Source organism: Actimicrobium sp. GrIS 1.19, assembly GCF_035984655.1.
Taxonomy (GTDB): Bacteria; Pseudomonadota; Gammaproteobacteria; order Burkholderiales; family Burkholderiaceae_D; genus Actimicrobium.
In genome coordinates, this window is record NZ_JAXCHT010000026.1 from 1 (window position 1) to 57,226 (window position 57,226).

The 57,226-nt window shown below is 60.2% G+C and carries 45 protein-coding genes and 2 pseudogenes; 29 read left to right on the forward strand and 18 right to left on the reverse strand.

The features are described from left to right. Positions 1–221: 221 nt before the first annotated feature. Positions 222–2,690 (reverse strand): NEL-type E3 ubiquitin ligase domain-containing protein, encoded by a 2,469-nt coding sequence (locus RCH09_RS16155; RefSeq protein WP_326942163.1) that lies wholly within the window; start codon positions 2,688–2,690, stop codon positions 222–224. A gap of 146 nt (positions 2,691–2,836) precedes the next feature. Between RCH09_RS16155 and RCH09_RS16160 the strand changes: the two genes are divergently transcribed. From RCH09_RS16160 to rpiA, 9 genes are all read left to right on the forward strand, one after another. Then, entirely contained in the window at positions 2,837–3,172 is a 336-nt protein-coding gene (locus RCH09_RS16160) for a hypothetical protein (protein ID WP_326942164.1), read from the forward strand. Positions 3,173–3,339: 167 nt separating this feature from the next. Then, positions 3,340–3,492, forward strand: a complete 153-nt coding sequence (locus RCH09_RS16165) for a DUF3309 domain-containing protein (protein ID WP_326942165.1) — start codon at positions 3,340–3,342, stop codon at positions 3,490–3,492. A gap of 56 nt (positions 3,493–3,548) precedes the next feature. Further along, complete coding sequence (locus tag RCH09_RS16170; protein ID WP_326942166.1) at positions 3,549–4,604, forward strand: NAD(P)-dependent alcohol dehydrogenase; 1,056 nt, start codon at positions 3,549–3,551, stop codon at positions 4,602–4,604. A gap of 27 nt (positions 4,605–4,631) precedes the next feature. Further along, complete coding sequence (locus RCH09_RS16175; RefSeq protein ID WP_326942167.1) at positions 4,632–5,207, forward strand: BON domain-containing protein; 576 nt, start codon at positions 4,632–4,634, stop codon at positions 5,205–5,207. 15 nt (positions 5,208–5,222) lie between these two features. Further along, entirely contained in the window at positions 5,223–5,609 is a 387-nt protein-coding gene (locus RCH09_RS16180; protein WP_326942168.1) for a TraR/DksA family transcriptional regulator, read from the forward strand. A 46-nt stretch (positions 5,610–5,655) separates the two neighbouring features. Beyond that, a complete protein-coding gene (locus RCH09_RS16185) occupies positions 5,656–6,525 on the forward strand; it encodes a universal stress protein (protein WP_326942169.1) in 870 nt (289 codons plus the stop codon). A 138-nt stretch (positions 6,526–6,663) separates the two neighbouring features. Continuing rightward, on the forward strand, positions 6,664–7,092 hold the full coding sequence (locus tag RCH09_RS16190) for an RcnB family protein (protein WP_326942206.1): 429 nt from the start codon (positions 6,664–6,666) through the stop codon (positions 7,090–7,092). Positions 7,093–7,207: 115 nt separating this feature from the next. Continuing rightward, the gene (locus RCH09_RS16195) at positions 7,208–8,548 is read left to right on the forward strand and encodes a hemolysin family protein (protein ID WP_326942170.1); all 1,341 of its coding nucleotides are present in this window, start codon (positions 7,208–7,210) and stop codon (positions 8,546–8,548) included. A 41-nt stretch (positions 8,549–8,589) separates the two neighbouring features. Further along, the gene (rpiA, locus tag RCH09_RS16200) at positions 8,590–9,261 is read left to right on the forward strand and encodes a ribose-5-phosphate isomerase RpiA (RefSeq protein ID WP_326942171.1); all 672 of its coding nucleotides are present in this window, start codon (positions 8,590–8,592) and stop codon (positions 9,259–9,261) included. Positions 9,262–9,290: 29 nt separating this feature from the next. Here rpiA and RCH09_RS16205 read toward each other — a convergent pair whose 3' ends face one another. Together RCH09_RS16205 and argA are read right to left on the reverse strand one after the other, a co-directional pair. Next, entirely contained in the window at positions 9,291–9,563 is a 273-nt protein-coding gene (locus RCH09_RS16205) for an oxidative damage protection protein (RefSeq protein WP_326942172.1), read from the reverse strand. A gap of 19 nt (positions 9,564–9,582) precedes the next feature. Further along, a complete protein-coding gene (gene argA, locus RCH09_RS16210; RefSeq protein ID WP_326942173.1) occupies positions 9,583–10,893 on the reverse strand; it encodes an amino-acid N-acetyltransferase in 1,311 nt (436 codons plus the stop codon). Between the two features lie 25 nt (positions 10,894–10,918). On the opposite strand from argA, the gene hrpA reads away from it, so the two are divergent. The 4 genes from hrpA (at position 10,919) to RCH09_RS16230 (ending at position 16,868) form a co-directional block, all read left to right on the forward strand. Beyond that, positions 10,919–14,836, forward strand: coding sequence for an ATP-dependent RNA helicase HrpA (gene hrpA / locus RCH09_RS16215; RefSeq protein ID WP_326942174.1), 3,918 nt, complete (start codon positions 10,919–10,921; stop codon positions 14,834–14,836). A gap of 20 nt (positions 14,837–14,856) precedes the next feature. Then, positions 14,857–15,828, forward strand: a complete 972-nt coding sequence (locus RCH09_RS16220) for an XdhC family protein (RefSeq protein ID WP_326942175.1) — start codon at positions 14,857–14,859, stop codon at positions 15,826–15,828. 172 nt (positions 15,829–16,000) lie between these two features. Next, positions 16,001–16,150 (forward strand): hypothetical protein, encoded by a 150-nt coding sequence (locus RCH09_RS16225; RefSeq protein ID WP_326942176.1) that lies wholly within the window; start codon positions 16,001–16,003, stop codon positions 16,148–16,150. Between the two features lie 367 nt (positions 16,151–16,517). Beyond that, positions 16,518–16,868 (forward strand): response regulator, encoded by a 351-nt coding sequence (locus tag RCH09_RS16230; protein ID WP_442785049.1) that lies wholly within the window; start codon positions 16,518–16,520, stop codon positions 16,866–16,868. 3 nt (positions 16,869–16,871) lie between these two features. Here RCH09_RS16230 and RCH09_RS16235 read toward each other — a convergent pair whose 3' ends face one another. The 7 genes from RCH09_RS16235 to RCH09_RS16265 all read right to left on the reverse strand — a co-directional run bounded on the left by RCH09_RS16235 (position 16,872) and on the right by RCH09_RS16265 (position 27,795). Next, complete coding sequence (locus tag RCH09_RS16235) at positions 16,872–19,082, reverse strand: hybrid sensor histidine kinase/response regulator (RefSeq protein WP_326942178.1); 2,211 nt, start codon at positions 19,080–19,082, stop codon at positions 16,872–16,874. A gap of 55 nt (positions 19,083–19,137) precedes the next feature. After that, positions 19,138–19,494: an Hpt domain-containing protein gene (locus RCH09_RS16240; RefSeq protein WP_326942179.1), complete on the reverse strand. Its 357-nt coding sequence runs from the start codon at positions 19,492–19,494 to the stop codon at positions 19,138–19,140. Between the two features lie 54 nt (positions 19,495–19,548). Further along, the gene (locus tag RCH09_RS16245) at positions 19,549–22,722 is read right to left on the reverse strand and encodes a PAS domain S-box protein (protein ID WP_326942180.1); all 3,174 of its coding nucleotides are present in this window, start codon (positions 22,720–22,722) and stop codon (positions 19,549–19,551) included. Continuing rightward, positions 22,719–23,870, reverse strand: a complete 1,152-nt coding sequence (locus RCH09_RS16250; protein WP_326942181.1) for an FIST signal transduction protein — start codon at positions 23,868–23,870, stop codon at positions 22,719–22,721. The genes RCH09_RS16245 and RCH09_RS16250 overlap by 4 nt, the downstream gene beginning before the upstream one ends. 150 nt (positions 23,871–24,020) lie before the next feature. Continuing rightward, entirely contained in the window at positions 24,021–25,667 is a 1,647-nt protein-coding gene (locus RCH09_RS16255; protein ID WP_326942182.1) for a methyl-accepting chemotaxis protein, read from the reverse strand. Positions 25,668–25,880: 213 nt separating this feature from the next. Continuing rightward, positions 25,881–27,554: a methyl-accepting chemotaxis protein gene (locus tag RCH09_RS16260; protein ID WP_326942183.1), complete on the reverse strand. Its 1,674-nt coding sequence runs from the start codon at positions 27,552–27,554 to the stop codon at positions 25,881–25,883. A gap of 43 nt (positions 27,555–27,597) precedes the next feature. Further along, positions 27,598–27,795: a hypothetical protein gene (locus RCH09_RS16265; protein ID WP_326942184.1), complete on the reverse strand. Its 198-nt coding sequence runs from the start codon at positions 27,793–27,795 to the stop codon at positions 27,598–27,600. A gap of 121 nt (positions 27,796–27,916) precedes the next feature. On the opposite strand from RCH09_RS16265, the gene hemN reads away from it, so the two are divergent. The 15 genes from hemN to RCH09_RS16340 all read left to right on the forward strand — a co-directional run bounded on the left by hemN (position 27,917) and on the right by RCH09_RS16340 (position 44,138). Then, complete coding sequence (gene hemN / locus RCH09_RS16270) at positions 27,917–29,338, forward strand: oxygen-independent coproporphyrinogen III oxidase (RefSeq protein ID WP_326942185.1); 1,422 nt, start codon at positions 27,917–27,919, stop codon at positions 29,336–29,338. Between the two features lie 11 nt (positions 29,339–29,349). Then, entirely contained in the window at positions 29,350–30,126 is a 777-nt protein-coding gene (locus RCH09_RS16275) for a sulfite exporter TauE/SafE family protein (protein WP_326942186.1), read from the forward strand. Then, a complete protein-coding gene (locus RCH09_RS16280; RefSeq protein ID WP_442785050.1) occupies positions 30,123–32,609 on the forward strand; it encodes a heavy metal translocating P-type ATPase in 2,487 nt (828 codons plus the stop codon). The genes RCH09_RS16275 and RCH09_RS16280 overlap by 4 nt, the downstream gene beginning before the upstream one ends. A 2-nt stretch (positions 32,610–32,611) precedes the next feature. Next, positions 32,612–32,809, forward strand: coding sequence for a cbb3-type cytochrome oxidase assembly protein CcoS (gene ccoS, locus RCH09_RS16285; RefSeq protein ID WP_326942187.1), 198 nt, complete (start codon positions 32,612–32,614; stop codon positions 32,807–32,809). Between the two features lie 166 nt (positions 32,810–32,975). Then, positions 32,976–34,544, forward strand: coding sequence for a sensor domain-containing diguanylate cyclase (locus RCH09_RS16290; RefSeq protein ID WP_326942188.1), 1,569 nt, complete (start codon positions 32,976–32,978; stop codon positions 34,542–34,544). A 188-nt stretch (positions 34,545–34,732) separates the two neighbouring features. After that, a complete protein-coding gene (ccoN, locus tag RCH09_RS16295; RefSeq protein WP_326942189.1) occupies positions 34,733–36,160 on the forward strand; it encodes a cytochrome-c oxidase, cbb3-type subunit I in 1,428 nt (475 codons plus the stop codon). Positions 36,161–36,174: 14 nt separating this feature from the next. After that, a complete protein-coding gene (gene ccoO / locus RCH09_RS16300) occupies positions 36,175–36,789 on the forward strand; it encodes a cytochrome-c oxidase, cbb3-type subunit II (protein ID WP_326942190.1) in 615 nt (204 codons plus the stop codon). Between the two features lies 1 nt (position 36,790). Next, positions 36,791–36,976 carry a cbb3-type cytochrome oxidase subunit 3 gene (locus tag RCH09_RS16305; protein WP_326942191.1) on the forward strand — a complete coding sequence of 62 codons (186 nt, stop codon included), beginning with the start codon at positions 36,791–36,793 and terminating at the stop codon, positions 36,974–36,976. Then, positions 36,969–37,895, forward strand: a complete 927-nt coding sequence (gene ccoP, locus RCH09_RS16310) for a cytochrome-c oxidase, cbb3-type subunit III (RefSeq protein ID WP_326942192.1) — start codon at positions 36,969–36,971, stop codon at positions 37,893–37,895. Before RCH09_RS16305 ends, ccoP begins: the two co-directional genes overlap by 8 nt. A 6-nt stretch (positions 37,896–37,901) precedes the next feature. Continuing rightward, on the forward strand, positions 37,902–39,347 hold the full coding sequence (gene ccoG, locus RCH09_RS16315; protein ID WP_326942193.1) for a cytochrome c oxidase accessory protein CcoG: 1,446 nt from the start codon (positions 37,902–37,904) through the stop codon (positions 39,345–39,347). Positions 39,348–39,359: 12 nt separating this feature from the next. Next, on the forward strand, positions 39,360–39,893 hold the full coding sequence (locus RCH09_RS16320) for a FixH family protein (RefSeq protein ID WP_326942194.1): 534 nt from the start codon (positions 39,360–39,362) through the stop codon (positions 39,891–39,893). Between the two features lie 9 nt (positions 39,894–39,902). After that, positions 39,903–40,142, forward strand: a complete 240-nt coding sequence (locus RCH09_RS16325; protein ID WP_326942195.1) for a hypothetical protein — start codon at positions 39,903–39,905, stop codon at positions 40,140–40,142. 271 nt (positions 40,143–40,413) lie between these two features. Further along, on the forward strand, positions 40,414–41,565 hold the full coding sequence (locus RCH09_RS16330) for a polysaccharide deacetylase family protein (protein ID WP_326942196.1): 1,152 nt from the start codon (positions 40,414–40,416) through the stop codon (positions 41,563–41,565). 197 nt (positions 41,566–41,762) lie between these two features. Then, entirely contained in the window at positions 41,763–43,001 is a 1,239-nt protein-coding gene (locus RCH09_RS16335) for a GNAT family N-acetyltransferase (RefSeq protein ID WP_326942197.1), read from the forward strand. Positions 43,002–43,067: 66 nt separating this feature from the next. After that, positions 43,068–44,138 (forward strand): glycosyltransferase family 2 protein, encoded by a 1,071-nt coding sequence (locus tag RCH09_RS16340; RefSeq protein ID WP_326942198.1) that lies wholly within the window; start codon positions 43,068–43,070, stop codon positions 44,136–44,138. Positions 44,139–44,172: 34 nt separating this feature from the next. Here the strand turns inward: RCH09_RS16340 and fnr are convergent, their stop codons facing one another. The 8 genes and pseudogenes from fnr to RCH09_RS16380 all read right to left on the reverse strand — a co-directional run bounded on the left by fnr (position 44,173) and on the right by RCH09_RS16380 (position 54,272). After that, the gene (gene fnr / locus RCH09_RS16345) at positions 44,173–44,937 is read right to left on the reverse strand and encodes a fumarate/nitrate reduction transcriptional regulator Fnr (RefSeq protein WP_326942199.1); all 765 of its coding nucleotides are present in this window, start codon (positions 44,935–44,937) and stop codon (positions 44,173–44,175) included. 227 nt (positions 44,938–45,164) lie between these two features. Further along, the gene (gene ycaO / locus RCH09_RS16350) at positions 45,165–46,895 is read right to left on the reverse strand and encodes a 30S ribosomal protein S12 methylthiotransferase accessory factor YcaO (protein ID WP_326942200.1); all 1,731 of its coding nucleotides are present in this window, start codon (positions 46,893–46,895) and stop codon (positions 45,165–45,167) included. A 156-nt stretch (positions 46,896–47,051) separates the two neighbouring features. Further along, positions 47,052–47,888, reverse strand: a complete 837-nt coding sequence (locus RCH09_RS16355; RefSeq protein WP_326942201.1) for a response regulator — start codon at positions 47,886–47,888, stop codon at positions 47,052–47,054. Positions 47,889–47,929: 41 nt separating this feature from the next. Beyond that, positions 47,930–50,641, reverse strand: a complete 2,712-nt coding sequence (locus RCH09_RS16360; protein ID WP_326942202.1) for a PAS domain S-box protein — start codon at positions 50,639–50,641, stop codon at positions 47,930–47,932. 143 nt (positions 50,642–50,784) lie between these two features. Further along, on the reverse strand, positions 50,785–51,528 hold the full coding sequence (locus RCH09_RS16365) for a Crp/Fnr family transcriptional regulator (RefSeq protein WP_326942203.1): 744 nt from the start codon (positions 51,526–51,528) through the stop codon (positions 50,785–50,787). Positions 51,529–51,832: 304 nt separating this feature from the next. Further along, positions 51,833–52,834, reverse strand: a pseudogene (locus tag RCH09_RS16370) (YqaJ viral recombinase family nuclease). Between the two features lie 78 nt (positions 52,835–52,912). Further along, a complete protein-coding gene (locus tag RCH09_RS16375) occupies positions 52,913–53,872 on the reverse strand; it encodes a DUF932 domain-containing protein (RefSeq protein ID WP_326942204.1) in 960 nt (319 codons plus the stop codon). Between the two features lie 178 nt (positions 53,873–54,050). Next, positions 54,051–54,272 (reverse strand): hypothetical protein, encoded by a 222-nt coding sequence (locus tag RCH09_RS16380; protein ID WP_326942205.1) that lies wholly within the window; start codon positions 54,270–54,272, stop codon positions 54,051–54,053. 671 nt (positions 54,273–54,943) lie between these two features. Here RCH09_RS16380 and RCH09_RS16385 point away from each other — a divergent pair. Beyond that, positions 54,944–57,130: pseudogene (locus RCH09_RS16385) on the forward strand (class I SAM-dependent DNA methyltransferase); the annotation flags it as partial. Positions 57,131–57,226: the final 96 nt, after the last annotated feature.

The following is a 57,226-nucleotide window of genomic DNA, read 5'->3' on the forward strand; positions in this document are numbered from 1 at the left end:
GCCAGGGAATATTGTTATGTGGCGAGGCATGCGTCGGCTGGCAGATATGCAATTCGGTTTTAATCTTGCCTCAGAAAGATATGGGTAATTGAAAGGCTCGTGAGGCGCTTACGGTGCGCGTGAGGTGCGCCAAGCCCGATCTGGCCCGCTCGCGTGACCGGCCCACGGCCTACTGCAGGCAAATTCAGTTTGACGACCGTCCAGAACCCGTCTGCGCAATACTATAGATTGGCACTGATCTCATGCCGTGCCAGAAATTCCATGAGCACCGGGCGACAGGTCTCGGCCGGAATATCAGTTTCAAACGCCCTGAATGCCTGCATCAGTCGGTGACTTTCCTGCCCATAATCTGATGCACCCCGATCGAGACCGTCCAGCTGCGTATGGATGGCGGTTTGCATGTGCGCGATGCGCTCGGCATCGTCGGCACTTGCTGCCGTCATCTCGGTGCTGCAGTGACTCTCGAGCAGGCTGCGCATCAACGGCGATTTGGCCAGGAACGATTGATAATCCTCATCGTTTTTTGCCGCCTCGTCGCCCGACAAACCTGCATTGCTGAGTACTTTCCTGGCCGCGGCAATATCTTGCTGGGTGATGCCGCTAGCGGCCGGATACAGCATGGTCGATATCTTGATCGGCAAGTCGAAGTCTTCGGAAAGCGCCACCAGATACCCGAGATACACTTCAATCTCATCACAGAAATTCATGGTGGCCACCTTGTCCTTGGCCAGCCGGCTAAGCACGTCCAGCCGATACTGGCCCTTGCACAGATCAACCAGCGCTGACGGATTGGCGTCAAATTCGCCGGCATGGATCGCGGCTTGCATGCGGCGGCTCAGGCACAGCGTTTCCATGTCCAGCAGCCGCAAGGCAACGCGGTCGCCGCAGGTCTCCACCGCCTCGAACGCGAGGTTGAAGCAATCTTCGCGCAAGGCCGGATCGTCCTGAAGCTGGGCGAGCAACTCGACGACGCGCTGTTTGGTTGCCGCCCTGATGGCAGGCGACGCGTGGCGGTAGTCGTTGGTCTCGCGCATGCGCGATAAAAAGGTGGCGAACTGGCTGGCGTTGTCCTGCCTCGGCAGCTCGGCCCACACTGCCGGGTTCAGTGCTTCCGACTCCGGTGAACTGACTTCGGCGCGCCAGCCGGCGACAGCCTGGTCCAGTGCGACGGGCTGGGTCACGACTGGTGGTGCTGCCATCGAATAGTAGATGCGTGGTCCATCATAGTCATGCCGGTTGAGGGTCTCGATGAGTCGGTTGCGTACGGCCTCCGACAAGCGGCTGGCATCAAGAGTAATGGCACAGTCGCGATGCAATTCAAGCAGGTCTTCCGGCAGGCTGGTGAGCGGCACGCGAGTCAGAGACAGTATCCGTAATTGCTGCAGATGGGCTAACCTTGGCAGCGTGCTGACGCCGTAGCATCCCGACAAAGTCAAGTTAGTCAGGAGCGCGCATTGCGATACATCCGGGGGGGTCGTGACATGTTCGCAAGCCCCCATATCCAGGCGAGTCAGCAGCGGGCATTGCGACACATCAGGGGGTGTCGTGACATTCCTGAAATACGTCATATCCAGGATAGTCAGCTGTGGACATTGCGACACATCCGGAGGTGTGGTGATATTTGTGCAACCCGTCGTATTCAGGCGAGTCAGTAGCGGACATTGCGACACATCAGGGGGTATCGTGACATTCCAGCAATGCGTCATATTGAGGGTAGTCAGCTGCGGACATTGGGACACATCAGGGGGGGGCGTGACATTCCCGCAATATGTCATATTCAAGGTGCTCAGTAGCGGACATTGCGACACATCCGGGGCTGTCGTGACATTCTCGCAATGCGACATATCCAGTGTAGTCAGCAGTGGGCATTGCGACACATCCGGCGGGGTCGTGACATTGCGGCAATACGACATATCCAGGTTAGTCAGCTGCGGACATTGCGACACATCCGGGGCTGTCGTGACATTCTCGCAACTCCGTATATTCAAGTTTGTCAGCTGCAGGCATTGAGACACATCCGGGGGTGTCCTGACATTGCGGCAATACGACATATTCAGCTCAGTCAGCAGCGGGCATTGCGACAGATCCGGGGGTGTCGTGGCATTGCGGCAATGCGACATATCCAGGGTAGTCAGCAGCGGGCAGTGCGACAGATCCGGAGGGGCCGTGACGTTGTGGCAATACGCCATATTCAAGGTAGTCAACAGCGGGCGGTCCGATACATCCGGGGGTGTCGTGAGCGCGTAGCATCCAGACATATTCAACGAAACTGCCGTTGCAGGAATCGGCGGCAGGCTTGTCAACCTGTAACGGCTTCCGGTCACCAATTGAGTCGCGTCCGGATTTGTCCAGCATTGCCTGAATAATTCGCCGACTGCGCTTCGCTCCGACCGCTCGTCTTCGGGACTGCTGTCGATCCAGTTCTGGATTACGCGAAGGTGCTCTTCCAACGGTATCGATCGATCCTCCAACGGCTGAATCCATTCGCTGTCGCCTTGTATCGCAGCCGCATCAGGCGCAGGCCCCGTGGAAGAACCACTTGCTGCTGATGGCGCCGATGGAGCAAGCTGCCGTGGACTGTCGGGTGCAGCTTCCGGCAAAGATTGCACTGCAACTTCGACTCCCGGTTGGATGTTGATGACCGGGGCATCATCCGGCACGTTGCCGGGGACTGGCTGCCGCTGTTGCAATCGGGCTTGCGCCGCGCGCGCTCCGGGAAGACAGCAACACCGTGCACCCAGGTGTGCAGCGGCTGTCGGACGTTGACCAGCCTCTGCGGTCAACTCGAGTGGCGCGGGCGCGGGCTGCGGGGTAGTTTGCGGGCGGACTGGGGAAGGTGAATTTGATCTCATTTATCTACATCGGGCAGGTTATTGCGGAACCTGTGAGTAATCGCATGCGGGAATCGGTTCCGCCGGGCCGTGGTTTGCTTCAAATTCAGGAACCGGCAGATGTGACGATGCGAGTCGATTTCTGCAGGGCTCCTCCGATGCAATTCAAGCACAACACCGAGCGCCGCCATCACATTCCAAAGATGAAATTCAAGGTGCAGAATCGGGCAGGGGTTGGAATGCCGTCGTCTTCGGTTTTGAAGTGCAACATCACCCGTATCCGCAACTTAGCTGGTTCATCCGGTCAATACGCTGCTCGCGATCCGCTGACGAGGGGTTGACCTGCGCCCCACCGTTGTCGCAGCGTCACGTTGGCCAACAGCAAATAGCATAGGATGCCAACCGCCGCATCCGCCAAGGTCCTGAGTACGCCAACGTACAGACCCCATCCGCCTTACAGCCGATCCTGAACCCCTGACATTTATCAACATTCAATCAGGAGCACCGCATGGGCACTATTCTTTTGGTTATTCTTATCCTCGTCGTCATCGGCGCCCTCCCATCCTGGCCGCATAGTCGCAACTGGGGCTATGGGCCAAGCGGGATCACCGGTCTGATCGTCATCGTCCTGATTATCATGCTGCTGACTGGCCGACTGTAAGACGGGAGACAGCCGGCACAACCTTGCGCCGGCGTCGTATCCTCTGGAGAACTTCGATGCGTACAATGAAAGCGGCAGTGTTTCTCCGTCCAGGCAAGATTGCGCTGGAAGATAAGCCAATACCGTCGCCTGGACCAGGCGATGCCCTGATCAAGATCACCACCACCACCATCTGTGGCACCGATGTACACATCCTCAAGGGCGAGTACCCGGTTGTTGCCGGACTCACTATTGGTCATGAGCCGGTTGGCATCATCGAACAACTTGGCGTTGGCGTGACGGGCTATGCGGTCGGACAACGCGTCATCGTTGGCGCAATTACCCCGTGCGGACAGTGCCATCCCTGCCTTGACGGGCACACGTCGCAATGCGGCGGCAAGACGGCAGGCGGCTGGCGTTTCGGCAATACGATTGATGGCGCGCAGGCCGAATATCTGCTGGTACCCAACGCGACGGCCAATCTTGAAATCATTCCCGACGGCCTGACCGATGAACAGGTGCTGATGTGCCCCGACATCATGAGCACCGGTTTCGGTGGCGCTGAAAATGGCGAGATCAAAATCGGCGACACGGTGGTTGTTTTCGCGCAGGGTCCCATCGGCTTGTGCGCGACCGCCGGGGCCAAACTCAAGGGAGCGAGTCTGATCATCACCGTAGACAGCTCAGCATCCCGGCTTGCCGTGTCGAAGGAGCTGGGCGCCGATGTCACGATTGATTACACGCAGCAGGACCCGATAGCCGAAATCATGCGCTTGACCAACGGACGTGGTGTCGATGTCGCGATCGAAGCGCTGGGCACGCAAGTCACCTTTGAAAATTGTTTGCGCGTGCTCAAGCCAGGTGGAACGCTGTCAAGCCTCGGCGTGTACTCGGGCAAACTGACCCTGCCGCTGGATGCCTTCGCAGCCGGCCTGGGCGATTACCGGATCATCACGACACTGTGCGGCGGTGGCAAGGAACGCATGCGCCGTTTGCTCAATGTCGTAGCGTCAGGACGTGTCAATTTCAAGCCGATGGTCACCCATCGTTTTCGGCTCGATCAAATTGAACAGGCCTATGACCTGTTTGCCAATCAGCGCGATGGCGTGCTGAAGGTCGCGATCACACCCTGATCTGTTTTCTAATTTCCTGGAGCAAAAATGAATAATTCGTTTCCCGCCAACGTGGCGGTAGCGGCGCTGTGCGCCGTCTGCGTGCTGATCGCGACGGGGTGTAGCAAGCAGCCGGAAGCCGGCTCTGGCGCGCCACCCACCACCATCGGAACGGAAGTCGATGACGTCGTCATTGCGACCAAGGTCAAGACCGCACTGGCAACGATTGAAGGCATGAATGGCCTGCAAATCAAGGTCGACACCAACAAGGGCGTGGTCATGCTCAGCGGTTTCGCCGACAACCAGGAACAGCTCGATCGGAGTATCGTGGTTGCCAAGGGCGTGCCGGGTGTCACGGCGGTGGATAACCAGATGAGCCTGAAGCAGGGCGTGCAAAGCGCTGGCAACAAGATCGATGACAGTCTGGTGACCGCACGCGTCAAGGCGGCATTACTGGCCGACGATACGATGAAGAGTATCGATATCGCCGTCGCGACCCGCAAGGGCGAAGTGCAATTGAGTGGATTCGTCGATAACGATGCCCAACTCGCGCGCGCAATGGATATTTCCAAGGCGGTTGAAGGCGTTGGCAGCGTCGTCAACCACATGAGTCTGAAAAAATAAGAATCAGGAGCGTACATGTCCCAACTAACGACGGCGGAAATCGCCGAATTCGACACTGCATTGCAGTTGCGTAGCAGCGCATTGCTGGAAGCCATCCGTCAACATACCCAGCAGGCCACCCTGCCGGACGACAGCGTTGTCGGGGGTCTGGCGCCGGAGCCAGCGGAGCTGCAGGAATCAGAACAGCAGAATGATGTCGGCACTGCGCAATTGGCGCTTGAATACGCTGAAATGGCGGAGATCACCGGCGCGCTGAAACGCATCGAAGACGGCACATATGGCATCTGCACCGACTGCGGAAATGCCATCGCGCTGGCCCGATTGCGGGTGGTGCCAACGGCGCGCCACTGCATCAGCTGCCAGGAAGCCCTGGAAAAAACCAATCCGGGTACCTCGACTTGAGGACATGCCGCCACCCGATTCGATCCACCTGCAAAGGGGTACTGTCATGAGCTATCAAACCATTCTGGTCCACGTTGACGCGACCGAGCGCGCCCAGATCCGGATCGACATTGCCGCCCGCATGGCCGAAAGCAACGACGGCCATCTAGTTGGACTTGCCGCCACTGGTGTGTCGGGTCTGTTTTATCTGCCGGGAGCGATCGGCGAGTCAAATGTCGAACTGACCGCTGTCCTCGCGCTGTTGCAGCAACGCGCTGGATTCGCGCTCACGACGTTCGATGCCACCGTTGCCAAGACCGGATTACGCTCGTTCGAACGGCGCGTTTCCGACGACGAAGCGGGCGCTGCTGTCAGCCTGCAGGCGCGCTATAGCGACCTGGTGGTAATCGGCCAGACCGATCCTCAAGATGCTTCGCCGGCAGTGCGCGGCGATTTTCCCGAGTACGTCGTCATGCATGGTGGCCGGCCGGTGCTGGTGATTCCCTACGCGGGACGCATCGACTCGCTGGGCAAGCGAATCCTGGTGGCATGGGATGGCAGCATGCCCGCTACGCGTGCGGTGACCGCGGCAATTCCATTGTTGCAGCAGGCAGAACTGGTGCAGATCGTGATCTTCGATGCGCAACTTGATGCGCTCCGCCAGGGCGAGCAACCAGGTGCGGATATCGCGCTGTATCTTGCACGTCACGGCGTCAATGTCGAGGTAACGTCGCATTCCACCGACATCGGATCGCGCAGTGGCGGCACCGCAGATATCGACATCGGCAACGCGCTGCTGTCCTACGCAACCGACTGCAGCGCCGATCTGATCGTCATGGGCGCCTACACCCATTCGCGCTTTCGTGAAATCCTGTTGGGCGGGGTGACCAGCACCGTGCTGAAATCGATGACTATTCCGGTGCTGATGGCGCATTGACAGCGATCATGCATGACTCGGTGCGCCAGCGCACGGATTTGGCATGCGTATGCTATTACTCTCAGGCATCGGGTCTGATTCGGGACACGTTGACACCGCCCGCATTGGGCGTGCCCCAACAGCAAGGAGTTCGAGATGATGCTTAAAAAAATTCTGGTCACCGCCATTGCGTTCTCATTGACCGCGAGCAGCTTTGCTTTCGCGGACAACGATAACCGTGGCCGAGGCAATGGCAATGGCGACGGACGCTATGAGCGTCGCGATGACCGTCGCGATGATCGCCGTGACGACCCTCGCGATGATCGGCACGACAACAAGGAAAAGTTCGCCAACGGGCACGACAATGGCCGCCACAACGGCGAGCGCGGCGCCGGCCCGGATCACCGCTACTACCGTGGCGATCGCTTGCCCTATGAATATCGATCACGCCAGTATGTGGTGGACGATTGGCGCGGTCATCGCCTCAGTGCGCCACCACGTGGCTATCACTGGGTGCAGTCGGGCGGCGATTACATTCTGGTTGCCATCGCAACCGGCGTGATCCTGCAGTTGTTACTGACGAACTGACGTGCGCGCACCGGCTCGATGACGCCGGTGGACACTACCTTGCCAAAGCCGCCGAATCAGGCGGCTTTGCGCTTACACTGCGCTATGACCGAACCATCCCCTCATTTCCGTTTTCATGCATGATTTTCTGATGGTGTTTCTCGCCCTCCTGTTGGTTGTTCTCAACGGCTTCTTTGTGGCCGCCGAGTTCGGCCTCGTCAAACTGCGCCAGACCCGTATCCGTGCGATCGTTAAAACGCAAGGATTGCGCGGTCGTATCCTGGGCATCGTGCACGCCCAGCTCGACGCCTACCTGTCGGCCTGCCAACTCGGTATTACGCTGGCGTCGCTTGCCCTCGGTTGGGTTGGCGAGCCGGCGTTTGCGGGATTGCTGCACCCGTTGTTCGTGGCGCTGGGGATCACCTCGGAGAACTTCATTCATCTGGTGTCGTTCGGTTTTGCCTTCCTGACGATTTCATTCCTGCATATTGTGGTCGGTGAGTTGGCGCCAAAGTCGCTGGCGATCCGCAATCCGGAAATCATCGGCTTGTGGTGCGCGCTGCCGCTGTATGGTTTTTACTGGAGCATGTATCCGGTCATCTGGGTCCTCAACCAAAGCGCGAACGGGGTGCTTCGGCTGTTTGGGCTGAGCGGCGGGCATGGTCAGGACGCGCAGTATTCGGCCGACGAACTCAAGTTGATCTTGCGCAGCAGCCGGCCTGGCGAAAAATTCAATCGCGACGAGTGGAACGTACTGGCCCAGACGCTCGATTTCAGCGAACTTGATGTCGGCGACCTGATGCGGCCGGCGCACGAAATGGCGTCGCTGAGTGCAGGACAGTCGTTGCAGGAAAACCTAGCGGTGGTGTACCGCAGTCGCTATAGCCGTTACCCTTATTTCGACGCCGAAGGACGTGAACTGCTCGGTGTGATTCATTTGAAGGATCTGTTTCTGGCGCAGCAGGCCGGACTGCCAATCGACAATCTGCAGCAATATTTCCGACCCGCGCTGACGATTTCCCCGCGCATGCCGGCGCTCGAACTGTTTCGCCGGTTTCGCAAGGGGGCGCCGCATTTTGCGGTGGTGCGGCAGGAAGGGCAGAAGCCGGTCGGCTTCGTCACGCTCGACAATTTGCTGGGCGCCATGGTCGGTGAAATCCGCGACGAATTCCGCCAGAATGATCAGGACTGGGCGCGCCAGGATGATGGCACGCTGCTGGGGAAGGGCAGTTTGCCCATCTTTACGCTGGAACGCATCCTCGGCATCGACATCGAGAATGAAGAACTCGATCTTGACGACATAGATTCCGTCGGTGGCCTGATCATGGCCAAGCTGGGCGATATCCCGAGCGAAGGTCAGCGCATCGACTTTGCGCAGTTTCATGTCGTGGTCAAAAAAATGAACGGGCCGCGCATCGTGATGGTGAAGGTGACGCCGAAGGCGGTGGATGTGGATGACTTCGGTTTGTCGGGCTGAGCGGATAAAATAGCGCCACTTCCAACTCACCCCCAACCATCATGACTCAAGATGAACTCAAACAGGCCGTTGCCCGCGCCGCCATCGATTACGTAGTCGATGGCGCCATCGTTGGCGTCGGCACCGGCTCGACCGCCAATTTCTTCATCGATGAACTGGCGAAGATCAAACACAGGATCAAGGGTGCCGTTGCGTCCTCGGAAGGAACCGCGGTGCGGCTGGCGGCCCATGGCATTGCCGTGTTCGACCTGAATGACGTCGATGCGATGCCGGTCTATATCGACGGTGCCGACGAAATTACCGCGTCGGGCGCGATGATCAAGGGCGGTGGTGCAGCCCTGACGCGCGAGAAAATCGTCGCCTCGGTGGCGACAAAATTCATCTGCATTGCCGATGGCTCAAAGCTGGTGGATGTGCTGGGTGCGTTTGCGTTGCCGGTCGAGGTGATTCCGATGGCGCGGGCAGTGGTTGCGCGCAAGCTCGCCGCGCTGGGTGGCACGCCACGCTTGCGGGTCAAGGACAATCAGCCGGTGCTGACCGATAACGGCAATGTGATCATTGACGTGGTCGGACTGCACATCGCCGATCCGGTCGCGCTCGAGCGTGACATCAACATGATTGCCGGCGTCGTGACCGTCGGCTTGTTTGCCGAGCGCGGCGCCGATGTGGCGCTGCTCGGCACGGCCGACGGCGTCAGAACACTGACGTTCTGAGTCGCAGGCGCGCCAGCGCAAAAATACGGTCAGTCGGCCGGCGGCACATAGCCTTGTGCCGCATCCGCGCCATCGCCAAAGAAATGTTTTTCCATTTGCGTGGCCAGATATTTGCGTGCGCGCAGATCGGCCAGGTTCAGGCGGTTCTCGTTGACCAACATGGTTTGATGCTTGAGCCAGGCCGCCCAGGCTTCCTTCGACACCGACTCCCAGATGCGTTTGCCGAGCTCGCCCGGATACGGTGGAAAGTCCAGCCCTTCGGCCTCTTTGTCGAGTTTGATGCAGTGAATCATGCGTGCCATGAGATGTTCCGTTCGTGAATTAAAGTGTTTTTACCAGCACCAGCGATTTGCGCTGCCAGTTATACATGTGTTGGCGATCCTTGGGCAGCGAGTCCAGCGGCGCGGCAACGAAGCCACGCTTGAGGAACCAGTGCGCGGTTCGGGTCGTCAGCACGAAGATTTTCTTGAAGCCTTCGGCGCGGGCGCGATTTTCCATATGCTTGAGGATGCGTTCGCCATCGCCTTGCGCCTGCACTTCCGGGTTCACGGTCAGGCAGGCCATTTCTGCCATTTTCTCGGCCGGGAACGGGTACAGCGCGGCGCAGCCGAAGATCACGCCATCGTGCTCGATGACGGAAAAATACTCGATCTCGCGTTCGATCAGTTCACGCCCGCGCTTGACCAGCGTGCCGTCGGCTTCCAGCGGTTCGATCAGTTTCAGAATGCCGCCGACGTCTTCGATGGTGGCTTCGCGCAGCGTTTCCAGATTCTGGTACGAGATCATCGTGCCGACGCCATCGTGCGTGAACAATTCCAGCAGGGCCGAGCCATCCATCGCAAAGGGCACGATGTGCGCGCGCGCCACGCCGCCGTTACACGCCTTGACCGCGTGTTGCAAATAAAAGATCGCGTCGCTCGGCAGGAATCCGGCCATCAGCACGGCTTCGGCCTGATGCGATGACAGTTCGCGAATTTCTTCGCCGCCGGCGTCGCGCATCAGCGGAATCTCGCTGATGAAAATGAGTTTGTCAGCGCGTAGTGCAATCGCCGCCGAAACGGCCACGTCTTCCATGGTCAGATTGAACATCTCGCCGGTCGGCGAAAAGCCCAGCGGCGACAGCAGCACCAGGCCGCCGGCATCCAGAATCGGGTGAATCGTTTCATAGGCAATCTTGCGCGCGACGCCGGTCAATTCGAGATCGACGCCATCGATGACCCCCAGCGGCCGGGCCGTGACGAAATTGCCCGAGATGATGCGGATCGCCGCGTGCGCCATCGGTGTGTTCGGCAAGCCTTGGCTGAATGCCGCTTCGATATCCAGGCGCAGTTCGCCGGCGGCCTCCTTGGCGCATTCGAGCGCGGCGCTGTCGGTGATGCGCAAACCGTTATGAAAATGTTCCTCGGCATTGCGCAACGCCAGCTGCTCGGCCACTTGCGGACGCGAGCCATGCACGATCACGACCTTGATCCCGAGCGCATGCAGCAGCGACAGATCCTGCGCCAGAACCGGCAGCGCACCGGCCATCACGAGCTCGCCCGGAAAGGCGACGACAAAGGTCTTGCCGCGAAAGGCATGAATGTAGGGTGCGACTGAACGCAGCCACTGAACGAACTCGACGGGGGTTTCCATGTTGCGCATTATAATTCGCTCCGCCATGACATCACCTGAACCGCAACAAAAAAGTCCCCCCCGTGCCGCCACCCGGGCACCCGGTCACAACCCAGCCCGTAACCCGGTGCGCAATCCGCTGCCTGCGATCCTTTATCCCGAGGAGTTGCCGGTGTCCGGCCGGCGCGAGGATATTGCCGCGGCACTGCGGGCGCATCAGGTCATCATCGTCTGCGGCGAAACCGGTTCCGGCAAGACCACCCAGTTGCCGAAGATTTGCCTGGAGCTTGGCCGCGGCGTGACCGGCCTGATCGGGCATACCCAACCGCGCCGGATTGCCGCTTCCTCGACCGCCAAGCGGATCGCGCAGGAACTCAATTCGCCGCTGGGCGAGCATGTCGGCTTCAAGGTGCGTTTCACCGACACCTTGTCTCCCGGCGCCTGGATCAAGCTGATGACCGACGGCATCCTGCTGGCCGAGACCCAGACCGATCCGCTGCTCAGGCAGTACGACACGATCATCATCGATGAGGCGCACGAACGCAGTCTCAACATCGATTTTCTGCTCGGCTACCTCAAGCAGTTGCTGCCCAAGCGGCCCGACCTGAAGGTCATCATCACCTCGGCCACCATCGACGCCGATCGCTTTGCGCGCCACTTCGGCACGGACGTCAAACCGGCGCCGGTGATCGAAGTCTCGGGACGGCTGTATCCGGTCGAAATCCGCTACCGCCCGGTCGATTCGAGCGACCGCAGCGAGGTCAAGCCGGGCGCCACGCCGAACACCGCGCAAAAGGAACGCGGACAGCGCGACCTGATGGACGCGATGGCGGAAGCCGTCGACGAACTGTGCCGGGTCGGCTCCGGCGACGTGCTGGTGTTTCTGCCGGGCGAACGCGAGATCCGCGATGCAGCCGAGACGCTGCGCAAGCATCATCCGCCGCACGTGGAAATCCTGCCGCTGTTTGCACGGCTGTCGGCGCAGGAGCAGGAGCGCGTGTTCAAGGTCTCGAATGCACGCCGCATCGTGCTGGCCACGAATGTGGCGGAAACCTCGCTGACGGTGCCCGGTATTCGGTACGTTGTCGACGCCGGGCTGGCGCGCGTGAAGCGCTACAGCTATCGCAACAAGGTCGAGCAATTGCAGATCGAGGCGATCGCGCAGTCGGCCGCCAACCAGCGTGCCGGCCGTTGCGGCCGGGTTGCCGCCGGGGTCTGCATTCGCCTGTATGAAGAAAAGGATTACCTGCAACGACCCGCCTTCACCGAGCCAGAGATCCTGCGCTCGTCGCTGGCATCGGTAATTCTGCGGATGAAGTCGCTGCATCTGACCGATGTCGAAACCTTTCCCTTCATTGAACCGCCGCCCGGTCGGGCGATTGCCGACGGCTACCAGCTGCTGCAGGAACTCGGCGCCGTCGATGACAACAACCAGCTGACCAAACTCGGCCGCCAGCTTGGCAAATTGCCACTCGATCCGCGCGTCGGGCGAATGATTCTGGCGGCGCTCGACAATGTCTGCCTGCGCGAAGTGCTGATCATCGCTGCCGCGTTGTCGGTGCAGGACCCGCGCGACCGCCCGCTGGAAGTGCAGGCCGCCGCCGACGCCGCCCACAAGAAATTCGCCGATGAGAAATCCGAATTCCAGAGTTATCTGAAAATCTGGAGCTGGTTCGAGGAAGCGATCGAGCACAAGAAGACCAACCGCCAGTTGCAAGACGCCTGCCGTGCCAATTTTCTGTCGCAGATGCGCTTGCGCGAATGGCGCGACGTGCATTCGCAACTGCTGACCATCGTCAAGGAGCAGGGCTGGCGTCTCAATGAGGCACCGGCCACCTATGAAAACCTGCACAGCGCCTTGCTGACCGGTCTGCTCGGCAACCTCGGCTTCAAGTCCGAGGAAGACACCCAGTATCTGGGCGCGCGCGGCATCAAGTTTCATATCTGGCCAGGTTCCAGCCTGCTCAAGAAGGCCGGCAAGTGGGTGATGGCCGCCGAGCTGGTCGACACCACGCGGCTGTATGCCCGCTGCGTCGCGCAGATTCAGCCGGAATGGCTGGAGCGGGTCGGCGCGCATCTGCTGAAGAAATCGTACGGTGAACCGCGCTGGGAAAAAAACAGTGCGCAGGTGACGGCGTTCGAGCGCGCCACCCTGTACGGGCTGGTGGTGTACAGCCAGCGGCGCATCAACTTTGGCCTGATCAATCCGGTCGAGGCGCGCGAAATTTTCATTCGCGATGCGCTGGTCGGCGCCGAGTTCGATACCCGCGCGCCATTTTTCGCCGCCAACAACAAGCTGATCCGCGACATCGAGAATCTCGAACACAAGTCGCGGCGGCTGGACGTGCTGGTCGATGATGAATTGATCGCCGCGTTTTACGACAAGCTGCTGCCGGCCGATGTCTGCAACGGCATCGGCTTCGAGAAGTGGCACAAGGACGCCACCCGCGACAATCCCAAGCTGCTGTTCCTGAATCGCGAAGACCTGATGCGGCACGAAGCGGCCGGCATCACCACCGATCTGTTTCCGAAGTTGCTGCCCGGCGTCGGCATCGACATGACGCTGACGTACCATTTCGAACCGGGGACGCCGCGCGATGGCGTGACGCTGGCCGTGCCGCTGTTTGCCTTGAACCAGTTGTCGGCCGCGCGTTGCGACTGGCTGGTGCCCGGCATGCTCAAGGAAAAAGTGCATCTGCTGCTCAAATCGCTGCCGCAAAAACTGCGGCGCCATTGCGTGCCCTTGCCGCAGTACGCCGCCGGCTTCATGGAGCGCATTGCCGCTGCCAATACCTTCGGCCGCGGCAGCCTGATCGAGGCGATCATCGCCGATGTGCGCACGCATGCCAGCATTACGCCGCTGGTCAGCGACTTCAAGGTGGAAACGCTGCCGGCGCATCACTTCATGAATTTCAAGGTGATCGACGAGCATGGCCGGCAGCTGGAGATGGGCCGCAACCTCGGCGCGCTGCAGGCCGAATTCGGCGGCCAGGCACGTGAGAGCTTTCAAAAAATGGCTGAGTCGACCGCGATCACGCAGACTGTGCCGACGGCCCGGGCGAGCGGCGGCGCTGCGGCGCTCAAGGCACCGGCCGTCAACGCCACCCAGCATCAGAACCTGACTGCCTGGACCTTTGGCGAACTGCCGGAGCTGCTGGAAATCCAGCAAGGCAAGCTCACGCTGATCGGCTTTCCGGCGCTGGTCGACAAAACCACGCACTGCGATCTGGAAGTGTTCGACGACCCGACCGAGGCGGAGCGCATTCATCGCGGCGGCCTGCGCCGCTTGCTGGCGCTGCAATTGCGCGAGCAATTGAAATACCTTGAAAAGAACATTCCGGGTTTGCAGCAGATGGGCATGCAGTTCATGGCGCTGGGTTCGCAGGAAGAATTGCGCGACCAGATTATCGAAGCCGGGCTGGAGCGCGCCTGTCTGCAGGAACCATTGCCACGCACTGCCAAGGAATTCGAGGCCCGCAAGGAGGCCGGCAAGTCTCGCCTCGGCCTGCTGGTCAACGAGATTGCCCGGCTGGTGGCGCAGGTGCTGACCGAATACCATGCGTTGCCAAAAAAATTGCAGGGCGCGAAAGGCCATCCGCAATCGGTCGCCGATATCCAGGCGCAGATGCAGGGCTTGCTGGGCAAGCGTTTCGTCACCGAAACCGGTTATGCGCATCTGACGCACTTTCCGCGCTATTTGAAGGCCATCAATGTGCGGTTGGAAAAGCTGCGTGCCGATCCGGCCCGCGATGTGCGCGCGATGACCGAGTGGCAGCAGGCCGCGGCATTATGGCAACGCGCTTCGAAGGAAAAACAGAGCGGCCGCAATGCCGATCCGAAGATGGCAGAGTTTCGCTGGCTGCTCGAGGAACTGCGCGTATCGCTGTTTGCGCAGGAGCTGAAAACGCCGATGCCGATCTCGGCAAAACGGCTGCAAAAGGTGTGGGAATCGATGCAGCGGTAGGACGTCTTGAGGGAGCACGCATGGACAGCATTGATCTCGAAGTTCTCAAAACCTGCCGCCAGTGGCTGCAGGAAGACAAACGCTGCGAGCTGGTCACGGTGATCCGCACCTGGGGGTCGAGTCCGCGTCCGCAGGGCGCGACGCTGGCCATTTGCGAGGACGGCCGGGTGGTCGGTTCGGTCTCCGGCGGTTGCATCGAAGACGATCTGATCGAACGTGTGCGACGCGATGGCATCACACGCACGTTGCCCGAGATTGTCATTTATGGCATCACCGCCGATGAGGCGCATCGCTTCGGCTTGCCTTGTGGCGGCACCATTGAGCTGGCGCTGGAGCCGCTCTCTGCACGCAGCCAGATCGAAGCGCTGCTGGCCCGGCTGGAGCGGCACGAACTGGTCTCGCGACGACTTGAACTGGCAACCGGGCAGGTCGTCTTGTCGCCTGTCAGCAGCGATGCCGGCCTGCAGATATCGGCGCAGGCGCTCACCACCATGCACGGGCCGCGCTGGCGTCTGCTGATCATCGGCGCAGGCCAGCTATCACGCTTCGTGGCGCAGATCGCCATGGGGATGGATTACCACGTCACCGTGTGCGACCCGCGCGAGGAGTACCGCGATGGCTGGCAGGTCGCCGGGATCGACGTGGTGCACGCGATGCCAGATGATCTGGTGCAGGAGATGCGGCTCGACAGCCATAGCGCGGTGGTGGCGCTGACGCACGACCCCAAGCTGGATGATCTGGCACTGATGGAGGCACTCAAGTCGGCGGCCTTTTATGTCGGCGCCATCGGCTCACGCCAGAACAATGCGAAACGGCGCGAGCGGCTCAAGCAGTTCGATGTGTCCGACGCGCAGTTGGCGAAACTGCATGGCCCGATTGGCCTCTACATCGGCAGCAAGACGCCGGCCGAGATTGCGATTTCGATCCTGGCGGAATTAACGGCGGTCAAGAATGGCGTGCTGGCGGGCGCAACCTTCGCGCGCCAGTCCTGACCGGCTTGTCGCTCGTAGCGTCCAGTCTGTTGCCGGCATGGTGAGCAAGTGTAAGTCGCGCAACAAATGAAGGAACCATCAACCGCAGTGCGGCCATTCACGTTAGCAGGGCAAATCGTGATCGCGGACGCACGCAGTACTTCTCGGTCCGCAACCTGTTGCGAGGTTTGCTATGACCTTCTCCTCCCGTCCATCCAAAGAGCTGGTGCGGCGCTATATGCATCAACGCCAGGCCGACCACAAACCCCCTCCCGATCAGAGCGAAGTCCGGCGTCAGCTGGGCTGGAACTTGCAGACGCCACGGCGACTGACCCGACCCTGACGATACGGGTCCATAACTTTGATGCAGCGCATGATGTGTTGCGACAGGTGCGCAATTGTTGACGATGCAAGCGATCCAACAATCCCGAGTGACCGCAAGGAGGGTTGATCATGCGTATCCCGGAGAAATTGCGCATCCCGTTATTGGTGTTCAGTCTGGAAGCCGCGATGTTGAGCGCGCTGGCCTTGATCTTTCTGGTGCTGGCACCGCACTGATGCAATTGGTTAATATGGGCCGATAGTCTGCGAAAACCTGCTGGGGCGGCACGGTATGTCTTACACTACTGCATCTGCAATCAAGCTGTTTTCCAGACTGGGCTCGTATCGTGAATGTATTGATCATCGATGACAATGAAATGACACGGACCGTGTTGCGCACAATTCTCGTCGCCGACGGCTACAGAATTATCGCAGAGGCAAGTAATGGCAAGGCTGGTGTGGAGCAGGCCATCAAACTCAAGCCGGATCTCGTCTTTCTGGATATCGAAATGCCCGATACCAGCGGCGTCGATGTTCTCAAGGAGCTGATGAAGGAACTGCCGAAGACCATCGTGCTGATGGTCAGTGGTTTGCGTGACGCCGAAACCATCAAGTCCTGCCTGGCCAGCGGTGCGGCGGGATTCATCATCAAGCCGTTCAATGCCGGCACCGTGCTGAAGGTCATGCGCGACGCAGTGATCCGGGCCGAGCAGCGCACGCCACCCACCCGCATTTCCTGAGTCTCAGGACGCCATCACGATCCACTGCGCCATTTTGCTGCGCAGGGCATCGGCGGTGTACGGTTTGGCAAGATAATCGTCCATGCCGGCTTCCTTGCAACGGTCCTCGTAGCCGGTTGTCGCGCTGGCGGTCAACGCGATGATCGGCAAATGACGGCGTTGCAGCCGCTGTTCGAGCGCCCGGTAGCGGCGCGTTGCTTCATAGCCATCCATCTCCGGCATCATGCAATCCATCAGCACCAGGTCGAAGCGCTCCTCCTGCAGTGCTGCAACAGCCTCCAGCCCGTTCACCACACTGGTGACATTGCACCCCAGTTTTTTCAGCAGGATCTCGGCCAGCCTGCGGTTGGCGGCGCCGTCTTCGACCAGTAGAATTTCGATCGATTTTCGCGCTGCAACGGCCACGACAAGCGTTTCCGGTTGCGCCGTGAGGTCGGGCGGCGGCACGAGAACGGGCGGCAGGCGATCCGACGCGCCCAGCACCTCGCACTCAATGGTGAATGTGAAGGTGGTGCCGCGCCCGGGTTCGCTGGCGATCACGATATCGCCCTCCATCAGGTTGACGATGCCCTTGGAGATCGCCAGGCCGAGGCCGGTGCCGCCGTATTTTCGGGTGATCGAGCTGTCGGCCTGGGTGAAGGGCTGGAACAGGTTTTTCTGGCTTTCCGGGTCGATGCCGATGCCGGTGTCGCGCACCGAGAATTGCAGCCGCGCATGCTGCGTAACCAGCGCCGGTTGATCGGCGACGCTGATGGCGATATCGATCTGGCCGGCGGCCGTGAACTTGATGGCGTTGCCGATCAAATTGGCCAGCACTTGTTGCAGCCTGACCGGGTCGCCCTTGACCGACACCGGCACGCGCGCATCGACCTGTACATTGATCATCAGGCCCTTGCTGCGCGCGCTTTCGCGATACAGCGTCTCGGCGTCGGCCAGCACGCGGCGCGGATTGAATGGCACCTGTTCCAGCTCAAGATGGCCGGACTCGACTTTCGAGAAATCCAGGATTTCATTGATGATCACCAGCAGGCCGGCGCCGGCATCGCGCACCGTGCTCGCGTATTCGCGCTGATCGGCGTCCAGGCGGGTTTCCAGGATCAGATCCGACATGCCCAGGATCGCGTTCATCGGGGTGCGGATTTCGTGACTCATGTTGGCCAGGAAGTTCGACTTGGCGCGATTGGCCTCCTCGGCCTGTTCCTTGAGAATCAGGTTCTGCTCCATGCTGCGTTCGCGCTGGCGCAGGATCCGCACCAGCAACGCAAAGGAAATGATCAGCGCCAGAATGCTGCCGATGGTGACACTGGCGATCAAGCCGGCCGACCGCCTCCAGCCGGCCAGGAACAGGTCATCGGTAATTGTCACGTTGACGAACAGGGGGTAGGTGTCCAGTACCCTTGTGGCTACCATTCGGAATGTCTTCTCGTTGTCTTGTGCAAAGCGCGGGCTACTGGTGAGAATGACGGCATTATTTTTTTTCATCTTTTCGATGATCTGGTAGGACCCGCCAGTCAGATTGGCTTTCCCCAGCAGTTCGTCTTTTTGCGGCCAGCGCGCCAGCAGCACATAGTCGCGCCGGTACAGGTTGAGCGCAGCCTTTTCATCGGGACTGATGCGGTTGTAGAAGTCAGTGATGAACTGGCACGACACGCCCACCAGCACCATGCCGATGAATTCGCCATGGGCTCCGTTCAGACGACGGCTGAGGTAGAACACCCACTTTCCATTGCCCTTGTTGCGTACCGGCTTGCTGATGAAGTCACCCAGGGCCGGATCATCGCGGCGCGCCTGAAAATAATCGCGATCGGCGAGATTGATTGGCGGCGGCGGATACGAGCGGGAAAAATTCAGGACGTCGCCATTGCTGGCAACGATCGTGGCAACGTCGATCTGCGGCGTGCTGCCGGTGCGATCCCGTAACATCTGGTTGATTTCCAGGGTGCCGGCCATGGCGCGCAAACCCGCCGCGTCGCGAATATTGGCGTCACGGGTGCGATCGACAATACCCTCGAGCACCAGGCGCGACGAATTCATCATCTGCGACGTGCTTTCGGCCAGGTTGACCGACAGGTTGTCCATCTGCTTGCGCCAGTCTGCGATGGCCTGTTCGCGCAGCAGCCAGACCGACACCACGGCGGCACCGGTAATGATGACGATCAGTGCGATGCAGACAGTAAAACCAATGCGGCTTGCGCGAATGCTGTTGAGATTCATCGATTGCGTCCTTCGTGCCCGAGTTTTGCTTCATTCCACCAATGCCATATGAACCTCACAGTTTGTTGATGAAATGCTGCATCTCGTCCTTTACCTGCTGCAATTCGTGATGGATCGCGGCGATCCGGTCTACATCGCAGGTGCATTGTTTTTTGCTGCATTCCAGTTCGACTGCGAGCAGCATTTCCACCAGCGCATCGGCGCCGAGCGGGCCAACCGTGCCCTTGAGCGAATGACTGCGAAAGCCCATCTGGGCCTGGTCTGCGGCTGCAGCGGCAGTGCGCAGATGCGCAAAAATCTCTGTGCTCTCGCGCATGAAAATTTCTGTCAGTTCGAGAAACACCTGGTTGTCGTGGTCGACCAGCTCCATCAGCTGGTCGGGTTGGCAATGGTGATAGGTGATGGCGGTCATACGGGGCTCGCTTTCGATGCGGGGATGCGGTGGGTTTGCAGGGATGGCGACTGATCAGACATCGGAACTGTCCGACACGATATGACCGGCATGCGCCGGTCGTGGTGCGCCATCGGCGTATTTTTCCAGAAGCTTTGCGAACACTTCTGCCTTGAAGGGTTTTGACAAGTAATCGTCCATGCCGCCGGCAATGCATTTTTCGCGATCGCCTTCGAGCGCATTGGCGGTCATGGCGACGACAATGGTTTTGCGCGGCTGCGTTTTTTCACGCTCGCGGATGATCGCCGTGGCATCGAATCCGCCCATGAGCGGCATTTGCAAATCCATCAGGATCAGATCGAAGTGCTGCTGGTGATGCAGCTCCAGCGCCTCGATGCCGTTGTTGGCAATGGTCAGGTGGTGGCCCCATTTTTTCAGCAGTGCCAGCGCCAGACGCTGGTTGAGTTGATTGTCTTCCACCAGCAGGATCTTCAGCGCCGCCACGGCGCCGGATTGTGCCGGTTGGGCCAACGCCGGCAAGCTGGCGGCGGGGCGATTGCGCTCGATGATCGCGCACATGACGCCATGCATCTCATCGTGACTGACGGGTTTGAAGAAATGGCCGCGAATGCCGAGCGCGCGATCCTGCTGCGCATCGCCGGTCGCACCCGACGAGGACAGCATGACTATCGGCGCCGGCGTACCGTCGGGCAGTGCCGCCAGCGCCGCTGCGGTAGCCAGGCCATTGAGCTCCGGCATGTCGTAGTCCAGCACGATGCAGTCGATCACGCCGGCATGGCTGGCGCAATACGCCACGGCCGCGGCGCCGGATTGCAGCGCGACGACATTGACCTGCCAGCGCGCGCACATGGCGCGCAGGATGGTCAGGCTGGTTAGGTTGTCATCCACCAGCATGACCGTGCGTCCGATCAGCGCGGGCGAGGCCTGCGCAGGCACGCTGTCGGTCGCAGCCAGTCCGGCGTGCAGCGTAACGGCAAAGGTGCTGCCATGGCCGACCGCGCTGGTGACGGAAATTTCGCCCCCCATCAGATGCACCAGCCGGCGCGTGATCGACAGGCCAAGTCCGGTGCCGCCGAAGCGCCGCGTGGTCGAGCCGTCTTCCTGTTCGAACGCCTCGAACACCAGCGCCTGCTTGTCCGGGGGAATACCGATGCCGGTGTCTGAGACGCTGATCTGCAGCCGCGCGCCATCGCTATCGAGGTCGAGCAGTTTTGCGCGCACCACGATTTCGCCGGTACTGGTGAACTTGATCGCGTTGCCGATCAGGTTGGTGAGGATCTGGCGAATCCGGCCCGGATCGCCGGTCAGATGGTGCGGCAGGTCAGGGTCCAGATCGAGCGCAAGTTCCAGTCCCTTTTCGTGCGCCCGCAGGGTCTGGGTGCGTAGCGTATCGGGCAGCAGCCGGCCGAAATCGAACGGGATCGATTCGAGCGTCATTTTGCCGGCCTCGATCTTTGAAAAATCCAGGATGTCGTTGATCACATCGAGCAAGGCATCGGCCGACGATCGCACCACCTCAAGGTATTCACGCTGGTGTGCTTCCAGCGCTGAATCGAGCACGAGGTCGGTCATGCCAATGATGCCATTCATCGGCGTGCGAATTTCGTGGCTCATGTTGGCCAGGAACTCACTCTTCGAACGGCTGGCTGACTCGGCCGTTTCCTTGGCGTGCAACAGGGCCCGCTCGGCTTCCTTGTGACCGGTAATGTCGACAACCGTGCCGACCAGTCCGATCAGGGTCCCGTCGGCCTTGCGCAGTGCGGCCTTGCTGAACAACACATCGACCGTGCGATCGACCAGCACCAGATGCGATTCGTAGGTCTGCGTGCCACGGCTGCGCAGCAGGTCCTGATCAAATTCGCGCGAAATGGCCGCGTTGTCCGGGTCCAGCAAATCCTCGACGGTTTTCCCCAGCAACGCGTCGGTGGTCACCGAAAAGAATTTGCAGAAGGCCTTGTTGAGCCGCAGATAGCGCCCCTGCGGATCTTTCAGGTACACCGGCAACGGAATGGCCTCGATCAGTGCATCGACAAAATTCAGGCTCTCGCGGATCTGCGCGGTTGCTTCGCGGCGTGCGGTGATGTCGGTCAGGCTGCCGGTCAGGCCGATCGGTTGGCCCTGTTCATCGGTTTCGATCTGGGCATTGACGTCGACCCAGCGATAGCCGCCGTCGCGCGTGCGATAGCGCACTTCGTGTCGCGTCACCATGTCAGTGCCGGCCATCAGTGCAATGAAGCCGGCACGGGAAAGATCCTGGTCGCGCTGGTAGATGTAGTCGACAAAGGAATGGCCGAGCACCTCCGGCACGGCAAAGCCGGTGATTGCGGTCCAGGCAGGATTGAGGAAGGTCCAGAGCCCGTCGCGGTCGGTCCGGAACACCACCTCGTTGAGACTGTTGACGACATTGCGGTACTGATGCTCGCTGCGGGAAATCTTCTCGGCCATCCGTTTGCGTTCGGTGATGTCGGTGCGAATCGCAATGTATTGATACGGTGTGCTGTCGGCATTGAGAAACGGCACGATGGTTGCATCGACCCAGTATTGCTGTCCCTGCTTGTTGAGATTGCAGATTTCACCGTGCCAGACCAGTCCGGCGCTGATGGTTTTCCAGAGACGCTCAAAAAATCCCTGCGGGTGATGGCCCGAGTTGATCAGGCGGTGATTCTTGCCCAACAGTTCCTTGCGCGAGTAACCGCTGATCTTGCAGAATTTGTCGTTGACGTACTGGATCTCGCCATCGATATTGGTGATGCTGATAATCGCGTGCTGATCCATCGCGAAGCGCTGGTTCACCAGTTCCAGGCGCCGCGCTTCCTGTTGCTTGACCAGCGTCGGCATCAGCGCTGACAGGCCTTCCAGGTCATCTGCACCCGGCAGTTGCATGCTCGACGCGCTGCGCTCGATGACGCTGCCGACGGCCTCGCGCAACGAATGCAGCACCCGGTTGCGCGAGGCAATGTCGTTGCGCATGCGCTCGTTGGCTTCACTGAGTTCGGCCGAGCCGATTTCGAGGCTGCGCGTGCGCAGCACCAGGTCGCGCTCGCTTTGCTCGTAGTTGCTGTCGATGGCGTTGACGAAGCGATCCAGATTGGCCAGGAAGCGCTGCAGCTCCGGCGCCGTGTCCGCATGCGCGGCCATGCTGGCGGCGGACTCGATCAGGCGGCCGAGGTCGGCCTCGCTCTCGATGCCGCAGACGCGCCGCAGTTGGCGTGCGAGCGTGCGGTTCATTGTCCTGCTTCGGACAGCCAGGTAATGGTCATGGTCTGGTTGTGCAGCCGGCAATCGCCATGAAATTCCGAGGCGGCGATCTCGCCATTGGAGTAGAAGCCGGTAACGGTCGAGTTCGCCCGCATCAGGGCGGCGACGGCTTCGACTTCCTCGTCGATGCGTTCGCCCATGACCAGCTTGCGTCCGACGCAGCTGATCAGTATGGCCAGGCTGTCGCCGCTGTCCGGGTGGATCGCGCTGGCCGCGATCGACGCCGCAGTCTCGGCACCCTCGATCAGTTTTTCGGTGCTTGAATGCATCAGCTTCAGATAGCCATCCGGATCAATGTCGCCCGCCAGTGTCAGCGAGCCGTCCTCTTCGTTGATGCCGAGGATGGTGCGAAAAATGCCGCTCTTCTGATGTTCGGCACCCAGCATTTCAAACGGAAACAGCAAGCCGGAGCCAGGCAGGTCACGCGCGTAATCGCCGAGATAGGCCTTGTAGATATCGAGCGCGCGCTTGCCGTCGAGCTCATACAGCACGTTGTCGGCGCAGCGCGTGACCTTGCGCGCCGGACCGAACGGTTGCCAGCCGGCCGAGCTGCCATAGGCGGTGCGCACATGTTCGCCATACAGGCCGACGGCGACAATGCGATTGTCGGCGCTGCCATCCGGCCCCAGCGTCCAGGTCTGCTTGAAGGCGCCACCATCGGCTGCCAGTCCGCCGGAAATCGAGACGCCACCCGGCAAGCCGGCCTGCAGCCCGGCCACCAGCGCACTGCCATTGATCGCCACGCCGGTGCCCAGCAACAGCACCGCGCTCAGGTCCTGATGGGGCAGCAACGCCGCCAGCCGTTGGCCTGCGCCGCCCGAATCCGACATGCCGGCGATCAACGTCGAGCAACATGCCAACGGTGTGTGCGCGAAGTTAATCGCGGTCACCACGCACGTGTGGTCGTAGACCCGGTCGACCGCGATTTCGCCGGCCGTCGAGCACCCGGCCACGACTGCAGCGGGAACCAGCTCGGCGAGCAGCGTCGCAAGATGGTTCGTACTGAAAAATTCGACGGCGCCGAAGACCAGCACCAGATCAGGTTGGAGCGCCCGCAACGGGGCCAGGGCGCTGGCGCAATCGGCTACGCCCTTGATAAGAATTTGATGGGTTTTCATGCGTATGCTCTACCTTCGCGGGGGGGCAGCGGAATGCGCGCAGATCGGCTCGCCTGCTTGTGTCACCGCGCCAGCTTGCCACATTTCTGGCTGGTAAAGTGTTGCTAAATTAAAATATTTTGATGGCCAACTGACGTCCCGGTGCGCCAGTCAGCGTCCAACGCGCAGCCGGGTTGGCGTGGCGCCGACCCGCTGCGTATGCGCCAATGTCGCTGCTGCAGGATGCAGGCCGCCGGACAGCCTGAACACGCCGACGGTTTGCGCCAGGCGCGTGGCCTGTTGCGACAGGCTGGTCGCGGCGGCCGCCGCCTGTTCAACCAGCGCTGCGTTCTGGTGCGTGGCTTCGTCCAGATGCATGACCGCCGCGTTGACCTGGTCGATGCCGGCATTCTGCGCATGCGATGCGGTCGACATGTCGCGCATGATGTCGGTCACCCGCAGTACCGAGTTGACGATGTCGCCCATCGTGCTGCCGGCCTGGTTCACCAGCGCGGTGCCATGGCTGACCTTGTCGACCGACTCATCGATGAGTCGCTTGATCTCGCGCGCCGCCTGGGCCGTGCGTTGCGCCAGGTGCCGCACTTCACCGGCAACGACGGCGAAGCCACGCCCCTGTTCGCCGGCACGGGCGGCTTCGACCGCCGCATTCAACGCCAGGATGTTGGTCTGGAAAGCGATGCCGTCGATCAAACCGATGATGTCGGCAATCTTGCGGCCGGAGTCGCTGATTTCACCCATCGTCAGCACCACCTTGGCGACCACTTCGCCGCCTTCCACCGCCACGGCCGAGGCGGTGGCGGCGTACTGATTGGCTTGCTCGGCGTTGGCAGCATTCTGTTTGACGGTCACGCCGAATTGCGCCATGTTGGCGGCGGTTTCTTCGAGGCGCGCCGCCTGCGATTCGGTGCGGCCGGACAGGTCGGTGTTGCCGCTGGCGATTTCCCTGGTGGCCGTCGCAATCGATTCGACGCTGGTACGCACGTCGCCGATGGTCGCCTGCAAATTGACATTCATCTGCTGCAGGACATCAATGAACTGGCCCAGCTCATCATCGTCGCTGGCCGTGAACTTCTGGCGCAGATCACCGCCGGCAAGGGCGCGCGCCACCTCGGTGGCGTTGCGCAATGGGTGTACCAGCGTGCGCACCTGCCAGATCCAGAGCGACACGTGCGCCACCAGACCGGCACCGATTGCCGCCAGCAGCCAGTAGCGTGCGCCGTTGCCTTGCTGCGTCAGGGCGGCCAGCCCCAGGCCCAGCACCAGCAGACAGCTCATCGCGCAGACGATCGCCAGCCGGATCGACAACGGCCAGTGCGCCAGTGCCGCGAGCGCGGCTCCGACGCCGGTGCGCGCGACCCGGCCACGACGCAGCGTGATGCCGTCGGCATGGCCGCTGGTGATGCGTGTGTAGAGCTGTTCGGCGGCGTCGATCTGTGCACGGGAAGGCTTGCTGCGCACCGACAGGTAGCCGGTAACCTGGCCCCGGTCGCGGATCGGAGTGACATTGGCGAGCACCCAGTAATGATCACCCTGCTTACTGCGATTCTTGACCACGCCGCTCCATGGCAGACCCTCTTTGAGGGTGGTCCACATATCGGCGAAGGCTTCGGCCGGCATGGATGGATGCCGCACGATGTTGTGCGGCGCGCCGATCAGTTCGGCGTCGGTGTAGCCGGCGACCTCGATGAAGTACGCATTGGCATAGGTGATGCGCCCCTTGGTGTCGGTGCGCGAGACGAGGAATTCGTCGTCGCGCAGCAGGATTTCGGTATTGGTGACGGGGAGGTTGGTGCGCATGACGACAATCCTTGTGGGTGACTTGAACCGATGGCAAGGCCCCACCCAAAAAGTTGCCTTAAGTCATCATTAGAGGCATCGTCTCAGCATGTGGGCAGGCCATATTTGATTTGGATCAAATACTGCAGGGTAAGGCGGCGTCCGTCGTCAAACAACGCCCGGCGGACGATCAGGTTCTCCCGCTGGCCGCGCGCCACTTTCCCACTTGCCATGTCAATGCGAAAGCCGCTGCTGGCGGCGCGCCGGCGCGATGCTTGTGACGCGCATTTCCGGCACGGCCACCGCTTTCCGCGCCGCCGGCGCCAATGCGCCACTGCCACGCTGATCGAGTTTGAAGACACGCAAGGCGGCGACCAGGCTGTCGGTCTGGTCTTGCAGGCTGGTCGCCGCCGCCGCCTGTTCGACCAATGCTGCATTCTGCTGCGTCACCTCGTCCATCTGGGTGACTGCATCATTGACTTGCGCGATCCCGGCGCTCTGTTCGCGCGACGCCGCCGAAATATCGCCCATCATCTGGTTGACCTTGCTGACCGAACCGATGATGTCCTGCATGGTCGTCCCGGCGCGCGCGGCCAGTACCGTGCCGGCATTGATGCGATCAATCGATACATCGATCAGTTGTTTGATTTCCTTGGATGCAGTCGCACTGGCCTCGGCAAGATTACGCACTTCCGACGCCACCACCGCGAACCCGCGGCCCTGTTCGCCGGCCCGGGCGGCCTCGACCGCGGCGTTGAGCGCCAGGATATTGGTCTGGAACGCGATGCCCTCGATGATGCCGATGATGTCGACGATCTTCTTCGATGCCGCGCCGATGTCATTCATGATGTCGACCACTTCGGTGACGACCGCGCCGCCGGTGCTGGCCACCTGCGAGGCGGTGCTTGCCATCTGCGTGGCCTGGTCCGCATTGCCTGAGTTCTGCTGCACGGTTGACGCCAGTTCCTCCATGCTCGAGGCGGTCTCCTCCAGCGCCGAGGCTTGCGATTCGGTGCGGCCGGACAGATCCATGTTGCCAGTCGCAATTTCGCGGGTTGCGACACCGATCTCCTGCGAATTTCGGCGCACGTCGCCGACGATGGAGCGCAAGTTGACGCGCAACTGATTGAGTGCGCGCAGCAACTGGCCGGTTTCGTCGTGGCGATCGGTCTTGATTTCGCCGGTCAGGTCGCCGCCCGCCATGATCCTGGTGGCGGCGAGCGACTGGCGCACTGGGCCGAGTACCGTCGTTTCCAGCATGACCCAGAGTTGCACGCCGCTCAGCAACGCGACAATCGCCAGACCTTGCAACCAGGGGCGCATGTTCGTCGTGTTACTGCCGAACGCCAGGTTCAGCCCGAGCAGCGCCAGCGTGGCGAGCATCAGCGTCAGTGCAAATCCGATCCGTTTGCTGCTCGACAGGCTGGCCAGCTTGCCCAGCCTGGCCAGCACACCGGTCCTGACGCCGGCGCCGTTCTCGATGGCCATGCGTTCCGGATTGCCCGCCTTGAGCGAGGCATACAGACGCGTGGCAGCATCAACTTGCGCGCGCGTGGGCTTGGTGCGCACCGACATGAAGCCAACCGGCTTGCCGTTTTCGAACACCGGTGTGACATTGGCCTGCACCCAGTAATAATCGCCATTCTTGCAGCGGTTCTTCACCATGCCGCTCCATGGCTCGCCGCGCTTGATCGTGCTCCACAAATCGGCGAAGGCTTCCACCGGCATATCGGGGTGCCGGACAATGTTTTGTGGCGCGCCGATCAACTCTTCCAGCGTGAAGCCGCTGACTTCGACAAAGTAGGGATTGGCGTAGGTGATATTGCCTTGCAGATCGGTGGTCGAAACAATCGTTTCGGACTCGCTGATGTCGTACTGGGTGCTGGTGATCGGTGTGTTCAGTCGCATGGCATACTCTCCGGAAGCGTTGGGTGACGTCGAACAACGAGGTTTAAAAAGGTCGAACGGACAACTGAAAGTCGATCGGCGCCATTGGTAATTCTCCGGATTTCACCGTTCGGGCCAAGCTACACAGCGGTTTAAGAATTGTTAATGGCAATTTTTCTGGAACAATTAGTATCTGCGCGGCAAGCCCCGGGCGATAGCCGGTCGTAAAAAATTCGTTGCTTGATTGGAACAGGTACTGCAAGTTGTCACCCCATCCGGACTTTTTGATCCACCTCAATGTTTTAAGCGTGCGCTCTCCCTAGACTCGCTCCGGTCGGTTCTTCCGCCAATTCCTGACGTGACCGACCGCACGGAGTCCACCGATGACCGCATTTGCAGCACACGTTCCGGCTGTTGCCGGCGTCGAATTTGATGCGGCACTGATCGGCAAATTTCGCCAGCAGGGCCCGCGCTACACCTCGTATCCGACGGCCGACCGGTTCGTGGAAACGTTCAAGTACCGCGACTACCTGCAAGCGGTGGCCGGGCTGCGCACGCGCGGCAATCGCAAGCCGTTGTCGCTGTATCTGCACATCCCGTTTTGCGAATCCATCTGCTACTACTGCGCCTGCAACAAGATCGTCACCAAAAAGCATGAAAAGGCGGCGCTGTACCTGACCTACCTGAAGCGCGAAATCGAAATGCAGGGCCAGTTGTTCGCCGACATGAACCAGGTCGAGCAGCTGCATCTCGGCGGTGGCACGCCGACCTACTTTACCGATGCGCAGATGGCCGGACTGATGACGCATCTGCGGCGCTGGTTCAAGTTCGCGCCCGATGCGATCGGCGAATATTCGATCGAAGTCGATCCGCGCACCGTCACGCCGGAACGCGTGCACAGCCTGCGCGTGCAGGGTTTCAACCGGATCAGCCTGGGCGTGCAGGATTTCGATCCGGAAGTGCAAAAGGCGGTCAACCGCATCCAGCCCGAGGCGCAGACGCTGGCCATCATCGAGGCGGCGCGCGCGGCCGGCTATCGCTCGGTGAGCATCGATCTGATCTACGGCCTGCCCAAGCAGAATGTGATGACGATGGCGCAAACGCTGGCCAAGGTCATCGCCGCCAGCCCGGACCGCATTGCCATCTACAACTATGCGCACATGCCGCATCTGTTCAAGTCGCAGCGCCGCATTCATGAAGAAGACATGCCCAGTGGCGCGGCCAAGCTCGATATGCTGGCCTTGTGCATTCGGCGCCTGACCGACGCCGGCTACGTGTATATCGGCATGGACCATTTTGCGCGGCCCACCGACGATCTGGCGATCGCACAGCAGCAGGGCCGCCTGCATCGCAATTTCCAGGGCTACTCGACGCATGCCGAGCGCGACCTGGTGTCGTGCGGCGTCTCGGCCATCAGCGCGGTGTCGGGCACCTACAGCCAGAACGTGAAGACGCTGGAAGCGTATTACGAACACATCGACAACAACGAATTGCCGATTGCGCGCGGCATCCGGCTGGGCATGGATGATCTGCTGCGGCGTAGCATCATCGGCCAGTTGATGTGCAATTTCGAACTGTCGATTCCTGCCGTCGAGGAAGCCTGGCCGATCAACTTTGCCGAGTATTTCGCGCCGGAGCTGGCGCAGTTGCAGGCACTGGCCGAGGATGGCTTGCTGACATTGAGCAGCGATTGGTGTAGCGTCACTCCGCGCGGACGTTTGTTGATCCGCAATATCTGCATGGTGTTCGACCGCTATCTGAACCATGTCCCGGCGCATCCATTGCGCTATTCAAAAACCATTTGATGTGATCACACGTGACCGGTCCCAGCCTGTTTCCCGTATTCCTGATTGGCTTGCTCGGCAGCGTGCATTGCGTTGGCATGTGCGGCGGGATTGTTGGTGCGTTGTCGGTGGCGGCGCCGCGTGCGCGGCCGTTTCCGGTGGCGGTCATGACGGCGGCGTCGGAGCGCTCCGAACCCGCTGAACGGCTCTGGCGGGTGGCGTCGTATAACGCCGGCCGCATCGGCAGCTATGCCATTGCGGGCGCGATCGTCGGCGGCGCGGCGCGTGGCGCGCAGGCGATGACCGGACTGACGGCGTTGCAGGTGGGTGGCTACTGGCTGGCCAATCTGATGCTGGTGGCGCTCGGCCTGTACCTGATGGATGCCTGGCGCGGACTGAGCCGGCTCGAATCGCTGGGCCAGTCGCTGTGGCGGCACATCCAGCCGTTGACCAAACGCCTGCTGCCGCTCGACAGCCCGCTGAAGATGCTGGCCATGGGCGGCCTGTGGGGCTGGCTGCCGTGCGGCATGGTCTACAGCGTGCTGCTCACGGCCATGCTGACTGGCTCAGCGCTGTCTGGCGCCAGCGTGATGCTGGCGTTTGGTCTTGGCACGCTGCCGACCCTGCTGGCGATGGGGCTGGCCGGTGCGCAATTGCGCCAGTGGATGCAGCGCCGCGTGGTGCGGGTGCTGTGTGGACTGGTGGTGCTGCTGTTTGGCGTGGCCGGCCTGATGCGGGTGGCCGCTGGCATGCCGTTGAACTGGCTCGATGCGGTGTGCATTACGCCGATGACGGCGGTGGCGCCATGATGATGCGCGAGAACGCCGTGCTGGCGCAGCTGGCCGAAGCGGCGACCTGTTTTCACTGCGACCTGCCGGTGCCTCCGGACACGCACTGGCGCGTCGACATCGACGGTGCGGCGCAGCCGATGTGCTGTCCCGGTTGCGCCGCAGTGGCGCAGGCGATCGTTGACAGTGGCTTTGCCGATTACTACAGCACGCGCACCGGCTTTGCTGCGACCGCGACCCAGGCGGCCCTGGTTCCGCCCGAACTGCAGTTGTATGACAGCGCGAGCGGCACGTCCGACCCGGCCGACCCGAGCAACGTCGAAGCGACGTTCCTGATCGAAGGCATCCGTTGCGCTGCCTGTGTCTGGCTGATCGAACGCCGCTTGCTGCGACTGGCCGGCGTGCAGAGCGCCTTGATGAACGTCTCGACGGAACGGCTGCAGGTGTGCTGGCGCTCCGACCTGTGCAAGCCGAGCCAGATTGCGGCAACGCTGCGCGCCATCGGTTATGCCGCCTATCCTTTCGATCCGGTGCGGCACGGTGCGCAACTCGATCGCGCCAAAAGGACCCTGTTCCGCCAGTTGTTCATTGCCGGCCTGTGCATGATGCAGGTCATGATGTATGCGCTGCCGATGTATCTGGCGACCGATGGCACCATGGACGCCGACATGGCCGCCCTGATGCGCTGGGCCGGCTTGTTGCTGACTCTGCCGGCACTGACCTATTCGGCCCTGCCGTTTTATCGCGGCGCCTGGGTCAATCTGAAAAGCGGCATGCTCGGCATGGATGTACCGGTCGTGCTGGGAATTAGCGCGGCCTTCGTCGGCAGCGTGGTGGCGACCTGGCGCGGCGTCGGCGAGGTGTATTTCGATTCGATCACGATGTTCATTTTTCTGCTGCTGTGCAGCCGCTATCTGGAGCTGCTGGCGCGGCGCAAGGCAGCCTCGGCGCTGAGCCGCATGCAGAACGCGCTGCCGGCCTCGGCGCTGCGCTTGACCGGTTACCCGGATGCGCGCACGACCGAACTGGTCGCGCCGACCGCGCTGGCCGAAGGCGATCTGATTCTGATCCGGCCGGGTGACGCCGTTGCCGCCGATGGCATCATCATCGATGGCGCCAGCAGCGTCGACCTGTCGCTGCTGACCGGCGAGAGCCAGCCGCAGCATCGCCAGCCGGGCGACAGCTTGCCGGGCGGCGCGGTCAATGTCGGGCAACCAGTCGTGTTGCGCGTCACGTATGCGGCGCGCGACAGCACCCTGTCGGTGTTGATGAAACTGATCGAGCGGGCCGGGCAGGGCAAGCCGCAACTGGCCCAGTGGGCCGATCGCGTGGCGGCCTGGTTCGTCACGCTGCTGTTGCTGCTGGTGGTGATTGTCTTCGCGCTGTGGCAATGGATCGATCCGGCGCGATCGTGGCCGATTGCGATTGCCCTGCTGGTGGTGTCGTGCCCGTGCGCACTGTCGCTCGCCACCCCGACTGCGCTGGCTGCCGCGACCGACCGGCTGGTGCGGCGCGGTGTGCTGATCGTACAGTCGCATGTCCTCGAAACCCTGCAACGTGCAACCCACGTCATCTTCGACAAAACCGGCACGCTGACGCTCGGCCGGCCAATCTTGCGGCATGTGGACATGCTCGGCGCTGCATCCCGCGCATGGTGTCTGCAGCTCGCGGCCAGCCTTGAACAGTCCAGCGCACACCCGCTTGGGGCGGCCATCGTCGAGGCGGCCCGGGCGGATGCATCGCTGGCGCCGGGCGGGGCCGTGACCGACCTGCGGCATGTACCCGGCCAGGGGCTGGAGGGCAGTTTGGCGGGCGTGCGTTATCGACTCGGCTCGGCCGCCTTTGTGCAGGAAGTCACCGGCAGCGCTTGCGCCGAGGTGGCCAGTACCGAACTGACGGCGGTGTATCTGGGTGGTAGCGGCGGCTGGCTGGCGCGTTTCGATCTGGCCGATGGCCTGCGACCCGATGCGCTGGACGTGGTGCGGCAGCTGCAGGCCAGTGGCCGCACGGTGATTCTGCTGAGCGGCGACCAGCCCGGCGTGACGCAGTCGGTGGCGGCGGAGCTTGGCATCGGTACCGCACTGGGCGGTTGTCTGCCGCAGCAGAAGCTGGCCTACGTGCAGGCGTTGCAGCGCGACGGCGCGATTGTCGCGATGGTTGGCGATGGCATCAACGACGCGGCCGTCCTGAAGGGCGCCGATGTGTCATTTGCGATGGGCAGCGGCGCTGCGCTGGCACAGTTGCACGCTGACTGCGTGCTGCTGTCGGGGCGGCTGTCATCGGTATGCGAGGTCGCCGATGCGGCAAACCGGACCATTGCCGTGATTCACCAGAACCTGTGGTGGGCCAGCCTGTACAACCTGATCGCGATTCCGGCCGCGGCACTGGGCTGGCTCAATCCCTGGATGAGCGGCATTGGCATGTCGGTCAGTTCGGCAGTGGTGGTGGTCAACGCCTTGCGGCTGCGACGCGGCGGGCGCCCGATGCACACGGTGGGGGACTGACCATGGAAGCCCTGTATCTGCTGGTGCCGTTGAGCGTGGCGTTGGTGTTTCTGGCCATCCGGATCTTTTTCGGCATGTCCGACAGCGGTCAGTTCGATGACATGGTGGGGCCGGCGCTACGTATCCTGCAGGACGACGATCGTACCGTTGTCGAGGTTGACCGCCCGCCTGCGGAGCCAGCGCCGGAGCGGCTGCCCTGATCGGCATTGTTGTCGAAACGACCATCATATATCTGCTGCGGCATCGTCTTCTGCATCATCCGGCGTGCTATGTTTGCGAACAAACATGGCGGCGACTTCGACATCGTGCGTCACAATAACTACGTGCGGCATTGCGGCAAATGCGGCATCACCCCGATCGGTCAGTATGCGCAGATTTCTGTTTGCACCAGCATTTGACGCTCCCGGGGTGCGCACCAGCCTGTCCCTGCTGGTCATTGCATCAATTCTGCCGATCGCCCTGATTTCCATATTCCTGATGGTGCATTTCTATGCGCAGGAACGGGCGCAACTACTCAATAACGTGACCAGCGCCGCGCGCGGCATGATCGGCTCGGTGGACCGCGACATTGCCGTCACCACGGCGGCGTTGCAGGTGCTGGGCACCTCGCGCACGCTGCATGCCGGCAAATTGGCGGTGTTTCACGAACGGGCAATCAATGCATTGCGCGACATGAATGCGGAAAACATCGCGCTGATGGCGCCCAACGGACAACTGTTGCTGACCACTGCCCGCCGGTTCGGCGCGGTCCTGCCAAGTCTGGCAGATGAACCATCGTTGATGCGTGCGCTGGAGGTCGGCGGTCCGGCCGTGTCGGATCTGGTGTGGGGCAGGGTGTCGGGCCATTTCGTGGTGGCCGTCGAGGTGCCGGTGAAATGCGGCGCCAATAGCACCTGCTCACTGAACGCGACCATAACGCCTCAACGCTTTGCCCAAGTGCTCAAGGACCAGAAATTACCCGACACTTGGCGTGCGGCGTTGCTCGATCGCAATGGCACGATCGTCGCACGTAGTCATGATGCCGAAAAATTCGTCGGTAGAAAGGCGACAGCGGGCGTGCTGCGGCAGATCGGAATCAGTGCCGAGGGCCATGTTGAAACTACCACTCTGGAGGGCATCGCAGTGGTTGCTTCACATAGCCGTTCGCCAGTGAATAACTGGACAGTGGTCGTGGCAGTCCCGATCAATGAATTGTCTGCACAGCTGTGGCAAACGCTTGGCTGGCTGGTGGCTGCAACGGTGGCCGCGCTGATGATCGGATTGGCGCTGGCCTGGTTCCTCGGCGGGCGCATCGCCCGATCAATCACGGCACTGACCAAGCCGGCCATTGCGCTGGGTAGCGGCGATGTCCTGTCGATTCCGCCGATTGCCTTCAAGGAAGCCAACGAAATGCGCCAGGCGCTGCTCGATGCCGGCCTGACGCTGCATCAGGCGCGCCACGCCGCGCAGCATGATGTACTGACCGGATTACCCAACCGCACGTTGCTGGGCAAAGTCATCGGCGAGCAGTTGCAGCGCTGCGCCGTCGATGGCAGCACGCTGGTGATCCTGTATCTGGACCTGGACGGCTTCAAGGAGATCAACGACCAGCATGGTCACGCCATTGGCGACCAGCTGTTGCGCGAGGTCGGCACGCGCATCAGCGCGGCGGTGCGCGACGCCGACATGGTGGCGCGGCTCGGCGGCGATGAATTCGTCATCGTGCTGGCGCACTCCGACATGGACAGTGCCGCCGCCTTCGGCACCAGACTCATCGAGATCATCTCGACGCCATACCGGATCGCCGACATCGATGTGGAAATTTCGGCCAGCATCGGTATCGCCAGCTATCCATCGAGCGGCTCGGACCACGCCACCCTGCTCAAGATGGCCGACCAGGCGATGTACCAGGCCAAGCAGCGCGGCAAGCGCCAGGTGTGCGTGGCAACGGGCTAGGCATTGCCTGCGCGCGTTCGCCGAACCCGGCCATTGCGCTTGCACGATGACACACCGCAAGCAACCAGCCTGATCAACAGGTGTTGGTATTCGCGACGAATCTTGCCGATTTGATTCACATCAAGGATTTTGGGGAACCATCGCCATACCCTCCACTTGTCATCGTTGCAATCTCGGGGAGAACGTTTGTGGTCACAGAACAAAATTACAATTACAAGATCGTCAAGCAGTTTACGATCGCCACCGTGGTGTGGGGGGTGGTCGGCATGCTGGTCGGCCTCATCATCGCTGCGCAGCTGGCCTGGCCCGCGCTGAACTTCGACATCCCGTGGCTGACTTACGGTCGGCTGCGACCGTTGCATACCAATGCGGTGATCTTTGCGTTCGGCATCAGCGGCCTGTTTGCGACGTCCTACTACGTGGTGCAGCGCACCTGTCAGGTCAGACTGTTCTCGGACAAGCTGGCCGCCTTCACGTTCTGGGGCTGGCAAGCCGTCATTCTGTCGGCGGTGGTGACCTTGCCGATGGGCTTCACGCGCGGCAAGGAATACGCCGAACTCGAATGGCCGATCACGCTGCTGATCACGGTGGTCTGGCTGGTGTATGCGACGGTCTTTTTCGGCACGCTGATGAAGCGCAAGGTCAAGCACATCTACGTCGCCAACTGGTTCTTCGGCGCCTACATCATCGCGGTGGCGCTGCTGCATGTGGTCAACGGCATGAGCATGCCCGCCTCGCTGTTCAAATCCTATTCGGCCTACGCCGGCGTGCAGGATGCCATGATCCAGTGGTGGTACGGCCATAACGCAGTGGGCTTTATCCTCACCGCCGGTTACCTCGGCATGGTGTACTACTTCATTCCAAAGCAGGCCGAACGGCCGGTGTATTCGTATCAGCTGTCGATCGTGCATTTCTGGGCGCTGATCTTCACCTACATGTGGGCCGGTCCGCATCATCTGCATTACACCGCGCTGCCAGACTGGACCCAATCGATCGGCATGGTGTTTTCGCTGATCCTGCTGGCGCCAAGCTGGGGCGGCATGATCAATGGCGTGATGACCCTGTCGGGCGCCTGGCACAAGCTGCGTTCCGATCCGATCCTGAAGTTCATGATCGTGTCACTGTCCTTCTACGGCATGTCGACCTTCGAAGGTCCGATGATGTCCATCAAGACCGTCAATTCGCTGTCGCACTACACCGACTGGGGCATCGCCCACGTCCATTCCGGCGCACTCGGCTGGGTTGGCTTCATCACGATGGGCTCGATCTATTATCTGATCCCGCGCGTTTCCGGCAAGGTCGAGATGTGGAGCACACGCCTGGTCGACGCCCACTTCTGGGTTGCCACCATCGGCGTGGTGTTGTACATCGCGGCGATGTGGATTGCCGGTGTGATGCAGGGCCTGATGTGGCGCGCAGTCAATGACGATGGCACGCTGACCTACAGCTTTGTCGAAGGCGTCAAGGCGACCTATCCGTATTACGTGGTCCGGTTCACCGGCGGCTGGTTGTACCTGACGGGCATGTGCCTGATGGCTTACAACACGTTCATGACCATGCGTGGCGGGCAGGCTGTGCAAGCCCGCATCCCCGCACTGTCGCCAGCTCACATTTGATCCCGGAGTCCTCAATGAAATTTTCCCATGCATGGATCGAAAGCAATCCCTGGCTGCTGATTGGTCTGGTACTGCTGGTCATCAGTTTTGGCGGTGCGGTCGAAATCATCCCGCTGTTTTTCCAGAAAACCCTGACCGAGCCGGTCACCGGCCTCAAGCCCTACACGGCGCTGACGCTGACCGGGCGCGACATCTACATTCGCGAGGGTTGCTACGGTTGCCACTCGCAAATGATCCGGCCGTTCCGCGCCGAGACCGAACGTTATGGTCACTATTCGGTGGCGGGCGAGTCTGTCTACGACCATCCGTTCCAGTGGGGCTCCAAGCGCACCGGGCCGGACCTGGCCCGTGTCGGCGCGCGCTACAGCGATGACTGGCATCGCACGCATCTGAACAATCCGCGTGATCTGGTGCCGGAGTCGAACATGCCTGGCTATCCATGGCTGGCCAAGACCCCGCTCGACCCGGCCGAGGTGATCCCGAAAATGCACGCCTTGAAGCGTCTGGGCGTGCCGTATGCCGAGAGCGACATCGTCGCCGCGCCCGCCACGCTGGTGGGCAAGTCCGAACAGGATGCGTTGATCGCGTACCTGCAAGGACTCGGCACCCTGATCAAAACCAGGAACTAACATGACAATGACAACCCTGTTCGACAATGCCAGCAGCATCATGACCGTGATCAGTCTGGCGACCTTCCTCGGCATCCTGTGGTGGACCTTTGGGGTCAAGCGCAGCAGCGATTTCGACGCCGCCGCGCAGTTGCCGTTTGCCGACGAAGTTGACGGCGCACCAGAATCGGAGCGTCGTCATGGCTGATTTCACCAGTGGTTTCTGGAACATCTACATCACCGCGTTAACGCTGCTTGGCATCATCGGCTGCGGCCTGCTGCTGTGGTCGCAGTCGACCGGCAAAGCCCGGCCGGAAACACCGGGCAAGATCGACACCACCGGCCATGTCTGGGATGAAAATCTGACCGAGTTGAACACGCCCATGCCGCGCTGGTGGATGTGGTTGTTCTACATCACCATCGTGTTCGCGCTGCTGTACCTGTTTCTGTATCCGGGCCTCGGCTCGTATGCCGGAAAACTCGGCTGGAAGTCGAGCACCGAGTATCAAGAGGAACTGGTCAAGGCCGACGCGCAATACGGGCCGCTGTTCAACAAGTATCTGAAGCAGGATCTGAAGGTGGTGGCGGCTGATCCCCAGGCGCATGCGATTGGCGAGCGCCTGTTCCTGACCTACTGTTCGCAGTGCCATGGCTCGGACGCACACGGCAACCGCGGCATTCCGAATCTGACCGACAAGGACTGGTTGTACGGCGGCGAGCCGGAAACCATCGAGGCCACGCTGCTGGGCGGGCGCAACGGCATCATGCCGTCGATGGCCGCTGCGCTGGGCAGCGAGAAGGATGTCGACAACGTGGCGCACTATGCCTTGAGCCTGTCCGGTGGCCCTGCCGATCCGATCAAGGCCGCCAACGGCAAGGAGAAATTCGGTGCCTGTGCCGCTTGTCATGGCGCCGATGGCCATGGCAATCAGGCGATGGGCGCACCCAACCTGAGCGACAAGATCTGGCTTTATGGCGGTAATGTCGAGACCATCACGGAAGGCATCCGGAACGGGCGCAACAATGTGATGCCGGCGTTCAAGGATTTCCTCGGCGAAGCGAAGGTGCATGTCCTGGCAGCGTATGTCTGGAGCCTCTCGAATGACACCGCAGTGGTTGCAAAGTAGGGTCGGATGGCAAACAGCACACCTGAAGTAGCGGTAATCAAGATGTACGCCGCGCGCGAAGAAATTTTTCCGCGCGAGGCGAAGGGCCGCTATGCGACGTTGCGCTGGCTGTGCGTGTGGATGACCCAGATTGTCTTCTACGGCTTGCCGTGGTTGCACCTGAACGGCCGGCAGGCATTGCTGTTCGATCTGGGCGCCCGCAAGTTTTACATTTTCGGGCTGGTGCTGTGGCCACAGGATTTCATCTATCTGGCCGCGCTGCTGATCGTCTGTGCGTATGGATTGTTTCTGGTCACCGCGGTGGCCGGCCGGGTCTGGTGCGGGTTTGCCTGTCCGCAGACGGTGTACACCGAAATCTTCATGTGGATCGAACGCCGCATCGAAGGCACCCGCAGCGCCCGCATGCGCCTGGCCCGGCAACCCTGGACGATCGGAAAGATCAGCCGCAAGACCGCCAAGCACCTGGCCTGGGGCGTGGTGGCCTTGTGGACTGGCGTGACCTTTGTCGGTTATTTCACGCCGGTGCATACGCTGCTGCATGGCATTGCCAACGTCACGCTCGGACCGTGGGAGTGGTTCTGGGTGTTGTTCTACGCCTTCGCCACCTATGGCAATGCCGGCTGGATGCGCGAACAGGTCTGCAAATACATGTGTCCGTATGCGCGTTTCCAGAGTGCGATGTTCGACAAGGACACCCTGATCATCACCTACGACAAGGAACGCGGTGAGCCACGCGGACCGCTGGCCAAAAAAGCTGCGCCCACCACGCCGCCGACCGGCGACTGCATCGATTGCGGATTGTGCGTGCAGGTTTGCCCAACCGGGATCGATATCCGTAACGGTTTGCAGTACGAGTGCATCGGCTGCGCTGCTTGCGTCGACGCGTGCAATTCGGTCATGGCCAAGATCGATTTGCCGGCCGGCCTGATCCGCTATTCGACCGACCATGCGATCGCCAGCCATTGGTCGATCGAGCAAATGCGTGCGCGCGTATTCCGGCCGCGCGTGCTGATCTATACCGCATTGCTGGCGCTGATCGTGACGGCGTTTTTTGTCTCGCTGTACGCGCGCACGCCGTTAAAGGTCGACGTGATTCGGGACCGTGGCGCAATGGGGCGCGTGGTCGATGATGATGTCATCGAAAATGTCTACCGGCTGCAGATCATGAACACCGGCGAAGCCAGCCATCATTACAAGCTCAGCGTCAGCGGCATTGACGGCATCGCACTGGCCTCGGCCGACGAGCTCGACCTGCTCGGGACCGGGGCGCGCGCGGTACCGGTGCGGGTGCATGTGCCGGCAGGGAAGGGCACGCCGGGGTCCAACAAGATTACCTTCACGCTGAAGGCAACCGATGGCGCGGATCTCCAGGTCAGCGAAAAAGCAGTGTTCTTTGTTCCGCGCAACGAGCACCATGACGATCACGAAAAACAGCACGACGAGCATCACTGAATGGACCTGCCAATGACATCGCACCGCACCCGAGTTCGACTCGACGACGCACCCTGGTATCGCCAGCGCTGGCCCTGGCTGATCATGCTGGGGCCATTTCTGGTGGTGCTGGCGGCGGTGTATTCCGGCTACCTGGCTTTCTCGCGCCAGGATGCCATGGTGGTGGACGACTACTACGCGAAAGGCAAGGCGATCAATCAGGATCTGCGGCGCGACCGCGTGGCGATCGAGCGCGGCCTGACGATGCGGGCCGATTACGATGCGATCAACGGTCGCTTCAACGGCGTCTTGCTCGAGCACGGCCAACCGATGACAGGCGCAATCCATCTGCATCTGGCCCATCCGACCCAGCCCGAAAAGGACCGCCATCTGGTCGCGCGACTCGACCCGCAAGGGCGCTTCAGTGTGCCGCTGCCATTGCCCGAACGGGCGCGCTGGACTGTGCTGGTCGAAGGTGACCAGCGCGACTGGCGTTTGAACGGTGACTGGAGCTGGCCACAGCAGCAGCAGGTTCAGATCAATGCAGATTTGCCGCCCGGCGGTTGAGGAATAACGATGGTGCGACTGGTAATAACGATCCTGTGGCCTGCGTTCCTGGTGGCGGCTGCCGCCACCGGCGCATTCTTTTCGTTGTTCGACCCTGGCGATCTGCTGCAACTGGTCGGCCACACTGAATTGCCGGCGCTGGCTGCTTATACGCTCGGATTCTTCTTTTTCTGGCTGGGGTGTTCCCTGGCCGGCATGCTGACTTACTATCTGAGTCACGTACCGAGCGACGTGCACCCGCCGTTCTGACAGGCCGTCACGTTGCAGCGGCGTTATGGAAATCGATCGATTTTTTGCGCGGTCATCGGTGTGGCGACCCGTGCCGTGACAGCGCACGCTGCGAAAGTGCAAACGCAATAGACGAAAGGGGCTGATGCCGCCGGTCTGGCGGCCATCCAGCGACTCTCGCACACTGCCCCCGCCGCTCCCTGCCGATGGTCCCGGTCCGTTTGCTCGGACGCGGACGCGGAGTCCCGATTCGCGCCGCGGTCGACCACCATGAGGCCCATCCAGAAGGGCATTGGATGCCAACCTTCCCGGGTGCGGGCAATGGCAAACATTCCGCAATCAGTTACAATTTGTTACTGAGGCGTCACGCCAATATTCTGTTTGTCAAGCGCGATGCCAGCCGGATCCACAGAGCGGATGCGCGAAACCGGCACAACCCTCCAGCTGCGGAAATATAGTGAAGAACACTGCTTTAATCAAAACCGTTGCCGCCAAAACCGGGCTGCTCGGCGCCGCAATGAAAGTCAAGACCAGCCCACCGCTGATCCTGATGTATCACGGCATTTCCAGGAACAGTGCCTCCAATGGCGCGCGCTCGATTGGAGGAAAACATATCGCTGTCGATTTGTTTGTCGATCAATTGCGGATCTTGCGGCGGTCGCGGCGGGTGGTCCCGATGGCTGACATGGTCCGCGAACTGTGCGCCGGCGAGGACATGCGCAACACCGTGGCGTTGACCTTCGACGACGGTTACGAAAACAATGCGCTGGTTGCGGCTCCGGTACTGGCCGACTTCAACATGACGGCGGCATTCTTCCTCATCACAGGGTTTATCGGCACCGACCGGTTCATGTGGACTGACCAGCTCGAAAAGGCATTCTCCGAGACGGCGCATGCCACGCTGCGGCTGCCGGATGACGGTGGCGAGGTATCCATCAGAACATTCGACGATAAGCAAAGAACGTTGCTGGCCATGAAAGCAAGCCTCAAGCGGAAAGAGCACCATCAGGTCGTTGACCTGGTCGAAAAAATTGCCAGCGCGCTCGGCCACACGCCTTGTCCGGCCGAGGGCGATTACCGGTTCATGTCGTGGGATCACGCGCGCGATCTGGTCCGGGCGGGTTTTGAAGTCGGTGCACACACCATCAACCACCCGATTCTGACGAATTTGCCGTTTGACGAGGCTGCCGCCGAAATCCTGGGAAGTCGCGACATGATCGTGCGCCAGACCGGTCAATGCAGCACCACATTCTGTTTTCCAAACGGCAAGTTGGCCGACATGAATCCACGTCTTCTTGAATTTTGCCGCCAGCATTTCGCGGCCGCGCTATCGACCGAGCGCGGCGCCGCCTCCGTCGATGATCTGTTTGAACTGAAGCGATTGTCGGCTTCGGGCTTGCAAAGCTCCGAGAATATGGAGTGGATGTTGTTAAGGGGATATTGAAAGTGTATTCTGACGTCCGCTTGAGAGCGTCCGGAAAAACATGCCGGGCGCGTCGTGCCCAGCCCTCCCGGCACGTCTTGCCGGATGTGCCAAGGCTGGTTTCCAGCGCGCCGTTGTTGTCCGGCTGCCCGGAAATCGGCATCCCAATCGTCCTCCGTTGTTGCGGAAACAAATACTGATATCACGGAGAGAGTTGAATGACTGGAAGCGACCCTGCATTTGGCTCGGCGCGGTTACTTGGTCAGGTCGAGTTTGCGCTCACGCTGCCTCCGACGCACCAGCCGCAAGATCTGCTGCCGAAAATGACCGGGCACCTGCGTCGGCATGTCCGCGCCTTTGATGCAAAAGAGGCATGTCCGGACTGGTGGGAGCCGCTTTATCGGATCGCCAGCAATGCGGCGATATTTTTGTCGCGCGACTGGATGGAAACCTGGATCGGAATCTACGGCGCTGAATTCACCGGCAACTGGGTCTGGTGGTCATGTAACGGGGTGGTCGTGGGCGGCTGCCTGTTGTTGAGAAAAACCGCGCGTATCAGTGTGTTCTTCATGCCAACGCTGTACTTGAACGCCGGCGGCGCCACATCGACGCGCTCACCACTTGCCGAACATAACGACGTGTTGTTCGCACCCGGCCATGAGGATGCCATTGTCAGCGACCTGACGGAATTTCTGTCGACGCTGGCGTGGAGCCGCATTGTCCTGAGCGGTTGTTGCGCCAATGGGATCATCGAACGGGTAATCGCTGCGATTCCACAGTCGCGATCGGACCTCGATCACAAGCCGGCGCCCTACGTGAATATCGAGAGCCTGCGCGATGCGCCGTTCCTGACGCAGGTATCGAGCAACACGCGTGCGCAAGTCAAGCGCTCGCAACGTGTTTACGAAGCCGAATCCGGACCGGTGTCGCTGGTGGCGGCGACCGATCTGGACACCGGCATGGAATTCTTTGACGAACTGGCCACGCTGCACAACGAACGCTGGGCCGGAAAAGGCGTGGCAGGATCGTTCTCCAGCCAGAGCGCTGTCGCGTTCCACCGCGCGCTGATTCGTCGCTTGTGGTCTTCTGGCGGCGTGAAGCTCCTGCGCGTCACGGCCGGCCAGAGCACAGTGGGTGTTTTGTATAATTTCATTTCCGACGGGGCAGTATTTTTTTATCAGTCGGGCTTCGCCTGGCAGCAGAACAGTCAATTGAAACCGGGTCTGTTGACCCATTGCCTGGCGATTGAACATTGCCGTATCGATGGCTTGCGTGAATATGACTTTCTTGCGGGCGATTCGCAGTACAAGCGTTCGTTGTCGACGCATCAGCGTCACCTGTTCTGGGCCACCGTTTATCGGGCCCGCGGCGGTGTAAAAGTGTTTTTGATGGCTCAGAAGTTCAAGCGGTTGTTGATGCGACTTCGGGCTCGTGCAATTGCGCGACTGCGCAAATGATCTGCGCTGACATGCTCTGCAGCCTGAGAGCCGACGCGCACAGCGATTCACCATGAGGAGACTGGGATGCCCGCCCAACGTCGTGCCAGCACACCCGGAATAAGCGTCGTCATACCCGCCTTTAACGCTGCGGCAACGCTCGAAGAGGCGCTGCACAGCGTTTTCTTGCAAACCACTACCATTCCCCTTGAAGTGATTGTCGTCGACGACGGCTCGACGGATGGCACCGCCGAGGTACTGCGCCGATTTGGAAGTGCCGTGACCACGCTGCACCAGCCCAATAGTGGCCTGGCCGAAGCCCGACGCGCCGGCATTGCGATGGCGCGCGGCGACTACATCGCGCTGTTCGACGCCGACGACATCTGTGAGCCGGAACGCCTTGCGATGCAATCGGCATACCTTGCGCAGCGCCCCGAGGTGCTTTTGGTGGCATCGGATTTTTCAGCGTTCAATGACGACGGCAGCCTTGGCGCATCCTTCGGCCAATCCTATTACGGGGCATTTCGTCGCTATCCGCGTGGCGTTCCCGATATCTTTTCGGTGCAGGAGGAGTTCGGCACGGCGCAAGGGACCAGCTCCGGGTGCAGCGTGGCCAGCTATCGTGGCCTGATCTACGAAAAACTGGTACTTGGCAATTTCATCCATCCGCCCACCGTGATGTTCCGGCGCACGGTGCTGGATCTGGTCGGCAATTTCGATCCGGAGGCAGGCTCGATGTGCGATTGGGACTGGATCATGCAGGTCGCGCGGCAAGGGCAGATCGGGTTCCTGAAACGGGATTTGCTGCGCTATCGCATCTCGTCAAGCCAGATGTCCGGTGCGCGGTATCGTTACCGCCGTGCGGTCGACATCATTCGTGTGCTGGAACGACTGCGGCGCAGGGATCCTGAAATCTATCAACTGCACCGGCGCGAATTCGATGAGAAGCAGGGTGCCTTCAGTCTCGACGCGGCCGATGCCGTGTGCGAAGAAGACCGCATCGCCGCGTTCGGCTGGCTCTGGCGCAGTGTGCTGCGTTACCGCCATGTCGAAACCCGGTCAGCGCGCATTCTGGCAAAGCTATGCATGCCGTCGTGGCTGCGCGGACTTGCGCGTCAGATTGGCAGCGGCGCGCCTGCGGCAGTGACTGAAGGGTGATGGCCGCCACGGACGTCGCGCCGTGTGCGCCCGATCACATCGGCGTGCAGTGTTCCGTTCCCGCCGCCAGACCCTTGAGCATGACCGGATCAAGCAGGCGCACCTCACGCTTGTCGACTTCCAGCCAGCCCTGTTTCTTGAAGCGCGACAGCAGGCGGCTGATGCTTTCGATCGTCAATCCGAGGTAGTTGCCGATATCCTCGCGCGACATGCGCAGCTGGAAGCAGGTCGACGAATAGCCGCGTGCGGCATAACGCGATGACAGGTTGACGAGGAAGGCGGCAAAGCGCTGTTCTGCGCGCATATTGCCAAGCAGCAGCATGACGTTCTGTTCGCGCATGATTTCCTGGCTCATGATGCGATGAAAGTGATGTAGCAAGGTCGGGATCTGCCCGAACAGTTCTTCCAGCCGGACGAATGGGATCTCGCACACCTCGCTGTCTTCCAGCGCCACGGCGTCGCAGTGGTGCTGTTCGGCGCTGATCGCATCCATGCCCAGCAATTCACCGGCCATTTGAAACCCCGTGATGTGGCTGTCGCCGCCGGCATCGACCTGGCAGGTCTTGAAATGACCAAAGCGCACTGCGTAGAGATTCCGAAAGGGATCATTCATCCGGTACAGCACCTCATCGCGGGCGATGCGTCTGCGGCGGCCGATGATCTGGTCGAGTTTGTTGATGTCCGCCTCATTCAGGCCCATCGGCAGGCACAACTGATGCATGCTGCAGCCGGCGCAGCTGGCCTTCAAAGCTGGAATGTTGATGACGGCGGGGGTGATGCGTGCAAGGGATTGGTCCATGCCTAGTGTGTACCATGAATATGCGCGGATTGCGCTGATTTCCAAGGATTGCTTTGCATGGAACCATGTTGCCATGCTTTTACACTTTCAAGCGCACACCGTGCGCCTGTGAATCGCATGCCTTTAGTGCCGATCAAAATGCTAGATGGAAACCAGCCGCAAGCAGTTGCGCTATGCGGCAATCCGGCTGCGTCGCTCGATGACCTGCCTGCGGTGCCCGCCGTTTTCTACTGCGGCGCGCGATCGGCTGCAAACAGTTTGTCATAGGCCGCCAGCAGGGTCTGGTGCATGGCGCTGCCCTGCATGTCAGGCCCGAGCGTGGCAAGGCCGAAGAAACGCTCCCTGCGGTCAAGCAGGGCGGCCGCCTGCCGCACCGTCTCAGGCCCGTACAAGAGATCCAGTGCCCGCCGGTGGTTTTCGGGATCGTCCAGATTGAGCAGGCTTTCGATGCAGCGATAGACCAGACGGCGCGCCGGATTCATTTGCTTGTACTGGTGGATCCAGTCGCAGCCCTCGCGGGTGGCTTCCTCGTCGCCGATTGCCAGTGCCAGCAGCGTCTTGAGCTCGCCGATACGCAGTTCCTTCCATGCAGTGCCAACCGGAATCGCCAGCCCGAGGATTTCCCACAACGGACGTTCGTCGTTCAGGTTCGAGGTTTGCAGATAGTCCAGCAGTTGCGCCGATTCGGCGTCATTGAGCGCATCGAGGCGCACCAGTGCCGGCCGGATGTCATTGCCGACACTGTTGTTTTCCCATTCCAGATCTTCCACCGGATAGATTTCCGACATGCCCGGCACCAGGATGCGGCAGCTGTACGCGCCTTGTTCGCTGAAGTCGGCAACGTAGATGTCCTTGCCCTCGGCATGCACGGCCTGGCACAACCAGTGGTAATCCTCTTCGGTGGTGTTGCTGAAGTTCCAGTCGGCGAACGGGAAGTCGGGCGTGTCGCCCAGGAAGTTCCAGCTGACCACGCCGCTTGAATCGACAAAATGAATTTCCAGATTGGCGACTGCGGTGATCTCATCCATGTCGAAACCGGGCTCCGGGAAACCTTCGAGCGATTCCAGCGCACGGCCTTGCAGCAGTTCGGTGAGTGCCCGTTCGAGCGCGATCTCGAAACGCGGATGGGCGCCGAAGCTGGCGAACACGCCCTGGTCCTTCGGGTGCAGCAGCGTCACGCACATGACCGGATACCGTCCGCCGAGCGAGGCGTCACGCACCAGAATGCCAAAGCCGGCTTCGCGCAGACCCTTGATGCCGGCGGCGATGCCCGGATAGCGCGCGATGACATCCTCGGGCACCTCGGGCAGGCACAGTCCTTCGCTGATGATGCGGTATTTGATGTGACGTTCGAAGATTTCCGAGAGTGCCTGGCTGCGTGCCTCCATCATCGTATTGCCCGCAGCCATGCCGTTGCTGACATACAGATTGCCGATGATGTTGACCGGAATCCAGGTCGCCGTGCCATCGCGCAGACGGGTGTAGGGCAGGGCACAGATGCCCCGTTCGACATTGCCTGAATTCAGATCGACCAGCACCTGGCTGTCGATTTCGCTGTCCGGGTTGTAGAAGGCATGTAGCTCGGGATTGAGCAGCTCGGTCGGCCAGCGGCCATCTTCGCTGGGGGCGAACCAGCGTTCTTGCGGGTAATGCACGAAAGGGCGGTTGGCGCGGGTCGCGCCGAGATAGAAATGGGTCCAGAAATAATGCGTGCCAAGGCGTTCGAAAAATTCGCCATAGGCGCTGGCACGGGCCGCCAGTTCAGTCGCCCCTTTTCCGTTGGAGAACAGCATCGGGCAATCGCGGTCGCGCATGTGGACCGACCAGATCGCTTCAACCGGATTCAACCAGGACGATTCGTCCAGCGTAAAGCCGCGTACGGCCAGTTTGGCCTGCATGGTGCGAATGGTGGATTCCAGTGAGGCGTCTTTGCCGGGGATAAAGCTTTCGGTTTGCATGGGGGACTCGGTGGGTTGTCTGGATGCGACGCACGCGATGGCCGCCGTCGGGTATGCGGATTTTACAGAGATGCGCGCCGCAGGGCGACTGGTAAATTGTCGCCGGCAGCGCGGCTGGTTGCAGCGGAAGGGTGACGCGACGCCAGCGGGGTGGCGCTATTTGGCGCGGCGTTCGATGCGCTCGGTGACATCCATGCCAATGCCGCGATAACCAATGAACCGACTTGACGAATCAAACATGGGTTCGCCACTGACCTGCAGGAATTGTTCGGTGCCATCCTGCTTGCTGCGGCTGTAAATGAAGTCGAGGAAAGGTCGGCGGTTGTGGATGTATTCGTTGAGCTGGTCACGCTGGGCGGTATTCCAGCGTCCGGGACTGGCCGGGTCGGGCGGGGTGGTCAGCCCGTCGGCGCCGATCCCGAGCATGTCATGGACCGGGCCGGAGGTGCGGATGAATTTGCCCTCGGCATCCTGCTCCCAGTACCAGTCCGAGGACAGTTCGGTAAAACTCCTGAAGCGGGCTTCGCTTTCGCGCAGTTCGGCGGTGCGTTCGGCCACGGTTTGTTCGAGCACCTTGTTGTAATTGCCGAGCCGCTTGTAGAGCAGACGCACTTCCAGCATGTTGTGAATGCGGGTTTGCACTTCGACAAGGTCAAACGGCTTGCTGACGAAATCCTTGGCGCCGGCCTGCAGCGCCCGCAGTTTGTGGCCGGGCTGGGCGGTAATGACGAGTACGGGCAGATAGCCGTTGGTTTCGATCCTTTGCAGCGCATCCATGACCTGGAATCCATCCATCTCCGGCATTTGCAGGTCCAGCAGGATCAGGTCGTACCGGTGTTCGGCGTACAGGTCGCAGACGCTGGTGGGATCCATGGTCGAACTGATATCTTGATAGCCAACGGCGCGCAACATCTGCTCCAGCAGAATCACATTGGCCTCCTGATCGTCCACGATCAGGATACTGGCGTTAAGCATTTCGGCGGCTTCAAGCATTGCGGTAATCCCAGAAAAAAGTGTGGTGCAGGTCGCCAATATTATGCGACAGGTTCAAGTGTCTTGTCCAAACCTCGCTGGTCGGCATGACGCAACGCCAGGTCCAGGGCTTCCATGAATTCCGGCACTTTGATCGGTTTTGTCAGATAACGGAAAAACCCGGCTTCCATGCCTTTCTCGATATCGCGCGGCACGGCATTGGCCGACAGTGCCATGACCGGGATGTGCGCGGTCTCAATATCCTCGCGCAAAATTGCCATGGCGCCGTAGCCGCTGATGCCGGGCAAATTGATATCCATCAGGATCACGTCCGGCTGGTAGGCACGCGCCAGCTGGATGCCTTGATGACCGTCGGTGGCGGACAGCAGCTTCAGGTCGCCACGGCGGGCGATCAACTGCTCGATCAGCGCCAGATTGGCCGGATTGTCTTCGACATACAGGATCGTGCGTTGCGGCGCCTGCTGCGGGCCGAGCGGATTTTGATCGGGCACATGGCTGTCGCCGTGTTCGCCAAATTCCAGTTCCGGAGCGTTGGCGCCGACCAGTTCCACCCAGAACACCGAACCGACGCCGACCGTGCTTTCGACACCGATGGTCCCGCCCATCAATTCGACCAGCTGCTTGGTCACCACCAGGCCAATTCCGGTACCCTCTTCGGCGCTGCTTTCCTGGCCCAGCCGGTTGAATGGCTGGAACAACTGGCCAACCTGTTCCGGTGTCAGTCCCATGCCGCTGTCGCGCACGCTGACGCGGACCCGGCCACTGCCATGCATGGTGCAGTCGACCGTGACGGCGCCGCCGATGCGATTGTATTTGGTGGCGTTCGACAGCAGGTTGATCATCACCTGCTTGACCCGCGTGCGGTCGGCATGGACATAAAACGGACTGGCCAACTGGGTGAAGACCATCTGGATGCCGCGTTTTTGCGCCTGCGGTTCGATCATCGCCTGGCAATCTGCCAGCACATCGGCCAGCGACATCGACTCGTGCGACATGGTGACCTTGCCGGACTCGATCATCGCCAGATCGAGGATTTCATTGATCAGTCGCAGCAGGTACCAGCCGCCCTTGAGGATCTGGTCGAGCGACAGCTGCTGGGCCGGCGTCGGCGGCGGCGCGCCGGAGGCCATCAGTTGGGCGAACCCCAGCACCGCATTGAGTGGCGTGCGCAATTCGTGACTCATGCTCGACAGGAATTCGGACTTGGCCAGGTTGGCCTTCTCGGCGGCGGCCTTGGCGCCTTCGAGCTCGAGGTTGTTTTCCTGCAGCGCCAGTTCGAACTGTTTGCGTTCGGTGACGTCGCGGGCGGCGGCAAACACGCCTTGCAGCTTGCGGTCGCGATCATGGAACGTGGTGGCGTTGTAGGACACCACGGTTTCGCGGCCGTCGCGCGCGTGTGCGGTGAGCTCGTAATTGGTGACCTTGCCTTCGCGCAGCACGCGCTTGATGGCGGCTTCGGCCCGCGCCGGGTCGGTGAAATAATCCTTGAACGGCGCGCCGATCAGCTCATCGCGGCTGCAACCGGTGAGTGCCTCCATTTGCTGGTTGACGTCGCTGATGATGCCGCGCGGATCGGTCGTCATCAAGGCATCGATATTCGACTCGATCAGGGAGCGCGTGTAGAACTGCTGGTCACGCAAACGCTGGTCGAGCAGCGCCTGTTCGGCTTCGACCTGCTTGCGGGCGGTGTTGTCGGTGCCGATCAGCAGATAACCGATGATCCGGTCGTCGGCGTCGCGCAAGGCCGTGACCGAGACGATCGCCGGGAAGCGGCTGCCGTCCTTGCGGATGTAGGTCATCTCGTAAATGTCTTCGATCCCGCGCGACGCCTTGAACACCAGCGCTTCAAAACCGGGTGTGATCGGCGTGTCGAGTTCCAGGCTCAGGGCTTCGGCTCGGGCAATGATTTCCTGCGGATCGGAGATGCCCGCCGGCGTAATCTTGTTGACCACCTCATCGGCACTGTAGCCAAGCATGGTTTCAGCGCCGACGTTGAAAATCTGGATCACGCCATCGGCATCGGTAGCAATGCTGGAAAAATTGGCGCTGTTGAAAATCGCATCCTGTAGCGCGCCAGCCTTGAGCAGTGGCTGTTGCGATTCCTGCAACGTAAGGTCGGCCGCCAATTGACGCCGTGTCACGTGCCGGATCCATAACGTCAGCAGCGCCAGGAACACCAGCAGTGCCGCAACGCTGAGGGTGATGATTTTGAGTCGCAACAGTTCGCTGTCTTTGCGCTGTGCCAGCAAACCCTGTTCGGCACGGGTCGCTTCGTCGATGATTTCCTGCACGCTTGCCGCCGCGATGCGTCCTGCATTGAACTGCGGCTGCGCCGCTGCAAAACCTTGTGCATCGAATGCCGCCTGGGTTTCTGTGAACATGCTCAGGCGTTGGGATACGGCAAGCTGCAGTCGGGTCATGCGCTCCTGCTCGGCGCGCTGATCCTGCGCCGACACCAGGATTTTCTGCATCATCGCAGTCGCTTGCGCAGCAGCCTGGTCGCGTTGTGTCAGAAACACCGGTTCGTGTGTCAGGAAATAACTGCCTTGGCGGTTTTCGGCGCGATCCAGTTTGTCGCGCAGTTGAGCGAGGTCGTCAATCAGGTTGTGGCCGCGACTGACCACGCGTGCCGCCGTGGCCGATTCGCTTGCATTGTTCCAGGTGATGCTGCCGACCAGCAGCAACACCAGCATGGTCGAGGCGAAACCGATCAGCATCGGTCGCTCGACGGATAACGGGGTTGATTTTGTCATGATGAATAACACTTCGTGGCAGACCAATGAGCGCAGGACCCGGCTCAAAGAAGGTGAAGGCAAAGCGCTTCCTGCCGCCGTGTCGGAGATGATCAATAACGTCCAGCAGAACCGGCCCTGCCAGGCAGGGTTTGCTGACCGGCCTAAACTGTTGTGGCGCCGCGTCCTTCTCGCTTGCGGACGTCGGATAACAAACGAACGAACTCTCTCTTGACGACGCCATAGCATTCACAGACGTCCTGTTCCAGTCCATCGCGGTCCAGCACCGTGATGTGGCCGCGCCGATAACTGATGAAGCCATGACTTTGCAGGCGCCCGGCGGCTTCGGTCACGCCTTCGCGACGCACCCCGAGCATGTTGGCGATCAGCTCCTGCGTCATGGTCAATTCATTCGATGGCATGCGGTCGAGCGTATGCAGCAGCCAACGGCACAGTTGCTGTTCGACGGTATGGTGGCGATTGCACACGGCAGTTTGCGACATGTGCGTGATCAACGCCTGGGTGTAACGCAACAGCAGACGCATCACCGGCCCGGCCCGGTTGAATTCATCGACCAGAATGTGCGCTTTCATGCGATAGCCAAACCCACTGGTCTGCACCACGGCGCGACTCGGCGTGGTGTCGCCACCCATCAGCAGCGGGATGCCGAGCACGCCTTCATTGCCAACGCCGGCGATCTCGGACGAGCCGCCATTTTCCAGCAAATAATGCAGCGAGATGATCGACGTGGTCGGAAAATAGACATGCTGCAGCTTGCCACCTGACTCGTACAGCACATCGCCCAGCCGCATCGGGACCAATTCGAGGTGCGGTTCGAGCGCCTCGCGATTGGCATCGAGAAGGGCGGCCAGCAGATGATTTTGTGAGGGCTCGTGAATGCTGGACATGATGGTGATTCGGATTCCAGTCGTAAACCGTTGAGGTGGCATATGACGCAAAAAAGCCGCCAAGAGCGACAAGGTAACATAATCTGCGGCCTACTCTGAGTAGTATCCACGTGCGAAACCAAGAGTATCAATGATGGTTTCGTCGCAGCATGAAAGCGGATTCCAAAATGCAAATATCCCGGGCAACATGCTAAGCCTTTGATCATTTCTTGCTCCCTTTTTGTGGCACCGCCCGCCCAGGTCTCAGCAAGGGACAGGCCGCGCTAAAACCGCTGCGGACAGGGTGAGTGGTTTCGGTTTTGGACTACGTATTGATGAGGAACCGACGACTACCGGATCGGGTGAGTGGGTACTCGGAAAGCAAGGTCGGCTGTTCCTTCAACAGAGTGGCGACATCTAGGCCGAGCCCGTCCTTGCTACGCTTCCAAGAAACGTCGCCGGTCTCGAATTTCGCCCGACTGGCACTGCCCATGCGTTGCTGAAGGCGTTGCTTCAGTTCGGACTCGATCTTTTCACGATTGGCGATGTCGTCACGAACAGCCACCAAGTCGGCGAACGTCGCGGACATGGTGCGGTCATCGGAAAGATCGATGGCGTCACCGGTGTCGCGCGGATACAAGCACTGCAACGCCATGGCGGCGGAATCGGAACCGTCCGCAGGCGGTGGCGTATCACTTTCCACGTAACTCCAGAATTTCCGTTCCAGCTCGATCAGGCGAGCGATCAGGGCATCGTCGCGTTCGATTCGGTGAATCCTGATTTCCTGTCCACACACCAGCACGCAAACATCCGCCGTGGTTTTTCCAGTCACGGCGAGCTGGTGCTGGACCTGGCACTGCACATACTAGGGAACGCCGTCACGCCATAAACGCGAGCCGAACTCGCCAGCGGTCTTGCATTCCAAGATCTGCACGTCGTCGGCGCCAACGACCGTGTAGTCCAGATTCGCCAGCATCCACGCATTGTTTGGGTCGGGATGCTGAAGAACTGCGTTGACACGTCTTACCCGATTGCCTGAACGCCTTGTGTAGTGCGCGGCCACGATCGGCTCCAACAACGACCCCCAGTACATCGGCGAGGTCTCATCCTTGGGATCGATCTTCGGCATACCTGCATCGCGGCCTGTCTTGACGAGCCAAAGTTCCAGTTGCGACTGGTACGGATTGAGCCCAACCGCCGCCGCCGCATCACTGCTGCCGATGCCGCCCTTTCGCACGTTCAGCCAGGCGTCCCGGCTCAGTTCCTTCGTTGAAACTAGCCTTAACGCTGGCCGGTGAGATTTTTCCGCAATCACTGCGTTGGTCATTTTCTAATCCTCCCAAAAGTGAAAAGGCCCGGCCGAGGGTTCGCTCAGCCGGGCTTTATGAGTGTCAAAACGCCTTGATCAGGCGATCATTAAAAGCGCCTGGTCAAGTGCCTTCTGCTTGAGCGCTGCCCCTTGCCCGAACCACGCGGATTCCAGTCGGTGATCCGTGCTCCTGGCGCGTCGTTCATGGTCAACAAATTCGGTAACAGCATTGAGCAGACCAAACGCCGTGCCCTTTGCCGATTCCATTTCTGCGCCCTTTCCCTGCCCGTCGAACAGAGCCATGGCTTTGGCCATCGCTCGCCCATTTGTACCTTGGGCGGTCGTCTTTTCGAGGTCGGATAAAACACGAAGAAAGTAGTTCGCCGCTTCGTGCGACATCACCTTCCGCTCGCTCAAACCCTTCATCCGGTACATGAAGGAGTCCCAAGTACCAACTGAGATCCCAAGTTGACGCTTAACCGATTGCGGATCGAACGACGTGTTGTGCGGAACTTTCACGGCTCCCGTGCTGCTGCCCAGCGCCACGGCTAGCGTGTTGTTGCATACGACCCGGATGCTGGTGAACTGCGCTGTGGTTGCCAGCGTACCGTCGCATGCTGTCGCTAGTAGCACGTAGGCATTGGTTACGTCATTGCCTTTGAGTGTGGACGATTGCCCTGTCCGTGCCAGCGCCCAAAGTTTCCGACCGCCCTTCAAAATTCCTGCGGTCTCAAGCTCAAAACCAGAAACTTCAGTGAGGTCGCGGTAGAACTCCAGAATTTCACTGGGCTGTACCACCTTGTAGCGTTGGCTTACGACCGACAGCGGCATGTTGGTGTCGGAACGAAACAACACCTTGTTTTCGGGGAACGATTCGATTGCGCCGAGCCCCCCGGCACTTTCCGTCATGTAACGTACTGGCGCTTCACGAATTTGCCAATCCATTCCGGACTGTTTTGCCCATACGTCTATGGGCTGGTGGGTGTCAAGCTTGTTGCCGAGCCCATGCCAAGGCGTTTCGCCGACGTATGCCATTTGTTCAAGAAGGTGCGCCATAAATAATTTCCTTTTCAGTTTGATAGATGCGTGCTGCGCTGCTGCGGTCAAGCAACATGAGAGGGCACAGGTAGTTGTGGGAGAAACGAAGAATGCGACGAGACCGGATGGCGGTCCATGTGAGGACATCGACCGCGATTGCTGACGGCTCGCTTTGCTGTGAACGGAGCCGGTCTACTTATTCAAAAGAGGGGTCATACATTCCAGCGGCATCCGTAGCGCTGAAACGGTTGCCGCAGGCTAGGCAGAGAAAATTCTTCAGTATATTCTCGTCAATAATTTCACCGAGACGAACGCCAGCGCTGGCGCCGACACCGCCACCAATAAGCGCGCCAACTATAGCGCCGGCGAAACCACCCAGAACGCCGCCTAGCGGGCCCATCGTCAGCCTGGCAATCATTCCCACCTCAGCGCCACTGGCAGCGCCTGTGACGCCGCAAGTGGCTCCAGCGATGGCGCCAATTGTGCAGCCTGTCTTTCGCGCGTAGTCCTTGGTCTCAACGCGAGCGGACTGACAATTTGGACATCGATATGTCATTTGGTCATGCTCCTCCTGGTAGTTTGAGAGAATGGAGGTCCGCCTGCGGGTCCAGCTCGTGTGCGGTGACCACGATTTGCGTTTCGTTGCACTCGTGCGATATAGCTGGCCAAGCTCGCAGCGGACAAGATCCCGGCTGCGAAGACGATAGCGAACGCTGCAAGATGTTCAAGCGGAGAATTATTTGGTTGCATGCTGAGTCCTCAGTAATGTCTTGAGCGTGATGGTTTTTATGAAAGCATGAATATGCAGGCATAAAGGTTGGCATCTGCCAACCTCAACAAGGTGATATGTGTCCAAGAAATTCTTGGGTAGTGCGTCGGGGAAATCGCGCCGAAGCTGTGGTGACGCCGGCCATACCGGTTGTTGCGCTTACAGTCGCGGCAACCGTGCGACACCGTGTAGAAGCACAGCATCAAAAGGGTCGTTTTTCAAGCGCCCGAATGCTAAAATGGTAGGTATTTTTTGCCCATAATAATTGCTTATGAGTCAACACTCTAGTAGGTGTGTCTCGTCAGATTGCCAGAGTGTCCATGAATGCAGTAGAAATCGAATCAGCAGTATCAGACTTAGCGCTTGCGCCGTTTGACCAAGCGGAGTTCCCGTTTGCATTCCTTCAAGCTTTTGGCAACAAGGACACGGCCCTAAAGCGCCTGCGCACTGGCAATAACAATACGTCGGATGTGCCTGGCGGCGTACTCCAACGCAACAATATCCATATCGCCGTTTGCGAAGTCGGCAACGTAGGCGCAACCCTAAAGGCATTGCGCAACAGCCCGGCCACCACAAAAGCCAAGGCGAAATTCATCCTCGCTACCGACGGGCAAACTCTTGAGGCCGAAGACCTAGCTGGCGGCGAAACCAAGACGTGCGACTATCCTGACTTCCCCAATCATTTCGGCTTCTTCCTGTCGCTGGCCGGTATCTCCACGATCAAGGAGATCAAGGACAACCCCATCGATGTGCGCGCCACCGGGCGCATGAATAAACTGTACGTCGAACTGCTGCGTGAAAACCCTGACTGGGCCACAAACGAGCGCCGCCACGACATGAACCATTTCATGGCCCGATTAGTATTCTGCTTCTTTGCCGAAGACACCGACATTTTCAATGGGGATGGGCTTTTCACCAAAGCAGTGGAGCAGATGAGCGAGCGCGACGGTTCCAACACCCACACGGTGCTGTCCGAGATGTTCCGAGCCATGAACGTGCCGACCCGTCACGAGGGGATGCTCGACAATCGGCATCGCGTGGCGGCTCAGCTGCGCCCCTGGGCCGATCAATTTCCGTATGTGAACGGCGGCCTATTCTCGGGCAGCACTGAAGTGCCACGCTTCACGCGAATGGCGCGAACTTACCTGCTTCATGCGGGCGGGCTGAACTGGAAACAGATCAACCCGGACATCTTCGGCAGCATGATTCAGGCTGTGGCCGACGACGAAGAGCGCGGCGCGTTGGGTATGCACTACACGAGCGTGCCCAACATTTTGAAGGTGTTGAATCCACTATTTTTGGATGACCTGCGCACACAGTTGGCCGAAGCCGGCGACAACGAGCGAAAGCTGTTGAACCTGCGCAAACGCATGGCGCGCATCCGTGTATTCGACCCGGCATGTGGCTCCGGCAACTTCCTGGTGATTGCCTACAAACAGATGCGTGAGATCGAAGCGAAAATTAACCGCAGCCGTGGTGAGTCGCATCTAGGCAGCGAGATACCATTGACCAACTTCCGAGGCATCGAGCTGCGCGATTTCCCAGCAGAGATTGCACGCCTTGCACTTATCATTGCTGAGTTTCAGTGCGATGTATTGTATCGCGGGCAAAAAGATGCGCTTGCTAAGGTCTTGCCGCTGGATGCCGAGAATTGGATCATATGCGGCAATGCGCTACGGCTGGATTGGTTGAGCATTTGCCCTCCCACAGGAACAGGCGTCAAGTTGATAGCTGATGACCTGTTCGGAACACCATTGAATCAAACGGAAATCGACTTCGAGAACGAAGGCGGCGAAACGTATATCTGTGGCAATCCACCGTATCTCGGTTCCACTTGGCAGACTGCTGAGCAGAAGGCGGAATTGGAGATCATTTTCGGTAAACGCGCCAAGAACTGGAAATCACTGGACTATGTGGCTGGTTGGTTTATGAAGGCTGCCGACTACGGCACCCGGACCAAAGCGACCGCCGCGTTTGTATCTACAAATTCCATTTGCCAGGGTTCTCAGGTGCCGATTCTCTGGCCATTGATTTTTGGCAGCAATCAGCAGATCGCATTTGCGCATACATCGTTTAAGTGGACAAATCTGGCAAGTCACAACGCGGGCGTGACCGTTGTAATTGTTGGCATTACCAATCAGACTGGAAAGGCACGTCGGTTATTTTCAGTTTCAGACGACGGTGGAACGATTGAAAAGCAGGCAGATTTTATCAACGCGTACTTGGTGACGGGCGCGAATGTGATGGCGGAAAAAGCAGCGCGCCCCTTCAGTGAACAAGCAGAAATGAGCTTTGGAAACAAGCCCGTCGATGGAGGACATCTACTGCTGACCAGAGATGAAGTCGATAAACTTGGCCTAACTCTTGAACAACAAGACCGCTTTATTCGCCGTATCTATGGTTCGGCGGAGTTCATTCGCGGCTTGGAGCGTTATTGCCTATGGATTGAAGACCGAAACTCAGATGAAGCGAAACGCATCACGACCATTTGGCATCGTATTGAAGGGGGAGGGTGTAAATAATTTTGTGTAAACGGTCATTTGGCAGGAGACTGCCGCCATCAAGGAGAAACAATGACCGTAGCAATGCGTAACAAGCGGGCC

What these genes read in the sequence shown, in the direction of transcription:
- RCH09_RS16165 (WP_326942165.1), top strand. Translation starts at nt 3,340, where the DNA reads ATGGGCACTATTCTTTTGGTTATTCTTATCCTCGTCGTCATCGGCGCC.
- RCH09_RS16170 (WP_326942166.1), top strand. Translation starts at nt 3,549, where the DNA reads ATGCGTACAATGAAAGCGGCAGTGTTTCTCCGTCCAGGCAAGATTGCG.
- RCH09_RS16175 (WP_326942167.1), top strand. Translation starts at nt 4,632, where the DNA reads ATGAATAATTCGTTTCCCGCCAACGTGGCGGTAGCGGCGCTGTGCGCC.
- RCH09_RS16180 (WP_326942168.1), top strand. Translation starts at nt 5,223, where the DNA reads ATGTCCCAACTAACGACGGCGGAAATCGCCGAATTCGACACTGCATTG.
- RCH09_RS16185 (WP_326942169.1), top strand. Translation starts at nt 5,656, where the DNA reads ATGAGCTATCAAACCATTCTGGTCCACGTTGACGCGACCGAGCGCGCC.
- RCH09_RS16190 (WP_326942206.1), top strand. Translation starts at nt 6,664, where the DNA reads ATGCTTAAAAAAATTCTGGTCACCGCCATTGCGTTCTCATTGACCGCG.
- RCH09_RS16195 (WP_326942170.1), top strand. Translation starts at nt 7,208, where the DNA reads ATGCATGATTTTCTGATGGTGTTTCTCGCCCTCCTGTTGGTTGTTCTC.
- rpiA (WP_326942171.1), top strand. Translation starts at nt 8,590, where the DNA reads ATGACTCAAGATGAACTCAAACAGGCCGTTGCCCGCGCCGCCATCGAT.
- RCH09_RS16205 (WP_326942172.1), bottom strand. Translation starts at nt 9,563, where the DNA reads ATGGCACGCATGATTCACTGCATCAAACTCGACAAAGAGGCCGAAGGG.
- argA (WP_326942173.1), bottom strand. Translation starts at nt 10,893, where the DNA reads ATGGAAACCCCCGTCGAGTTCGTTCAGTGGCTGCGTTCAGTCGCACCC.
- hrpA (WP_326942174.1), top strand. Translation starts at nt 10,919, where the DNA reads ATGACATCACCTGAACCGCAACAAAAAAGTCCCCCCCGTGCCGCCACC.
- RCH09_RS16220 (WP_326942175.1), top strand. Translation starts at nt 14,857, where the DNA reads ATGGACAGCATTGATCTCGAAGTTCTCAAAACCTGCCGCCAGTGGCTG.
- RCH09_RS16225 (WP_326942176.1), top strand. Translation starts at nt 16,001, where the DNA reads ATGACCTTCTCCTCCCGTCCATCCAAAGAGCTGGTGCGGCGCTATATG.
- RCH09_RS16235 (WP_326942178.1), bottom strand. Translation starts at nt 19,082, where the DNA reads ATGAATCTCAACAGCATTCGCGCAAGCCGCATTGGTTTTACTGTCTGC.
- RCH09_RS16240 (WP_326942179.1), bottom strand. Translation starts at nt 19,494, where the DNA reads ATGACCGCCATCACCTATCACCATTGCCAACCCGACCAGCTGATGGAG.
- RCH09_RS16245 (WP_326942180.1), bottom strand. Translation starts at nt 22,722, where the DNA reads ATGAACCGCACGCTCGCACGCCAACTGCGGCGCGTCTGCGGCATCGAG.
- RCH09_RS16250 (WP_326942181.1), bottom strand. Translation starts at nt 23,870, where the DNA reads ATGAAAACCCATCAAATTCTTATCAAGGGCGTAGCCGATTGCGCCAGC.
- RCH09_RS16255 (WP_326942182.1), bottom strand. Translation starts at nt 25,667, where the DNA reads ATGCGCACCAACCTCCCCGTCACCAATACCGAAATCCTGCTGCGCGAC.
- RCH09_RS16260 (WP_326942183.1), bottom strand. Translation starts at nt 27,554, where the DNA reads ATGCGACTGAACACACCGATCACCAGCACCCAGTACGACATCAGCGAG.
- hemN (WP_326942185.1), top strand. Translation starts at nt 27,917, where the DNA reads ATGACCGCATTTGCAGCACACGTTCCGGCTGTTGCCGGCGTCGAATTT.
- RCH09_RS16280 (WP_442785050.1), top strand. Translation starts at nt 30,123, where the DNA reads ATGATGATGCGCGAGAACGCCGTGCTGGCGCAGCTGGCCGAAGCGGCG.
- ccoS (WP_326942187.1), top strand. Translation starts at nt 32,612, where the DNA reads ATGGAAGCCCTGTATCTGCTGGTGCCGTTGAGCGTGGCGTTGGTGTTT.
- RCH09_RS16290 (WP_326942188.1), top strand. Translation starts at nt 32,976, where the DNA reads ATGCGCAGATTTCTGTTTGCACCAGCATTTGACGCTCCCGGGGTGCGC.
- ccoO (WP_326942190.1), top strand. Translation starts at nt 36,175, where the DNA reads ATGAAATTTTCCCATGCATGGATCGAAAGCAATCCCTGGCTGCTGATT.
- RCH09_RS16305 (WP_326942191.1), top strand. Translation starts at nt 36,791, where the DNA reads ATGACAATGACAACCCTGTTCGACAATGCCAGCAGCATCATGACCGTG.
- ccoP (WP_326942192.1), top strand. Translation starts at nt 36,969, where the DNA reads ATGGCTGATTTCACCAGTGGTTTCTGGAACATCTACATCACCGCGTTA.
- ccoG (WP_326942193.1), top strand. Translation starts at nt 37,902, where the DNA reads ATGGCAAACAGCACACCTGAAGTAGCGGTAATCAAGATGTACGCCGCG.
- RCH09_RS16320 (WP_326942194.1), top strand. Translation starts at nt 39,360, where the DNA reads ATGACATCGCACCGCACCCGAGTTCGACTCGACGACGCACCCTGGTAT.
- RCH09_RS16325 (WP_326942195.1), top strand. Translation starts at nt 39,903, where the DNA reads ATGGTGCGACTGGTAATAACGATCCTGTGGCCTGCGTTCCTGGTGGCG.
- RCH09_RS16335 (WP_326942197.1), top strand. Translation starts at nt 41,763, where the DNA reads ATGACTGGAAGCGACCCTGCATTTGGCTCGGCGCGGTTACTTGGTCAG.
- RCH09_RS16340 (WP_326942198.1), top strand. Translation starts at nt 43,068, where the DNA reads ATGCCCGCCCAACGTCGTGCCAGCACACCCGGAATAAGCGTCGTCATA.
- fnr (WP_326942199.1), bottom strand. Translation starts at nt 44,937, where the DNA reads ATGGACCAATCCCTTGCACGCATCACCCCCGCCGTCATCAACATTCCA.
- ycaO (WP_326942200.1), bottom strand. Translation starts at nt 46,895, where the DNA reads ATGCAAACCGAAAGCTTTATCCCCGGCAAAGACGCCTCACTGGAATCC.
- RCH09_RS16355 (WP_326942201.1), bottom strand. Translation starts at nt 47,888, where the DNA reads ATGCTTGAAGCCGCCGAAATGCTTAACGCCAGTATCCTGATCGTGGAC.
- RCH09_RS16360 (WP_326942202.1), bottom strand. Translation starts at nt 50,641, where the DNA reads ATGACAAAATCAACCCCGTTATCCGTCGAGCGACCGATGCTGATCGGT.
- RCH09_RS16365 (WP_326942203.1), bottom strand. Translation starts at nt 51,528, where the DNA reads ATGTCCAGCATTCACGAGCCCTCACAAAATCATCTGCTGGCCGCCCTT.
- RCH09_RS16375 (WP_326942204.1), bottom strand. Translation starts at nt 53,872, where the DNA reads ATGGCGCACCTTCTTGAACAAATGGCATACGTCGGCGAAACGCCTTGG.
- RCH09_RS16380 (WP_326942205.1), bottom strand. Translation starts at nt 54,272, where the DNA reads ATGATTGCCAGGCTGACGATGGGCCCGCTAGGCGGCGTTCTGGGTGGT.